Source organism: Mesorhizobium sp. (assembly GCF_004962245.1).
Classification (GTDB): Bacteria; Pseudomonadota; Alphaproteobacteria; order Rhizobiales; family Rhizobiaceae; genus Mesorhizobium.
Genome location: NZ_SUHQ01000014.1, coordinates 114,329 through 171,809, shown reverse-complemented (window position 1 = coordinate 171,809; position 57,481 = coordinate 114,329). Strand labels below are relative to the sequence as shown.

Below are 57,481 nucleotides of genomic sequence, written 5' to 3'. Positions count from 1 at the left end.
AGCTTGTCGGGCGCCGGCGGCACGTAGGCCGCATTCCCCGGCCGGCTTCCGCCGATCCAATTCTGACTGCGGCGCACTTCCCCAGGTTGCTTGTTCGAGCCCCGCACGCCATGCATCAACCGCTTGTGCGCCTGATTCAAGAGGCGCATCGAGAGCGGAAGGCCACGCTTGGATGTGAGTTGGCCGCGGGCATAGGCGAGCGCATGGAGGTAGTTTGTGACCTCTTCGATATCGGCATTGGGGGCAGGCTGCTCTTCGGCCTCGAAGGTGAGAAGGTCGACGAGCGATGCCTGGGTGCCCTCGATCTGCGACGAGATCACCGCCTCCTTGCGCACGAAGGCGTAGATGAACCAATCGAACGATGGCACCATCTCGCCTGCCAGATCGAGACGAACGAGCGCCTGCTCGGCTTCACGGAGGCGACGCTCAAGCTTTCCATCGATGGCAAGGACCGGACGAGTGGGCGGCAGATCGAAGGGAATGAAGGCATCAACCTTCTCGCCGCCGGCGGTCACGCTTTCGTATCGGCCTGTGGTACGCTTCGGCATCTGTTTTGCGGCTCGTCCCGGGAACGATCTCGTTGTGTATGGGGAGCGGAAGGGACGACAGCGTTCTCTGCCGACTCCACTGGGAACGGATTCTTTACTAACGGCGATCATTAGTCAAGGAATCGTTCCTAATGCTCCCCTCGTGGACACGCTTCCATTCCTTCGAATGTTTCGTGAGCGACCCGGCGGAGTGGCAGGATTTGAACCTGCGACCCCATCGTCCCGAACGATGTGGATTGCGAGAAAAAGCCCGGATTCCCGGGCTCTTTCGTCACGTTTGCTTGAAATTGTCACCTTCGTTTTTTTCATTCTGTGGGGAAACTGTGGGGATGCGGAGATCGAGCTTTGTTTTTGCCCATCCCTAGGACGGTTTCGGAGCCTTGCCGGCGACGTGTTTCTTCGCGATCTTCTCGGCCGCGTCTGCCTGGAAATCGGGATGGTGGTGACCATAAGTGTCGATCAAGACTTCCACGGTCATGCCAAGAAAGCCGGCCGCCGCCCACACGTCGGTACCAGCCTGCATCAGCCAGGTCGCGGCGGTGTGGCGCAAGGTATGCGGCGTGACGTCGGGGCCGAGGCCGGCGGCTTTGCGTACCTTCCTAAAGCCCTTTTTGATCGATTGGACCGGCTTTCCGTTCCACTCGACCACAAAATCCTGCGATATCTTGCGGCCGATGTTGGCGCTCTTGCCCCGCCCCTTGGTTCTGATATCTAGATCGGTGCGTGCCCAGCGGCGCAAATGCGCCAGCAGCCGGGGCGTCAGGCGCGCGGGAGGCTGGCGCTTTTTGGTCTTCTTGGCGCCACCAGCGCGGCGATAAAAGATGCCACGGTCGAGATCCACATAACCATGCCCTTCGGTAGGACGGATGGCGGCGCCGCAGACGGCGGCCGAGCGCGTCCCCGTGTAGAGCGCGACGAGCATGAATCGGGCGAGATGGCGTCCGGTACGGCGGCCACTCTCCTGGCCTTTCCATGTCTGCTTCATGCGCCACGCGGCCCAGATGAGGGCCGCCGCTTCACTGCGCGTCAGCCATCGCTCGCGCGGTTCGGGCTTGCGCGGCAGGCGAATCGTCGGGGCGGCGGTCGCATAACCCTCCTCCCAGTAATAGTTGATGGCGGCGCGAAGATCCTCGAGTTGACGGCGCGCGGCGGCTTCGGTTGGTCTGGACGCGGCGTAGTCACGGCAGAGCTTGCCATTGATGACGGAGAGCGTCTTTTCGCCGAAAAAATCGAGGATCTTGTCCAGCCGAGCCGCCGTCTCTTCTGGCGCGGCATGATCCGGCGCAACGTCGGTCAGGTAGACATTGATGACTTCGGCGATCAAGACATCGTCAGGATCGCGTCCACGCTGGCGCGCAGGACCGCGTCCGCGCTCGCGCGCTGGCTGAAACTTGTCGATGATGTAGGCCGCTAGCGCTTCTTCGTTCTCAATTCCTGGGCGGCTTCTTTCGCCGCCGCCAACGCTGATGAAGGTTGACCCGTCGCGGATGAACCATCCGGCCCTATTTCGGCGCGTGCCGTCCGTTTTCCAGCTTTCGTCCCGCCAGACAAGCCGTGGCCCTTTCGACGCCCTCGGCATAGTTCCCTCATTCTCGCGATCGCCGCCAAGGTGACGTACTCCTTCCCGGCGATTAACTCCGTTTCAAGTCGACCGGCATCGCGTTCCTTGCGCAAGCCGGCTGCGCCCATCGAGCGGTCGGGAAAGGCAATTTGCGCAGCAACCTCGAGGCGCAAAGGTGTGGCATTGTCGAACTGCTGTGGGATTCTCAATGCGGAGCCCTCAGGCAATCGCCAACAGGGCGATCGTTCGCTAGAGAACAGACGGGGCGCGGTCTCGTTGAGCGCACGTCTGCGTTGGGAGCATCGCCTTCCCCGAAATAGAAAACGTCGCCACAGCCAACGGCAAGATCGTGATTGATGGCCCGTGACGCGGTAGCGATTGAGCGCAACGTTTCCACCTCTGTCTCACCGTTGTGAACGCCGCTGCGTGAGATAGGTCCAAATACCGCGCTATGAAAAGTGGCACTGGAAGATCCTGCGGCAAAGATGTCCGTTTGACCTGCCAATCGGAAGGTTCGCAGTTCCCATCGCGAGCATCGGTTCTGGCTTCGGCTCGTCGATGCACTTGGACCATGCAGGTTCAGCAATTTGCGTGCCCGGTAAATTCAACGTGGGGTGTTCTCCAGCGCAAGGACGTTGCGCTCCACACGACCCAGATAGAGTGAGAGAGCTGCGGCTGTCGCCGTGACGGATTGAAGGTCGAGAGAGAGGCTCTCGGCGGTCCGTCATTGGAGATCAGCCATGAGCAATGTTGAAGTTCTGGACGCCACTCGCGACGCGAACGGCGGTTACAAAGTCGATTTCGGTCGCGGCCAGCGGATCGGCCGCGTGTCCTCGGAATGGTTTTCAAGGCCCGATGACGAGCGTTTCTTGTGCTTGTCGGAGCTATTCGATTCCGTGAGGAGCCGCAGCCAACGCAGTCGGACACGAACGGTTGACAGCGCGGCCGTCCGCGTCGAGGTCAGTCGCGACAACGCAGAACGCTTGTCGCTCATCCTCCCTGGAGCGGCCGACCCGGTCTCCCCGACCCATTGGAGCTTTGGCCAGCTGGCGAATCTCATCGGCGCACCGGCCGCCTACCTTCGTCAGTTGCCCGCCCCGCTTGCGGGCATCAACCTGCAATACGGCCTGGCCTCGCACCGGGCCGAGCAAGTCAAGACGCTCGAGACCGATGACGGGCGCGTCGAACTCCGCGCCGTCACGGGCCCGGATTACGGGCGCATCTACGACCACGAGTTGGTCGCCGCCGTTCGGCGTATCGCTGGCAATGGCACCGGCGATACGCGCTGGAAGGTGCCTGGGGTTCTGGACTGGTCAAGCAGCATCTACAATCCGCGCGCCGGCGTAACGAAGGACACGACCACCCTCTACGCCAGCGACCGAGATGTCTTCCTGTTCCTGGTTGACGACCTCAATCCGATCGAGGCGGGGCGTCTGCCGGATGGCTCGCCTGATCTGTTTTTCCGCGGCTTCTACTGCTGGAATTCGGAGGTGGGCGCCAAGACGCTCGGCATGGCCTCGTTCTATCTTCGCGCCGTTTGCCAAAACCGCAACCTGTGGGGCGTGGAGGATTTCGAGGAAATCACGATCCGGCATTCGAAATATGCCGCCTCACGTTTCGCTTACGAGGCGGCGCCGGCGCTTGCGCGGTTCGCCGATTCCAGTCCAGTGCCCTTCGTCAACGGCATCAAGGCGGCGCGTGCGCAGATCGTTGCGCGATCCGACGAGGACCGTACCGATTTCCTCCGCAAGCGCGGGTTCAGCAAGGCCGAGGCCACGAAGGTCATCGAGACGGTGCTCGCCGAGGAAGGCCGCAAGCCCGAGAGCGTTTTCGACTTTGTCCAAGGCATCACCGCGGTGGCGCGCGACAAGAGACATCAGGACGCGCGGCTCGATCTCGAAGCTAAGGCGAAAAAGCTGCTCGACCGCGCCGTCTGAGCCGGATTCACAGCATCCGGTTCGACGTCTTTCCTGTGTCGGGTTCTGCGGCTCGCCTCCATGAGTGAGAGGTGGGCCGCAGATTCGTCACGGGTTGGAACCGAGAGAGAAGCCGCCGGCTCGGGCGGTTGTCGATGCCGCTGCGCACTGTCTGGCGATCCCCGAAATGACCAAGGACGCCTGGTTCGCGACGGTGAGGAGAAAAGAGCGGCGGAAGTCGGCGGCGAAACGGCTATGGCGGATACCGAGCCGCAGCTGGAGGGTGAGCCGGCCGAGATTGACACGCATGCGATCGCCGCCGATTGGCGGCCGGAGCAATACGACCACACGAGGACCGGCCGGCAACGGCGGGTCCTTTTTTCATCTGAGGAGTTTGCTATGAAAACTGCAACGGATCTTGCGCAGCGTCTCGGTCGCCAAGCCGAGGCGGTCTGCCGTTACTATCTCTCAGCTGGGCACCGCGAGGGCCGCTATTGGCTGGTCGGCGATGCCCGCAACACGCCTGGCCGCTCCATGTTCGTCCGACTAACAGGGCCGGAATCCGGCAAAGGCGCAGCCGGCAAATGGACTGACGCCGCGACCGGTGAGCACGGTGACCTTCTCGACGTCATCCGCGAGAGCTGCGGCTTGATCGACTTCAAAGATATCGCCGATGAGGCGCGGGCCTTCCTCAACATGCCGTCACCCGGGCCAAAGCCTCAGCCGCGCCAAGGGTGGCGGCATGCAGCGACAGGATCGAGGGAGGCGGCCCGCCGTCTCTTTGCCATGTCTAGGCCGATTTCGGGCACGATCGTGGAAGCTTATTTGCGTGAGCGCGGCATTGCGTCTTTGCGGGGAACCGAGAGCCTGCGGTTCCATCCCCGCTGCTACTATCGGCCTGACGAGCACGGTCCGACCGTCACCTGGCCGGCGATGATTGCCGCTGTCACCGACCTCGACGGCCAGATCACCGGAGCCCACCGGACCTGGCTCGACACCCGACGCCGCGACAAGGCACCAATCGACACCCCGCGGCGCGCGATGGGCGCTCTGCTCGGCAATGCGGTCCGCTTTGGCATAGGTGACGATGTCGTGGCGGCCGGCGAAGGAATCGAGACCGTCTTGTCACTCCGTTCGGTTCTCCCCGACATGCCGATGCTGGCGGCACTTTCCTCCGCCCATCTTGCTGCTGTCATATTCCCGCCGACGCTCCGCAGACTATATATTGCCCGCGACAACGATCCGGCCGGCAGCTGGGCGTGCAACGCCCTCATCACGCGGGCGCGCACTGTCGGCATTGACGCGATCGTGCTGTCGCCCCAACGCAGCGACTTCAACGATGATCTCCGCAGCTTCGGCTTCAAGGCTCTGCGGACAGGTATTCGGATGCAGGTCGCGCCCGATGAGGTCGTCCGCTTCATGTCAAACTCGGCATAGGCGGCACGATCGCATTGGCGAAATCGCACCAACATGGCTCGCAGGCTTGGCGCCCCCTGACGCCGACGAGGAACGCGACCTGGCCTTCGAGAGGGCGATCGGCCGGCAAGCGCTCCGACCGGCAATGCCTGCGGCCGGCTATTTTCCGCCGCCCTTCGGGCTTTGCAGCGCGAAACAAAATAGCCGGCCTGCGTCATCCTCCGCTGCCGCTTCGGCCCGCGCTTCGCTGCGGGTGCAGGTCGTCGCGCCCGCCGGCTTTCGTCGCCAGAAGGCCGCGAAGGTCGCGGTCATATCCGGCGAAGGAGCATCCCATGCGCGACCACGATCCCGATTTCGAACCCGCCCACGCTTCATCCCCCATCGACCATGTCCTCAGCGAGCTCCAGCTCTATGGCTACCGCCCGTTTTGCGATGAACCAGATCCTCGGCCACTCCCGGAAGGCAATGTCGTCGCCGGCGCGATCACCGACGTCTTCCAGGCGCTGGTGGTGGCACTCTCCGACACCCGACTCGAGCCCGACCTCGATGATTTACTCTGGTCGGCCGTCAATGTCTTTCACCGCGCCACCGGCCGCATTGAACACGAGCTCGACGACAACGAGCAGGGGCAGCGCCGCAGCCAGCGCGAACAGGACGGCAGCGAAGTGAAATCGGTCGAGCTGGAGCGCCTGACGGCCGAGGGCCAGACCCTGATCGAGCGCCGTAACGTTTTCGAGCTGATGCGCGACCATGCCGCCGATCTCTACGAACATCATGTTGGTACGAGCTGGCGACCGCGCTCGGGATCGATGGTCAGCCATCGCAACCTGACGGCAGCGATGATCGACAGCCGCGATTTCCTACACGCCAAGAAGCGCGCCGAAACGCAGGTCCTGCTACCACCAGGGCCGAAGATCGCCTTCACCGGCGGGCTCGACTTCAACGACCACAGCCTGATTTGGAACAAGCTCGACCAGGTTCACGCCAAGCACCCCGACATGGTGCTGATGCACGGCAAGTCGCCGAAGGGCGCCGAGAAGATCGCCTCCCGCTGGGCGGATCATCGCCAAGTGCCACAGATCGGTTTTGCGCCCGACTGGACAAAACACGGCCGTGCCGCCCCTTTCAAACGCAACGACCAGATGCTCGACGTTATGCCAATCGGCGTGATGCTGTTCCCCGGCACTGGCATCCAACACAACCTTGCTGACAAGGCCCGCAAGCTCGGTATCCCGGTCTGGCAGTTCGGCGGGTGAGCGTCGCCGAACTGCCATAGCTTTGCGCGGTGCGGCATTGGCCGGCGAAAGTCTGGTGCCTTTGTGGGATTGCTTGCGATTCCAAAGAACGAGGAGCTTTGGCAATTTAGGACTTTGCTGTTCGAACCTGCTTCGACACGATCCCGTAGAGCTGCGGATTGACCTCGCAATGGCCGATCCTGACGCTATGCCTCTTTTGTCAGCACGCACCAAAGCACCGGCGTCCACACAGTGCTGAGCGGTCCTCGCCTGGGCGACAATTCCGGCCATCGAGGCATCTATGGCACTGTGAAGGCGCATTGTGCCGCGGCAGCTGGCTGTCGCCTCCCCCGTTTGGCGTTCGCACCCGGCACGTCCGTGATGGAGGCCCCGGAGCGGCCGAAAAGGCTTCCTGCTGGATCATCACGGGCGTTGGCTGACGCACCATTGGCACGCGAGCAGCTCGGTCAGATCAAGGGGTCGCCAGGATGAAGCGTTTGGACCAGGTCGGCGTGGCAGGCCCTGCTCCAACGTCTGCGATAGGCATCGGTGCCATGCGTGCACCGTTGGCACAGCTTCCGAATATCCGAACGTCGGCGCGCGGGAGACATCGCCGCCGGTTGCCCAGCCAACGAACATTGAAACTGCGATGAATGCGCCACGTTCTCCGTTGATCCATCTGCGCTAAGTCGACCAAACGGTCTCTCAATGGGCTGATCTGGCCGAAGGCCGGCCGCGCCTCGACCGCCTAAGCCACAACAGCGCGACCGCGACTTTCTTCCCCTGGGCTGCGCCCATTCCTCGCGAACAACAAAGTCGCTCCCGCGCCGTCCTCCGCTTCGCTGCGGCCCGCAGTCGGGTGCGGCGGCGGTCGCCTCCGGCCTGTGGATCGCCATCGAGACCGCAATGGTGCGGGCTCGGAAACAGTGATCAAGGAGAACGACTATGGCGACCATCGGCACTTTCAAGAGGATTGGCAAGAAAGAGCTCACCGGCGACATCATTACCCTTTCGCTACAGGCCAAGAACGTCCGCATCGTTCCGGCGGCGCACCGCGCCGGCGACAACGCGCCCAGCCACCGCGTCTTGTATGAGGGGGTTGAAATCGGGGCTGCCTGGTCCAAGCGCTCCAGCGAGGGCCGCGACTATCTCGGTTTGAAACTGGACGATCCGAGCTTCACCGCTCCGATCTATGCCAACCTGTTCGATGACGAGGAAGACGAAGGCTACATCCTCATCTGGTCTCGCTCCAACGGCCGCCGCAACGGAGACTAGGCCGCCTGAGCACCTCGCCCGCCCGGACTACCGGGCGGGCTACTGCTTTTTTTTGGCGACCACTCGGCTCCTGCGTGACCTGCGTTTGCGCAATCGCGCTGAACCGGAGATGGCCCGGCCCCACTGGGTTCCGCCCGCCTCGCAAGGCGACTATGTGCCATCTGGCGGTGCGCCACACTGATCGCCGCTTGCGGTTTGCTACGCTTTGCTGAATTAGCACAGCGGTTTGCCGACTCTCCAACTACCCAACATCCGTATCGCTGGGGATGTTGATTGCGAAGCCCTCATCCAGACGAGGGCATGCGGAGAGGAACGTTGCAGTTTAACTGGACCGGTCCGGCAGCCTATGCGCACATGCCGGACTATGAAGCCGCCGATTTCGCTGCCGAGTATCTGATCCGGAACGACGAATTCGTCGCCGAATGCAGCCAGCTTGCGTCGCGAGGCGCACAGACCGGAGACCTTTACGGTTCGCCCGACTTCGCCGCCCGTTGGGGGGCGCGATTTCACAATTGCCACTGATGAGCTTCCGTCAGCCAAGAATATCGTCTGGACGGAACAGGCCTCGCCGCGCGCGCTTCGAACCATCCGGATGCCTGCCTCGATTGGTCCTTCGCATCGGAGTGTGCATCCTTCCAGGCTCAGTAGCGCCAGCGTTTGGATGCACAGTGGCGAGTTTCAGGTTCTTTGGCCGGTTTCGACGCAACGGCATCAGCTGGTTGCTGACAGTTCATCGGGTATCAATGCCGTTGTTCTGCCGCTCGACGTCGCCTTCGAGACGCGGCTCGATGCAGCGCGCCGGTTTTGGCGGGCACTGAACGGTCGACCGCCCGCTCCAGCCTATGGCGCACTGCCACAACAGGCGAAGATCAGGCATATCCTCAATTTGCGCGCTCATGATGGTCGTCGCACCGGCGCAACCTATCGTCAACTCGCGGAGGTGCTTATGTCACGAGATCCGATCGCGCCACGGGATTGGCGCGATCATCATCTGAGGCACAAGGTCCGTGCGATCCTGCGGCGAACGGATCGCCTAGTAGCCGGCGGCTATCGCGATCTTCTTTTCTATCCACACAGCCGCGGAAGAAAACCCGATCGCTGAAGCCTTCTTCGCGGGGGTAGCAAAAACGCACCCCCCGATCTTTGCCCTCCCTTGCTCTTCCTCATTTCGACCATGCTCCGTTTCGCGCGTCCCGGCAGGCCAGGACGACAGCAAAACCGAATGGAGATCGAGCGATGTCGAAGGGTCCCGCGGACGCGCCCCAAAAATACCTGCGCACGAAGGAGGCAGCACCGATTGTCGGGCTTTGCGCCCGTACTCTCGAGAAGCACCGGACGTACGGCACGGGCCCAAAATACCGCAAGATCGGCGGCCGTGTCCTCTACGACATCGACGATCTGCACGCCTGGATCGCGCTTGGCGCACGTACTTCCACCAGCGATGCGAACGCGACCTTTGTCCCGCCGGCCAAGCTCCATGCGGCCCGCGCGCCAGCCTACGCCGCCAGACGCGATCGCTTCTCCTGAAACGCGGTGCAACGAAAATGTGGCAGCACTTTCACGACCGTGCTCGACGCGAACTGTTTCATGCTCGCGCCACTGACATCGCCTCATGCGACTTGATATCCTGGCCGCGCTTTTCGTTCACAAAATCGCTGCGCGTGGCACCGATCGATTGTCGCAAGGGCGAGGGATCGATCAGCGCCGACGTGCTGCGCGAGCGCTGCTTGGCGGTTGCTCATTTGCAGGCTGGCGCTAACGTCCTGCTCACCGCCGGCGGATGGCCGAATGTCGCAATGGTGATGAAGAGCATCGAAGCGATCGACATCGATACTGCCGACGTTTCGCCGGACCATTGGCGCCATTGCCGTAGCCGGCGCGCCGCACGGGAAGCGCTCAGGTCTTCCACTCGCCAGCGCCATGATGCCTGGCGGCTGCGCCGGCGGACTGGGCCATGAGTGTGCGCCCAGCGATCGTCGCCGCGATGCTCGGCGGCACGGTTCTCATCGCCCTACCAGCTTGGATCGGCCAACGACCGCAGTTGATCTGGAACGCATCCGCGAGCGTTGCGATCGGGCTCTACCGCGTCGAGCCGTACGACAGAATCGGAGTTGCCGACATCGCCCTTGTCATGCCGCCCAAATCGCTGGCGGACTTCATGGCAAGACGCGGGTATCTGTCGAACAACGTGCCGCTGCTGAAGCGCGTGCTTGCCCTCAGTGGACAGACGGTTTGCCGTCGCCGCACCGCCATCGTTGTTGGCAGCGTGACCTATGGACATGCGCGCGAGCGTGACAGTCGCGGCCGAGCGCTGCCGGTCTGGCAGGGCTGCCGCGTGGTCGCCGGTGATGAAGTCTTCCTCATGAACTGGGGCGCAGCTGACAGTTTTGACGGTCGCTATTTCGGGCTGTTGCCGCTCACATCGGTCATCGGCCGCGCGGTCCCGGTCTGGACATTAGGCCACGCCTTTCCAGAGCCGAACGCTTCCAATGATCCTGTTCGCGGCAAGCTGGCCAAGGCTCTCACCACCCTTCCCAACGCTCACGAAAGGAGCACTGCAATGGCCTTGATTGGCGCCTTCACCCGCAACGATGACGGCTTCTTCGGCAACATCACAACACTGACACTCGACGCAAAGGTCGCCATCCTGCCCGCGCAGAAATCGGACGCAGAAAACGCGCCCGACCATCGCGTCTTCTGTGAAGGCATGGAGGTTGGCGCAGCGTGGGACCGTAGCGGCGACAAGGCCGGCGCCTATCTCTCGGTCTCCATTGACGACCCGTCCTTCGCGCAGCCAATGCGCGCCAATCTGTTCCAGTCCGATGCCGAGAAAGGTGCCTGGGGCCTGTACTGGAGCCGGCCATCGAAGCGCAACGAGCAAGGCTGACCGGATGCTCGCACTGCGCTTCAGCTGTCTTGCCGCGGCAAGCCCTTTGATCGATCGGGCGGCGGTCAAACCTTTCGTCCCGATCGCCCGTGAGACGGCCGCCTCGCACAGCGAAGGTCAAGAGGCGGGTGCTCGCCCGTCGTTGCGAACGCTCATCGCATCAACATTTGGGGGGAGCCGGGCCAGTCGGCGAAGCCTTGCCCTTGACGGAACCGAGCACGGTGGCAGCCTCATGGTGCACCGGACCTGCGAGCCTTACGCTGTGATCTGCCAAGGCATCACAGCGCTTTGTGCATGCGCCATGCTTACCGTTTCAATGTCCGCTGTATGCGCAGAGCCTCCCACGCATAATGGACAGCCGGCGCGCTCCAACAGCAGAACCTCGTCCCCAGATCCCTGGTCGGCGCATATCCGCGGGGCAGCGAAACGATTTGCCATTCCCGAGCGGTTGCTTCGCGCCGTCATGCACGTCGAAAGCGTTGGTGATGTTCATGCGGTGTCGAGCAAGGGCGCGATGGGCCTGATGCAGATCATGCCGGGAACATGGGAAGAACTGCGCATAAAGCATCATCTCGGCGACGATCCTTATCAGCCACGCGACAACATTCTTGCCGGCGCTGCTTACCTGCGGGAGATGCTCGACCGCTTTGGCCGCAAAGGCTTTCTCGCTGCCTACAATGCCGGCCCGGGGCGTTACCAAGAGCATCTTTTGACCGGTCGCCCGCTGCCGCGTGAGACGATCGACTACGTCAGGAAACTCGCGCCGGTGATTAGAGATGCCGTCTCCATTCCGCCGCGTGAACGACAAGGAGCAAACAGGGCGAGCGTACTCCATTCGTCGGTTTTTGTGCAAAACAGCGACATCGGCAATGTCGCCGCAGCGCATGGCGAGCGCAGTGCGCATGTTGGCGCAGAGGCGCTGTTCGCGGGCATCCATTTGCCTGCCATGCGCACGTCAACAGCCGTTTCTGTAGTTGATCTGACAGCGGTCGAGCCACAGCCGGATGAAACCGGATCGGCGTCGAAGCCCTCCCTCCCCGGCCTGTTCGTGCAGCGTTCTCCACTGCAATCGCGATGACCACCGCATTCCTGGTCAATCGCATTGCGGCCTGTTTCGTCGCGGGAATTGCGGCGGCGGGGTTGGTCACGGAGCGAGGGCGGAGGTGTGGCAGGATAAAGGGCGCGATGTGCGAGCGGGGCGGATGACGAGGGCGCAAGGGTTTCAGAGGCGGTTTCGCGATGTGCGCAGATTCTGCGCGATGTGCGCCAGTCGCCATTTTCCGGATCTTTCCGATGGAAGCTGCACCTCGCGGGGAAACGGCCATGAACCATGAGAATGATTTCCGCGTCCGGCCGGGTCGTATCCGTTCCACGGCTGGCCAGCGCGCGCGACCGTTCATCTTTCAGGCGCTTGCGGCGGCACAGCGTGCTGGTGGTAGCAATTCCCGCAAAGGCCATTTGATCTCGCCGCGCCACTCGACTTTTGGACGGGGTCGGACGGCGAGCATCTGCGCCAATCGCCTCATAACCAGCCGCTCGCGCGGCGGCGTCGTCAAAGCGCGCGTGGTGCGTCAGTTCGGCCGCGCCGCGCCCCTGGCTGCCCATCTCAAATATCTTCGCCGCGAGGGCGTGACACGCGACGGCGAGGACGCGAGGATGTTTGGTCCCGATACGGACGAAGCCGACCACGATGTCTTTGCCGAACGATGCAAGGAAGACCGGCATCATTTCCGTTTTATTGTCTCACCCGACGACGCCGTCGAGCTGGGCGACCTGAAAGGCTTCACCCGCGACCTGATGGCCGACATGGAGCGTGACCTCGGCACGAGGCTCGACTGGATCGGCGTCGACCACTGGAACACCCAACATCCGCACGTTCACATTCTCGTCCGCGGTGTCGCAGACGACGGCGAGAGCCTCGTTATTTCACGTGACTACATCCGCCAGGGCATGCGCGACCGCACAGGCGACATTCTCACCCAGACGTTGGGGCTTCGCACCGACCAGGACATCCGCCAAGCCATCGAGCGGGAGGTCGAGACTGAGCGCTGGACCCAGCTCGACCGCCAGCTTGCCCGCGACATGGATCGTCATGGTATCATCGATCTTGCTCCGCACGCGGACAGCCCGCCCGACGAGTTCCTGACAGTCAAGGTTGGGCGGCTGCGCCGGCTCGAGAGCCTGGGCCTTGCCAACGAAATCGGTCCCGGCCAGTGGATGATGGCCGATGAGGCCGAGGCGACGATGCGCTCACTCGGCGAACGAGGCGATATCATCAAGCGCATGCACCGCAGTCTCGCCGAGCACGGCATCGACAGGGAGCTATCGGACTATGTTCTCGCAGCCGAGCAGGTCGAGACGCCGGTCATCGGTCGGCTGCTCGAGCGTGGTCTGGATGACGAGCTGCGCGGTTCGGCCTATGCCATCGTCGACGGCATCGACGGACGGATGCATCATGTGCGCTTTCATGATCTCGACGCAACCGGCGACTGCGCGCCGGGCTCGATCGTGGAGTTTTGCCGCCATAAGGATGCGCAGGATCGAGGCAGTGTCGAGGTCACGGTCCACTCGGATCTTTCAATCGAAGAACAGATCCAGGCGTCCGGCGCGACATGGCTCGACCGGCAACTCGCTGCCCATGAGCCAGCCGAGCTCGGCGATGGTGGCTTTGGCCGGGAGACAAGACAGGCGCTTGAGGCTCGTGCCAATCACCTGATCGAGGAGGGCTTGGCCTGGCGCGAAGGGCAGCGCGTAATGCTTGCGCGAAACCTGATCGACACTCTGCGGGGCCGGGAAATTGATGCGCTTGGCTCACAGCTCGCTGCCGAAACCGGCCTGTCCTTCACCAAGGCAGCAGATGGCGACTATGTGACGGGCATCTACCGGCGGCGTATATCGCTCGCTTCTGGCCGCTTCGCGATGATCGATGACGGGCTCGGCTTTAGCCTTGTGCCCTGGTCGCTATCGCTCGACAAGCAATTGGGCAATCATCTTTCTGGGGTGGCGCGCGGCCTTGGCGTTGGCGTGGACTGGAGCCTCGCAAGGAGGCGCGGCCTCGGGCTGTGAAGCTCACAACTGCCGAGCAAATTCACACGTGCGCTGTGTTTGGAATGCGCGCCGATCAAGGCAATTGCAGCTTCTGCCCATTGCATCCAAGCGCGCTCGTGTCGGCGTTGATGCCGATTGTTCGATCACGTCGGGCTGTTCTTCTGGAGCTTGATACTATTCCATCTGTCGGCAATGAACCGTCACCTATCTCGCGGGAAGGGCACGTCGATTTTTGCTCTCCAAAAAACCACCATCGGCTGTGGCCCTGACCGGTCGCATTATGCGCTCAAGCGAAACCGTGTGACGTCGATGGCCGCAGCCATAAGCGTCTGGGTGTAGGTTGCCTGTGGATTGCTGAAGATCGCCTCGGTCGGTCCTTCCTCGACGATCTTGCCCTGCTTCATGACGATGATGTAGTCGGACATCGCGCGCACGACGGCAAGGTCGTGGCTGATGAACAGGTAGGACAGTTCGTGGTCGGCCTGTAGCTTGCGCAGCAATTCGACGATCTGCTTCTGGACGGAACGGTCGAGCGCCGACGTCGGCTCATCGAGGACGACGACCTTGGGCTTCAGGATCATCGCGCGCGCGATGGCGATACGCTGGCGCTGGCCGCCGGAGAATTCGTGCGGGTAGCGATTGCGGGTATTCGGATCGAGCCCGACTTCGCGCAAGGCCTCGACCGCGCGCAGATCGCGTTGCCTGCCCGACAGGGACGGCTCATGCACCAGAAGCCCTTCGGTGATGACCTGGCCAATGGTCATGCGCGGCGACAGCGAACCGAACGGGTCCTGGAAGACGAGCTGCAATTCACGCCGCAGCGGCCGCATGGCTTGACGGTCGGCGCTGGAAATATCGCGATCGCCAAAGCGGATGACGCCATCGCTCGGCAGGAGCCGCAGCAAGGCGCGGCCGAGCGTCGACTTTCCCGAACCGGATTCGCCGACGATGCCGATGGTCTGGTTCCGCTGCAACCGGATCGAAATGTGATCGACTGCGCGCAGCATAAGCGGCTCTCCGGCAAGAAACCCGCCGCCGATCTTGAAGGTCACGTCGACATTCCTGCCTTCGAGCAGGACGGGCGCGTCTGGTGGGGGCGGCGCCTTGGTTCCGGTCGGCTCGGCGGCCAGCAGCATCTTGGTATAGGCATGCTGAGGGTTGACGAAGATCGCTTCCGCCTCGCCCTCCTCGACGACCTCGCCGTAGCGCATGACATAGACGCGGTCGGCAAAGCGCCGGACAATGCCGAGATCGTGGGTGATGAAGACGATCGCCATGCCGAGCTTGCGCTGCAGTTCGGCGAGCAGCATGAGTATCTGCGCCTGGATCGTCACGTCGAGTGCCGTCGTCGGCTCGTCTGCGATTAGGATGTCGGGATCGTTGGCCAGCGCCATGGCTATCATCACCCGCTGACGCTGGCCGCCCGACATTTCGTGCGGATAGGATTTCATCCGCCGCTCGGGATCGGGAATATGGACCAGCCGCAAGAGCTTGAGCGCCTCTTCGCGTGCCTCGGCGGCGCCAAGCCCGCGGTGCCGGCGGATCGGTTCTATCAGCTGGTTGCCGATCGAATATAGCGGATCGAGCGAGGTCATCGGCTCCTGGAAGATCATGCTGATCTTGCGGCCGCGGACCTTGTTCAACTCGGACTTGCTCAGGGTCAAAAGGTTGCGGCCGCGATAGTCGACGACGCCTGTCGCCTCGCCGTTCGAGGCCAGCAGGCTCATCGCCGCCATCATCGTCTGGCTCTTGCCGGAGCCGGATTCGCCGACCACGGCGACGGTCTCGCCTGCATTCACGTGGATGTTAATGCCCTTGACGGCTTCGACCGCGCCATCGAGCGTGCGGAAGCGGACGCGAAGGTCCTTGACGCTGAGGATCGTTTCGGAAGCGACCATCTCAGCGATCCCTGGGGTCGAGTGCGTCGCGCAGGCCATCGCCGACGAAATTCAGCGCAAACAGCGTCGAGACGAGAAAGAAGGCCGGGAACAGGAGCAGCCAGTTGGCCGAGCCGATGTTATGGGCGCCGGTCGAGATCAGCACGCCCCAGCTGGTCATCGGTTCCTGGACACCGAGCCCGAGGAACGACAGGAAACTCTCCAGGATGATGACCTGCGGCACCAGCAGGGTCATGTAGATGACCACTGGGCCGAGCAGGTTGGGGATGACGTGGCGGATCAGGATGCCACGCTGGCCAACGCCCATCGCCTCCGCTGCCTGGACATATTCCTGACGCCGGATCGACAGCGCCTGTCCGCGCACGATGCGTGCCATATCGAGCCACAGCACCGCGCCGACCGCCAGGAACATCAGCACGAAGTTCCGGCCGAAGAACACCACCAGCATGATGACGAAGAAGATGAACGGCAGCGAATAGAGTACGTCGACGATGCGCATCAGCACCTCGTCGACCTTGCCGCCGACAAAGCCGGCTGTAGCGCCGTAGAGCACGCCGATGACGCCGGCGACGACCCCAGCGAGCAGGCCGATGGCCAGCGAAATGCGCCCGGCCATCAGCGTCCGCGACAACAGATCTCGGCCGGTATTGTCGGTGCCGAACAGGAAATATTGCTGCCTGATCGAAGCGCTCATCACCGCTTCGAGGGCGTCAGGCGATTTGCTCTCGATCTTGGTGTCGTCGAAGGCATCGGAACGGTCGAGGTAGCGGACATTGCGGTCATCGATCGGTTTGGGCGATGTGACGGTGACGAAGATGCGATTGCCGTCCTGCCGCCACTCCTTGATGTCGACACGCATGCGCTTGATCGCCTCTTTGAGCGCGGTTTCGATCATGTCGGCCTTCGGATAGGACGAGAAGCTCGGCGGCGTGCGCACATAGTCGGCGTAGATGGTGGTGTATCGATGCGGCACCAAAGAGGGCCCGAACACGCTAATGACGGCAATGAAGGCAAGATAATACAGGCTGAACATGGCGGCGCGATTGGCCTTGAGGCGCGCCCAGGCATCGCCCCATAGGGAGCGGCCGACGACGGCCGGTGCGGTGGCTGCGATGTCAGTCATAGCGCACCCTCGGATCGACGAAGGCATACATGACGTCGACGATCAGGTTGAAGACGATGGTGAACAGCGCGATGACCACCACGGTGCCCATGACCAGCGTGTAATCACGGTTGAGCGCGGCATCGACGAAATAGCGACCAACGCCGGGAACAGCGAAGATCGTCTCGACGATGATCGAGCCGGTGAGCAGCGCGGCTGCCGCCGGACCGGTGAAGGAGACGATCGGCAGGATGGCGCCGCGCAGCGCATGCTTGACGACCACCGACCAGTCCGACAGGCCGAGCGCGCGGGCGGTGCGGATGTGGTGCGAGCGCAGCGATTCGATCATCGAGCCGCGCATCAGGCGGGCGACGATGGCGATTTGTGGCAAGGCGAGGGTCAGCACAGGCCCGACCTTGTTGAGCAGGGCGCCATCACCCCAGCCGCCGATCGGCAGCAGCTTCCAGGTCAGACCGAACAGGAGCTGGATCACTGGCGCGATGACGAAGGTCGGGATGGTGCTGCCGGCGGCAGCCAGTGCTATGACCGAGTAGTCGCCAATCTTGTTCTGATTGAGCGCGGCAATGGTGCCGAGTATGCTGCCGAGCAGCAGTGCCAGGATCAGCGCCGAGGCGCCGATCTGGATTGAAACGGGCAGGCCCCTTGCAAACAATTCGGTGACAGTGAAATCCGGCAGGTTATAGCTCGGTCCGAAATTGCCACGCAGAAGGTTGCCGAGATAGTGGACATATTGCAGCCAGAGCGGGTCGTTGAGGCCGAACTGCGCTTCGAGATTGGCCCTGATCTCAGGACTCAGGCCCCGCTCCTGATTGAACGGGCCGCCCGGCGCGACGCGTATCAGGAAAAACGCCATGGTCACGATGACGAACAGCGTCGGAATGGCGGTCAGAAGCCGCCTTAATACGTATCGCAGCATCGGTGCCCCGCTTGATCCAGAGCAGCGCGCGTCCAGCTGGACGATTGCGCTCTAGCCTTCAAATCCTCGCACCGACATTGCCGAAAATCGATTCCGGTTCCCGGGCCGATGCGATGGCAAACCAGCGCCGCCGCGCATTGAGTTGCGCGGCGGCCCAGCTAAGGGATCAGTCCTTGCTGATGAAGCGGGACGGATGGATGTCCATCACATTGTCGTCGAAGCCATGCAGCTTCGAGGAAACGATATCCTTGTAGCTATAGTAGAGAATCGGGATGTTGCCGACATCGTCGACGAGGATACGCTCAGCCGCAGCGAGTTCCTTCATGCGCTCTTCGGGCTTGCCGCCGGCGGCCGCCGCCTTGTCCATGGCCTCTTCGAATTTCGGGCTGCTGTAGTTCGAATAGTTGTTGCCACTGGCCTTGCGGGAGATGCCGAGGAAGGTTTCGGGATCCTTGTAGTCCGCAATCCAGCCGGCACGTGCCACGTCATAATCGCCCTTCTGCTCAAGGAAGGAGTAGTGGGTCTTGGTGTCGGTGTTGAGCAGTGTGATTTCGACGCCGAGCGGCTTCAACTGCTCCTGGATGGCGACCGCCGTGTTCTTGTGGTTTTCCGAAGTGTTGTAGCGGATTTCCATCTTGAGCGGCTTCTCGGGCGTGTAGCCAAGCTTCTCAAGCACCTTCTTGGCTTCGTCTTCGCGGTCGATCTGCGACATGTCCGCGTACTTGGCCAGTGCCGGCGTATAGCCCTCAATGCCCGGAGGCACCATCGAATAGCCAGGCAGCATCGAGTTCTGCCAGACCTTTTCGGCAAGGAAGTCGCGATCGATTGCCATGGAGATGGCGTTGCGCAATTCGACGTTGTCCCACGGCGCCTTGTCGGTCTTGATCGCAAAATAGTAGGTGCCAAGGTATGGCCCGACACGGATCTGGTCGCCGAATTTGGTCTTGAGATCGGCGAGCTGTTCGGTCGGCAGGTCACCGTAACTGTCGAGTTCGCCGGCCTCGAAGCGCTTCATCGCCGACGAGCGATCCTCGGTCGGGATGTAGTTGACCACGTCGAACTTGACGCTCGCGGCGTCCCAGAATTTCGGATTCTTGACCAGCTTCAGATGGTCGTTGGGAATCCACTCCGCCGCTGTAAAGGCCCCGTTGGAGACCAGCTTGCCTGCCTTGACCCAGTCGGCGCCAAGCTTTTCGATAGATGCCTTGCTGACCGGATAGGTCGCCTGATGGGTGAGCATCTCCAGGAAGTAAGGCGTCGGCGCCTTGAGCGTGACTTCGAGGGTATGTGCGTCAATCGCCTTGACGCCCATATCCTCCGGCTTGCCCTTCTTGGTGTTGACTTCCTCGGCGTTCTTCACGGGATAGAGCATGGAAGCGTATTCGGCAGCGGTGGCCGGATCTTCCAGCCGATGGAACGAATAGACAAAGTCGTCCGCCGTCACCGGGCTGCCATCCGACCAGAGGCCGTCCTTGCGCAGCTTGAAGGTGTAGACGGTGCCGTCGTCGGACACCGTCCAGCTTTCGGCGGCGCCCGGAATGAGGTTTGTCTTCTGGTCATGCATGACGAGGCCCTGGAACAGGTCGCGTATGATATCGGCTTCGTAGACCGTCGAGGTCTTGTGCGGATCGAGCGTCTCCGCTTCGGCGGCGGATCCGCGGTTATAGACGGTCTCGGCGAAAGCCGGCGTGTAGAACGTCCCGGCGGCCAAGGCCATGGTTGTGGCGAATACCGTCGCCTTCAGCATATTTTTCAGCATGAAGTTCTCCCTGTCGAAGCGGCCTTTCAGCTACGCCTCTTGAGTGTTGACGCCCCGAAACCGATGCATGGCTCTTTGAGCGCGCCGCTGGTTCCCTTTCCGGCAGCTGGTGGTCAAACAGTAACGTGGAGATTTTTTATTTCAACAGACTCTCTGGGTCACCCAAAGTAAGGCCCGCCGACTGCCGCTTCGCGGTCGGCAGAACGGCAGCCGAAACCATGGCTTGGTTCCGTTCCCCCACGTCAAGCTTTTACTTCCGGCAGAAACCTGTCGTCGATTCCACTTTGCCCAAATGTCTTAATGCGGCTTTAAGCAACTAAGGGTTACATCTATCGCGGGCTTCGGTATGTCTTGATGGGCGTAGGACATGGACAGCACAAGAACTGAGAAAATTCCTACAAAGCGGAGCAATATGCGCCAGCTAAGGCTCAAATTATACCAATTTAGAGAGCAGTCTGGAACTTCCGCGATCGAATTCGCGCTGCTTTCGCCCATTTTTATTCTACTTTTGCTCGGTATGGTTGCATATGGTATCTATTTTGGAGCAAGCAATTCCGTGCAGCAAATCGCGGCTGACGCCGCACGCACGGCTATCGCCGGACTAAACGAGGCCGAGCGCCAGGCGCTGGTGACCAGTTTTGTCAACAACAATGCCGGCGGATATCCCTTCGTTGATTCCGGCAAGCTGACCTATCAGGCCAAGGACAGCACGGCCGACGGAAAACAGTTCGTGGTGTCCGTCCAATACGATGCCCGCAACCTGCCGATCTGGAACCTGTTCCCGGCGCTGTCCATGCCTGGAACCACGATCGCACGCAGGTCGACAATACGGGTCGGAGGCATCTGAATGTCGGAAACTTTGCTGGGAGGGATCGGCCAGGCCGTCCGCTCGATGCTTGTCGACCTGAAGGCGAACTTCACCGTCATGACGGCGCTGAGCGCACCGTTCGCGCTGGCGCTGGCTGCCGTGGCCATCGATGAAGGCTCGATCTATGTGGAGCGCCGGGAGGCGCAGGCGATGACCGATCTGGCGGCAATCACCGCCGCCTCGAACATCAACAACATAGAGGCCGCGGTGGTGACCACGCTCGGCGACAACGGAATGCCGGGTATCGTCGTCCAGAAGGCAGGACAGACGATCGTTCCCACTCTCGGAAAGACCATTGTGTCGGTCACCGCCGGCCGATACTCGCCAGAGTCGTCGCTCGGCGTCGACAAGCGCTTCGAGGCCGGCAAGACGCCCTACAACGCCGTCCATGTCACGCTGCAAAAGGTGCCCGCCCGCTATTTCGCGAGTTCGCTCATTCCTACGCCGGTCATCGGCACCCAAGCCATTGCCAGCATGACGGCGCAGGCCAGGTTTTCGGTCGGGTCCAGGCTTCTCAGCGTCAATGGCGGTATCCTCAACGCGCTTCTCAGCGGGCTCCTTGGTGGCAATATCTCGCTTAGTGTCATGGACTACAACGCGCTGATCTCGACCGATATCAGCGTGCTTTCGTTCGTCGACGCTCTTGCCGTCCAACTGCAACTGACAGGCGTCAGCTATTCGGAAGTGCTGGCGTCGAAAGCAACGGTGGGCCAGATCGCCACCGCCATGGCCAACGTCTCGCCAGTTGGCAGCACCAGCAAGCTCGCTTTGCAGACAATCGCGTCCAGAGCCACCAGCACGGTGAAAATCCCGCTCAACCATCTTGTCGATCTTGGATCAGTCGGCCAACTGGGGATCGGGGAAGAGCCGGGTGGCCTGGCGATCGACGCTAATGCCATGGGTATGCTGACCTCCGCCGCCGCACTGGCGAACGGCTCGAGGCAGGTCGACATCAATCTCGGCGCCACCGTTCCAGGGCTTACCGCAACCACGCTGTCCATCGCTATCGGCGAGCCTGCGCAAATCTCGCCTTGGCTGACAGTCGGAGACGGCACGGTGGTGCGCACCGCGCAGACGCGGATCAAGTTGGTGGCATCCGTCGGCATCGGCAATTCGAATCTCGGTGGCGGCATCAGCCTCCTGTCTGTCAAACTGCCGCTGCACGTCGAAGTGGCTCGTGCCGAGGCCAGGCTGACCGACATCAGCTGCCCGACCGGGCACCCCGACAGTTTGGAGGTTTCGATTGCCGCACTTCCGGGCGTAGCCTCGCTGCACCTTGGCGCCAGCGACGCCGACAACAGCCCCACCGCCTTCGCCGATTTCAGCAACCCGCAGTCGTTCCAAGCTGCCGAGATCGCAGGCGTCAGCATCAAGCTCCTCCTGATTAACCTCCCGCTGCTGCAAGTGAACGGTTCGGCAGCGGTCTCAATCACCAACAACGATCCGACGACGCTAACCTTCAACAGCACCGAAATCGCCAACAAGGCGATAAAGACGGCTTCCACGAAAAACCTGACGCAATCCCTCACCACGTCGCTGGTCAACAATTTGTCGCTTTCGGTCGGGGCGCTGGGTCTCGGGCTCGATGTAACCGCCCTGCTTGGAACGGTGAAGCCGGCAGTTGTGACGTTGCTGAACGGTGTAACTGCACCTGTCGACGCATTGGTTTATAACGTGCTTGCGGCACTGGGCGTGCGCGTCGGTGAGGCCGATGTCCGGATCATGGGCGCGACTTGCGGGCGCGCTGTGCTCGTTCAATGAGGATCCCGTAGAGAGATCAGCCGGCTCGTCCGAGAAAGCAGCTTAGCGGCGGCAGTGACAAGGCGTCGTCCTGCAAGGCGCCACCGGCGCCAAGATCGATCGTCTCTGCGACACCGATATCCTGCGGCAACGGCCAGATGGCAGGATCATCGGCGAAATTGAAGACGCAGAGCAGCTTTTCATCGCCGCCATCGCGGATGAAGGCAAGCACATCGCCCTCGGCATCGAGAAAGTGGATCGAGCCTCGCACCAGTGCCGGATGCCGCTTGCGCAAAGCGAGCATCGCCCGGTAGCTGGCTAGAACCGACTTTCCCTCGCCGTTCTGGGCATCGACCGCACGTGCGCGATGGCTTGGAGGGACCGGAAGCCACGGCTTGCCGGTTGAAAACCCGGCATTGTCGGCGCCAGCTTCCCAGACCATTGGCGTACGGCACCCATCCCTGCCCTTGAATCCGGGCCAGAAGCGGATGCCGTAGGGATCGCGCAGGTCCTCGAAGGCCAATTCCGCCTCCTCCAGACCAAGCTCCTCGCCCTGATAGAGGCAGATCGACCCGCGCAGGCACGACAGCAGCGCGATCGAGAATTTCGCCATCCTCTGTGGATCACCGCCGGGCCTTGCCCAACGCGTCAGGTGGCGGACGACGTCGTGGTTGGAAAACGCCCAGCAGACCCAGCCGTCGGAGACTGCATTCTCACAGGCTTCGACGCATCCGCGCACGTGCGCTGCCGAGAATTGCGGACCGAGCAGGTCAAAAGTGTAGCACATGTCGAGCTTGTCGCCGCCGGCGGTGTAGGCGGCGAGCGTCTGCAACGAACGGGTTTCGTCACCGACCTCACCGACAGCAGCGCGGCCCTCATACGCGTCGAGCAACGCCCTAAACCGCCTGAGGAAGGCGAGGTTTTCGGGCTGTGTCTTGTCGAACAGATGCTCCTGGAAGAGGTAGGGATTGGTTTCGGTGTTGGTACCGGCGACGCTCGTCGCCAGAGGCGGATTGCTGCGCAGCCAGCGGTCATGGACATAGTAGTTGACCGTATCCAGCCGGAACCCGTCGACGCCGCGCTCCAGCCAGAACCGCACCGTTTCCAGCAGGGCGTCCTGAACGTCCGGATTGTGAAAGTTCAGGTCCGGCTGCGAGGCGAGGAAATTGTGCATATAATATTGCCTGCGGGTCGCATCCCACTCCCAGGCAGGGCCGCCGAAGACCGACAGCCAGTTGTTGGGCGCGGTGCCGTCCGGGCTCGGATCGGCCCAGACATACCAGTCCGCCTTGGGGTTGTCGTGGCTTGCGCGGCTTTCGACGAACCATTCGTGGCGGTCGGAAGAATGCGACAGGACCTGGTCGATGATGATTTTCAGGCCGAGGCGATGCGCCTCGGCGACCACCGCGTCGAAATCCTCTGAGGTGCCGAACATCGGATCGACGGCTGTGTAATCGGAAACGTCGTAGCCCATGTCGGCCATCGGTGACTTGAAGAAGGGCGACAACCAGACGGCGTCGACGCCAAGCGACGCGACATGAGCCAGTCTTGAGGCAATGCCGCGCAGATCGCCGCCGCCGTCCCCCGTCGTGTCCTGGAAGGACCTGGGGTAGATCTGGTAGATGACGCAGCCGCGCCACCACTCGGCATTGCCATCAGCCATTGCGTTTCTCCTCAGCGTGAAGCTTGCCCGGCCCTGCGTTCGATCATGAAAATGACCGTTCGCCCCAGCACCGGCCGTGATAGGTCGGCAGCGCCGGTCGGTGTTTCCCAGCGAAATCCCTCACGGTCCGGCAGCGTGAACACGCATTTGCGGCGGTCGCCGTTGATGACGACCGCAAGACGGCAATCCTCATCGCCGGAACCGCCAAGCACCATGACGAGGCGATGCCGCTCCGGATGATGCCAGCCTGCTCCATCGAGCGGCTCGCCCGTTTCGGTCAGCCAGGCAACGTCCGATATTTCCGAGCCGGCGGGCGGCTCTCCGGTCAGGAAGCGCGTGTCGGAAAGCGCCGGCGCCGCGCGACGGATCGCGGCGAGCGAAACCGTGAACTGTTCCAGCGCCTGATCGCGCCCGTTCCAGTCGAGCCACGTGATCTCGTTGTCCTGCGCATAGGCGTTGTTGTTGCCCTTCTGGGTGCGGCCAAATTCGTCGCCCGCGCTCAGCATGATCGTTCCACGCGAGGCAAACAGGGTGGCCAGCAGTGCGCACTGATCGCCGAAGCGGGCCTTGGCTATGGCCGCATCGCCGGTTTCACCCTCGACGCCGTTGTTCCACGACAGGTTCTCGTCGTGACCGTCTCGGTTCTGCTCGCCATTGGCCTCGTTGTGCTTGTGCTCGTAGGCAGCGATATCGGCCAGCGTCATGCCGTCATGGGCGGCGATGAAATTGACCGTGCGGCTTGTCCGCTGGCCGGCCTTGGCAAACACATCGGACGAGCCGGCAAGCCGGGTCGCCAGCGCGCCGATCATGCCGCGATCGCCACGCCAGAAGCGTCTGACGTCGTCGCGGTATTTGTCGTTCCATTCGAGGAAGGACGGCGGAAAATTGCCAAGCTGATAGCCGTCCGGGCCGATATCCCACGGCTCGGCGATCAGCACCCGGTCGCCGAGGACGGGATCGTCCCGAATAGCCCTGAGCAACGGTGCCGCAGCGTCGAACCTGCCCTCGACCCGACCCAGAATGGGCGCCAGATCGAAACGGAAACCGTCGACGCCGGCGTGGCAGACAAAATGACGAAGCGTGTCGAGGACCATTTCCAGGACGACCGGATGATCGCAGCCGACCGTGTTGCCGGTGCCGGTGTCATTGATCAACCTGCCGTCCGGCGCATGCCGGTAGTAGGCACGGCTGTCGAGGCCGCGCAGCGACAGCGTTGGTCCAAGCCTGTCGCTTTCGCCGGTGTGGTTGAAGACAAGGTCGAGGACGACGCCGATGCCGGCCTCACGCAGCGTGGCGACCGTCTGCCGCAATTCCGCGAGACCGCCGGGTGCGAGGCGCGGATCGGGCGCCATGAAGGTCACGGGGTTGTAGCCCCAGGCGTTGTGGAGCCCGAGCGGCGGCAGATGCCGTTCATCGATCGATGCCGTCACCGGCATCAGTTCAACCGCGCCGACCCCAAGTTTTTTCAGGTGCTCGACGATGGCCGGATGGGCAAGGGCTGCAATCGTCCCGCGCTGGCGCTTCGGGATGTCCGGATGCAGCATGGTGAAGGCGCGCACCGGCACTTCGTAGATCAGGCCGCCCGGCTGAAACAGGGGCGGGACAAGTGGGACCGGCTTCGGCAAGTCTGCGGCAATCGCCTTCGGCAGCAGTGGGGCGGTGTCGGTCGCCTCGCCCCGGCGAGCGGCGAGCCGGTCGTCATAGGCATAGGGCCTGTCGATCTCGACGGCATAGGGATCGACCAACAGCTTGTCGGGATCGAACCAGAGCCCTTGCTCGGGCGCATAGTCGCCATCGGCGCGAAACCCGTATCGGGTGCCGGCGGCGAGGCCGGCAACGAAAAGCGCGTGAACGCCCTCGCCTTCCCGCATGAGTTCGAGCCGGTCGACCTCCCTGTTACCCTGCTCATCGAAGATCGAGACCCAGAGCCGGCTGGCGGCAGACGACCATGCGGCAAAACGAACGCCGCCTTGCTCGGCCAGTCCGCCAAATCGCGGCCGATACGGCCGATAGCCGGCCGGTATTCTATCTTCCTGTTTAACCATGGACTTTTCCGAAAACCGGCTCCCACTTTTCGCTAACGCGGACCTCCGGTTCGGGATCATGGTCTGGATGGCATCAGGTGATGACGCTCGGCTTGGCGCGGCCGGTATGGCTGCGAATCCCGGCAATATCATCGGCTGCCGCAATCAGATCGGCAAGCGCCTGTTGCGTGTCGAGATCGTGCCTGGACTTGTCCGGCTCGTAGCGCTCGATATAGACGCGCAGCGTCGCCCCCGACGTGCCGGTGCCGGAGAGACGGAAGACGACGCGCGATCCACCCTCGAACAGCACCCTGATGCCTTGGTTCTTGGCGATCGAACCGTCGACCGGATCGTGGTAGGCGAAATCGTCGGCACTGGCGATCTTCATGCCGCGCACGCTGGTGCCGGGCAACGAGCCAAGCTTGGCGCGCAATTCGCCGACCAGCGCGTTGGCGCGCTCGGTTTCGACCTCTTCGTAGTCGTGGCGCGAGTAGTAATTGCGGCCATAGGTGGCCCAATGCTCGGTGACGATCTGCTTGGCGCTTTCGCCGCGCACCGCAAGGATATTGAGCCACAAAAGCACGGCCCACAGCCCGTCCTTTTCGCGGACATGGCTGGAGCCGGTCCCGGCACTTTCCTCCCCGCAGATCGTCGCCATGCCGGCGTCGAGAAGATTGCCGAAGAATTTCCAGCCGGTCGGCGTTTCGTAAATGCCGATGCCGAGCTTTTCGGCGACGCGGTCGGCCGCACCGCTGGTCGGCATCGAGCGGGCGATGCCTTTCAGGCCAGCCTTGTAGCCGGGCGCCAGATGGGCGTTGGCGGCGAGCATGGCCACTGAATCCGACGGGGTGACGAAAATGCCCTTGCCGATGATCAGGTTGCGGTCGCCGTCGCCGTCGGAAGCGGCGCCGAAGTCCGGCGCATCCGGTCCCATCATCTCGTCATAGAGGTGCTTTGCGTGGACCAGATTGGGGTCGGGGTGATGGCCGCCGAAATCCGGCAGCGGCTTGAAATTGCGGCAGGTCCCGTTGGGCGCGCCAAGCCGCCGCTCGAGGATCTCTTTGGCGTACGGACCGGTGACCGCATGCATGGCGTCGAAGCGCATGCGGAAGCCGTATTTGAAATTGGCCCGGATGGCGTCGAAATCGAACAGGCTTTCCATCAATTCGGCATAGTCGCTGACCGGATCGATCACCTCGACCGTCATGCCGCCCGCCTCGACGACGCCGATCCTGTCGATGTCGACCGTGCCGATATCGGCGATCTTGAAGCTCGATATGCTCTTGGTCTTTTCAAAGATAGCGTCGGTCAGCTTTTCCGGTGCCGGGCCACCATTGCCGGCATTGTATTTGATGCCGAAATCCTCGTGCGGGCCGCCGGGATTGTGGCTGGCCGACAGGATGATGCCGCCGAAGGTCTGGTATTTACGGATGACGTGCGAGGCTGCCGGCGTCGACAGGATGCCGCCCTGCCCGACCATCACCTTGCCGAAGCCGTTTGCCGCCGCCATGGCGATGGCCTTCTGGATAACTTCGCGGTTGTAGAAGCGGCCATCGCCGCCGATCACCAGGGTCTTGCCTTCGAACCCGTCCAGCGCATCGAAGATCGACTGGATGAAGTTCTCGGCGTAGTGCTCCTGCTGGAACACCGGCACCTTCTTGCGTAGTCCGGACGTGCCGGGCTTCTGGTCCAGATAGGGTTTGGTGGCGACGGTTCGTATCATGCTTCAGGCAACCCTTTTCGAAAGCAGCAAGCGATAGAGTTCAACGTATTTTTCGGCGCTTTTGTCCCACGACACATCGGCCTTCATGCCTTGCCGCTGCATCGACGTCCAGTCGGCGGGGTTGGCGTGCGCCTCCACCAGCCGGCGGATCGCGTGCAGGAAGGCGCCAGCATCGGCGGGTGCGAACTGGAAGCCTGTCGCAACACCGGCCGAAACGGCCGCTTCATTGGCGTCGATGACCGTGTCGGCAAGCCCGCCGGTGCGGGCGACAACCGGCACGCAGCCATAGCGCAGGCCGTAGAGTTGCGTTAGCCCGCAAGGCTCGAAGCGCGACGGGATGACGATGGCGTCGCAGCCGCCTTGCATGATGTGGGAGAGCCCCTCGTCGTAACCGACGACGACGCCGATGCGACCGCGATGGCGGGCGGCGGCGGCCAGCAGCGCACCTTCGAGGCCGGCGTCGCCGGATCCCAGGATCGCCAGGCGTGCACCCCTCGCAACGATCCCGTCGACGACGGCAGCCAGTATATCCATGCCCTTTTGCCAGGTGAGCCGGCTGACGACACAGACGATCGGACTGTCGTCGCGGTCGAGGTTGAAGCGATCCTCGACCGCGGTCCGGTTGGGGCGCCGCGCCTTCAATGTCTTGGCCGTATAGTTGGAGACCAGATGCTTGTCGGTTTCAGGGTTCCATGTTTCGGTGTCGATGCCGTTGACGATGCCGTAGAGATCGACGGAACGCATATTGACGAGCCCATCGAGGCCCATGCCGAACTGCGGCGAGCGGATTTCCTGCGCATAGGTTGGACTGACCGTGGTGATGGCCCAGGCGGCCTGCAGGCCGGCTTTGAGAAAACCGACGCCGCCATAATATTCGACGCCGTCGAGCGCCATGGCTGCCGCGGGCAAGCCAAGCTCGCCAAAGATGCCGGCGCCGAACTGGCCCTGAAAGGCGAGGTTGTGGACGGTGATCATCGACGGCGTGCCGACCGCCTTGCCGTAGCGCATATAGGCCAGCGTCATCGCCGACTGCCAGTCATGGGCATGGACGATATCCGGCTGGTAACCTGAGATGGCGCCGCCGGCGATGTCGCCGCCGGCCTGGCTCAAGGCCGCGAAACGGCGCCAATTGTCAGGCCAGTCGGCGCCGGTCGCATTGCCATAGGGACCACCGGGGCGATCGAACAGATGCGGTGCGTCAAGCACGAACAGGTCGAGCCCGGCGATCTGGACGGCATGGACTGAAGCCTTGCCGCCCTGCAGCAGCGGATATTGGTGAACAGCCTTCTTTTTCTTGAAGGCATCCATCACCTGGGGATAGCCGGGGATGAGCGTGCGCATCGTCACACCCCTGCCGGCGACTGCTATGGGTAACGCGCCGGTCACGTCGGCAAGCCCGCCAGTCTTGATCAGAGGGAATATTTCGGGCGTGACCGACAGAACCTGCATCCACTACAACCCCAATTTATCGATCATGACCTGCGTGACGAGGCAGATGCCCTTTTCGGAAACGCGGAAGCGCTTGGCATCGAGATCCGGATCCTCGCCGACCACGAGCCCCTCCGGTATCCTTACGCCGTGATCGACCACCACGCGCTTCAGGCTTGCGTTGCGGCCGACATGGCAGTCGGGCAGCATGACGACTTCCTCGAGCGTCGAATAGGAATTGATGCGCGCGCCGGTGAAGATCAGGCTTCGCTTCAGCGAAGCGCCGGAGACGATGCAATCGCCCGACACCAGCGAAGAGATGGCCATGCCGCGACGGCCATCCTCGTCGTGCACGAATTTTGCCGGCGGCTTCAACTCGGCATAGGTCCAGATCGGCCAGTCGCGGTCGTAGAGGTCGAGTTCCGGCGTGACATCGGTCAGGTCGATATTGGCTTCCCAATAGGCATCGACCGTTCCGACATCGCGCCAATAGGCCTCGTTCTCGGCGGTCGAACGCACGCAAGATTTGGCAAAGCGATGCGCGATCGCCTTTCCGTGCTCGACGATATAGGGGATGATATCCTTGCCGAAGTCGCGGCTTGAGCCGGGTTCGGCGGCATCGCGGCGCAATTGCTCCATCAGGAACTTGGTCTTGAACACGTAGATACCCATCGAGGCCAGGGCAAAGTCCGGCTTGTCGGGAATGCCGGGCGGATCGGCGGGCTTTTCGATGAAAGAGATGATGGTGTCCTTGGTGTCCACATGCATGACGCCGAAGCCGGTCGCCTCCATGCGCGGCACTTCGAGGCAGCCGACCGTGACATCGGCGCCGGCGTCGACGTGCTGGCGAAGCATCAGCTCATAGTCCATCTTGTAGACGTGATCGCCGGCCAGGATGACCATGTATTCGGGGCCGTAGGCCTCGATGATGTCGATGTTCTGGTACACGGCATCGGCCGTGCCTTCGTACCATTGGGTTTCCGATACGCGCTGGCTGGCCGGCAGGATGTCGAAGCTCTCGTTGCGCTCGGGCCGCAGGAAGTTCCAGCCGCGCTGCAGGTGGCGGATGAGCGAATGCGCCTTGTACTGGGTGGCGACGCCGAGACGGCGGATGCCGGAATTGAGCGCATTGGAGAGCGCGAAATCGATGATGCGCGTCTTACCGCCGAAATAGACCGCGGGCTTGGCGCGCCGGTCTGTCAATTCCCTGAGGCGGCTGCCACGGCCGCCGGCGAGCACATAGGCCATGGCATCGCGTGCCAGAGGTTGGGTTCGTTTTATCTCTGCCATTTTTATCCTCCCAAGTTACGCGCTGCGAGACATCGCTCAGTCCGGAGCAAATTCGAGCATGATCGTCGACAGCGGCGGCAGCAGCATCGTCGCCGATATGCTTCTTCCTTCCGCACGAGCCTCGACGGCACCGCCATTGCCCTTGCCGGAACCGCCATAGTCGGAGGCGTCCGTGTTGATGATTTCGCGCCATCTTCCTGCCGTCGGCAACGGCACGCGGTAATTGTCGCGCGGCACGGGCGTGAAATTGGAGATGACGGCGATCGGGTTTCCGCCCGGCGCGCTGCGCAGCCAGGCAAAGACAGAGTTCGCGCTGTCGTCGACGATCAGCCAGGAAAAGCCCTCCGGCTCGCAGTCGCGCGCATGCAGGGCCGGGCGCGAGCGGTATAGATAATTGAGATCGCGCACCGTCTGCCAGACACCGCGGTGGAGCCGGAAATCGAGTAGGCTCCAGTCGAGCGCGCGCGCCTCGCTCCACTCGCGGCGCTGAGCGAACTCCTGCCCCATGAACAACAGCTTCTTGCCGGGGTAGCCCCACATGAAGGCGTAGTAGGCGCGCAGCGTCGCGAATTTCTGCCAGTCGTCGCCGGCCATCTTGCTAAGCAGCGTCCCCTTGCCGTGCACGACCTCGTCATGCGAGAGCGGCAGCATGAAATTCTCACTGAAGGCGTAGACCAGGCCGAAGGTGATATCGCCGTGGTGATGCTTGCGAAAGATCGGCTCCTTGGAGAAGTACTCCAGCGTGTCGTGCATGAAGCCCATGTTCCACTTGAAGCCAAAACCCAGTCCGCCCTCATGCACCGGCTGCGAGACCTTCGGCCATGAGGTCGATTCCTCGGCGATCGTCATCACACCCGGATGATGGCCATAGACCTCTTTGTTCATCCTCTGGAGGAAGCTGACCGCCTCGAGGTTCTCGCGCCCGCCCTTTTCGTTGGGAATCCATTCGCCGGCCTTGCGTGAATAATCGAGGTAGAGCATCGAGGCGACGGCATCGACCCTCAAGCCATCGACGTGGTATTTCTCGGCCCAAAACAGCGCATTGTTGACTAGGAACGAGACCACTTCGCGCCGGCCGAAATTGTAGATCGCGGTGTTCCAGTCGGGATGGAATCCCTTGCGCGGGTCGGCATGCTCATAGAGTGCTGTGCCGTCGAAATTGGCCAGGCCATGCGCGTCCACCGGGAAATGCGCCGGCACCCAGTCGAGGATGACACCGATGCCGGCGCGGTGGGCGCCGTCGACGAACCGGGCAAAACCGTCCGGATCGCCGAAGCGGGCCGACGGCGCGTAGAGGCCTGTCGTCTGGTAGCCCCAGGACGGATCATAGGGGTGTTCGGATATCGGCATGAATTCGATATGGGTAAAGCCCGTATCGACGACGTAAGGGATCAGCCGGCCGGCGAGTTCATCCCATGACAGGAAGCTGCCGTCGTCGTGAAGTTGCCAGGAGCCGGCATGGACCTCATAGATCGACACCGCCTCGCGCCTGGGGTCGGCGTTGCGCCAGAAATTGCGGTGCGCCTCGTCGCCCCATTCATGCGCCGGCGGGAGCGCCGTCACTGACGCGGTGGCCGGGCGCAGTTCGGACTTGAAGGCGAAGGGATCGGCCTTCAGCGGCAGCCTCACGCCATCGGGCCCGATGATCTCGTATTTGTAGGGCCGGCCGGCGCCGATGTCGGGAATGAACAACTCCCAGATGCCGGTGTCGCGGCGGACGCGCATCGTATGCCTGCGGCCATCCCATTCGTTGAAGTCGCCGACCACCGAAACGCGCCTTGCATTCGGCGCCCAGACGGCGAAATGCACGCCCGACGCACCCTCGTGATCGATGAGATGCGCACCGAGCTTGTCGAACAGCCTGAGATGCGAACCCTCGGCGATGTAATAGTCGTCCAGCGGACCGAGCACCGGACCGAACGAATAGGGATCGGTCAGCCACCAGTCGCCGCCGGCATTGCGCGCATGATAGCGCAGCGGCTGGCGCTTTCTGATCGAGATCCTGCCCTCGAAGAAGCCGCCTTCGTCGCGCCTGGAGAGTTCGCCCGCTTTCTTGCCGGTCAGCGTATAGGCAGTGACGAATTCGGCGTGAGGGACGAAGCAGCGCGCAACGAAACCCTTGTCCGCCTCATGCACGCCGAGGACAGCAAACGGGTCGCCATGCGTACCGGCGACAATCGCCGCGACATCGCCGGCTGACGCCAGTCCATCCGGCCCGCTTGTCGCAGCGGTCGCGTGCGGCTTCCTCATCAGGCAGTGACCCTCCCCGGGGGCATCCGGACCACGTTGTGCGTGGCCTCATGCAATCATATCAGACGGGTACGTTCCAGATTTCTTTCGCATATTGGCGGATCGTGCGATCGGACGAGAACCAGCCGACGCGGGCGACATTGTGGATTGCCCTGGCATACCAATCGGGGCTGTTGCGCCAAACGGCGTCCACGTCGCGCTGGGTGGCGGCGTAGGCGTCGAAATCCGCGGCGACCATGAACCAGTCGCTCTGATAGAGACCGTTCATCAGTTCGCGATAGCGTTCCGGGTCGTCAGGCGAAAAGACGCCCGACGAAACGGCAGCCACTGCCTGCGCCAGTTCGGAAGAGGCTTCGATCACGGACCGCGGATTGTAGCCGTTGGAGCGCCGCTCGGCGACCTCAGCGGTGGTCAGGCCGAAGATGAAGATGTTGTCGTCGCCGACGCATTCCTTGATCTCGACATTGGCGCCGTCGAGCGTGCCGATGGTCAGCGCACCGTTCAGCGCGAACTTCATGTTGCCGGTGCCGGAGGCTTCCATGCCGGCGGTCGATATCTGCTCCGAAAGGTCGGCGGCCGGCATCATGATCTCGGCCAGGCTGACATTGTAGTTCGGCACGAACACCACTTTGAGCAAGCCGCGCACCGCCGGGTCGCGGTTGATGACCTTGGCGACGTCGTTGGCGAGTTTGATGATCAGCTTGGCGTTGTGATAGCTGGGCGCCGCCTTGCCGCCAAAGAACTTGACGCGGGGCATCCAGTCGCGCTCGGGATGAGAGCGGATCTGATCGTAGAGCGCGACCGCCTCGAGGATGTTCAGGAGCTGGCGCTTGTATTCATGGATGCGCTTGATCTGGATGTCGAACAGCGCCGAGGGATCGATCTTGATGCCGAGGCGGTCGGCGGCGAGATTGGCAAGCCTGACCTTGTTCGCCCGCTTGACGACCGCGAACCTATCGCGGAAGGCGGCGTCGTCGGCAAAGGCATCGAGCTCCTTGATCGCCTCGATGTCGTCGAGGAAGCCGTCGCCGATCGCCTCGCGGGCGAGCGCGGTGAGACCGGGATTGCACTGGATCAGCCAGCGCCGCGGCGTGATGCCGTTGGTCTTGTTGTTGATGCGGTCGGGGTAGAGCTTGTGGAGATCGGCAAACACCGTCTCCTTCATCAGCTCGGTGTGCAGGGCCGAGACGCCGTTGATCGAGTGTGAGCCGACAAAGGCCAGATTGCCCATGCGCACCCGGCGGTCGCCGTTTTCCTGGATCAGCGAGATGTGGCTGATCTGCTCGTCCGAAAACTGGTCGGAGGCGCGCGCCTCCAGCAGCACTTCGGCGTTGATGGCGTAGACGATCTGCATATGGCGCGGCAACAGCCGCTCGAACAGCGGCACCGACCAGCTTTCGAGCGCTTCGGGAAGCAGCGTGTGGTTGGTGTAGCCGAAGGTGCGCTTGGTGATGCTCCAGGCCTGGTCGAAATCCATGCCGTGGACATCCATCAACAGGCGCATCAGCTCAGCCACCGCGATGGCCGGGTGGGTGTCATTCAGATGGATCGCCGCCTTGTCGGGCAGCGACTGCAGGTCGCCGTACTGGCTGAGATGACGCTGGACGATATCCTGCAGCGATGCGGTGGAGAAGAAATATTCCTGCCTGAGCCGCAGTTCCTGCCCGGCCATGTGGGAATCGGCGGGGTAAAGGACGCGCGACAAGGCATCGGCCTTGTTGCTTTCGGCGAGCGCGCCGATGTGGTCGCCGGCGTTGAATTTATCGAGCAGGATCGGATCGATCGGCATGCCGGACCAGAGGCGCAGCGTGTTGACGCGCTTGGCCCGCCAGCCGGCCACCGGCGTATCATAGGCGACAGCCAGGACATGTTCGGTCGGCTTCCAGACGTGGCGCTCGAGCCGGCCGTCCTTCGAGGTGATCGATTCCACCGCGCCGCCGAAGCCGACCTCGAAGGAGCGTTCGCGCCGCTCGAACTCCCAGGGGTTGCCGTGATCGAGCCAGGTCTCGGGCAGTTCCACCTGCCAGCCGCCATGGATCTCCTGCCGGAACATGCCGTTGGCGTAGCGAATGCCGTAGCCATGCGCAGGGATATCGACGGTCGCCATGCTTTCCATGAAGCAGGCGGCGAGACGGCCGAGACCGCCATTGCCAAGGGCCGCATCCGGTTCGAGCGCGGCGATGAGGTCGAGGTCGACGCCAAGTGACGACAGCGCCTCGCGCATGTTGTCCATCAGGCCCAGATTGGAGACGGCATCGCGCATCAGGCGGCCGATGAGGAATTCGAGAGACAGATAGTAGACGCGCTTTTCCTGCTGGGCGTAGGCCTCTTTCGTCGCCTGCATCCAGTGATCGACGACGCGGTCGCGCACCACCTTGATCGAGGCTGTGAGCCAGTCGTACTGCGTGGCAACGGTGGTGTCTTTGCCAAGCCTGTATTTGAGGGCTTTCAAGACCTCATCGGCAAGCGCCTTGGGATCGGAATTTTCGAGAATGGGAGCTTCGGATGTCATCGTGCTTGTCATGTCGCCTCTCGTGCGGTTGCCATGATCATACCGGCTTTCACCATTCCTCCCAGCCCATGCTAGCGCATATCGCAATACGCTCAATCGATCCAGATGACCCCAGGGCGGCTTGTCCTGCGGCAATTTAACAACTTAGAAGCACGTCGCGTTCGGGCGGCATCCGCGACGCACTTTAAGTTCTCAGTTGTTGTGTATGTCGTTGTCCCAAAACCGCTACGCGCTTTCGGGCGACATGCATTAGGCTGCCAGCGCCGCTTCCGGCGGAAGCTTCGCCCCGGTCATGAAGGCGACGGCGTCGGACATCGTATATTGCTTGGGATCGATGACACAGAGGCGACGACCCAGCCGATGGATGTGGATGCGGTCGGCCACCTCGAAGACATGCGGCATGTTGTGCGAGATCAGTACGATCGGCAGACCGCGCTTCTTGACGTCGAGGATCAGTTCGAGCACGCGGCGGCTCTCCTTGACGCCTAACGCCGCCGTCGGCTCATCCATAATGACCATCTTCGAGCCGAAGGCGGCGGCGCGCGCCACCGCCACGCCCTGGCGTTGGCCGCCCGAGAGCGTTTCCACAGCCTGGCCGATGTTCTGAATGGTCATCAGGCCAAGTTCGGTGAGCTTGTCGCGGGCGCGCTTTTCCATTGCCGGCCGGTCGAGCATGCGCAGCCAGTCGCCCAGAAAACCTGGTTTGCGGATTTCGCGACCCAGGAACATGTTGTCGGCGATCGACAGCGCCGGCGACAGCGCCAGGTTCTGGTAGACGGTTTCGATGCCGGCTTCGCGAGCCTCGATGGGCGACTTGAAGAGCACCTGCTTTCCGTCCAACTCGATGATCCCCTCGTCCGGGATCACGGCGCCCGAGATTGCCTTGATCAGTGTCGACTTGCCTGCGCCATTGTCGCCGATCACGGCCAGGATTTCTCCTGGATAGAGATCGAAATCGCAGTGGTTCAGTGCTGTGACGCGGCCGTAGCGCTTGAGGAGGCCGCGCGCGGTGAGGATGGGCTCCTGGGTCATGGTTACACCGAAACCTTTCTGATCCACTGGTCGATCGCCACGGCGCCGATGATCAGCACACCGGTGAGCAGCACTTTCCATTGCGGATCGGCGCCCATCATGTTGAGACCCATTGAGACGACGCCGACGATCATCGCGCCGAACAGCGTGCCCAGAATAGAGCCGCGTCCGCCGAAGAGGGAAATGCCGCCGATCACCGTGGCGGTGATCGCCTGCAAATTGTAGTCGGTGACGGCGGCGGATGGCGAGATCGAGCCGTTGCGGCCGATCGAAACCCAGGCGGCGAAGGCGGCGATCAGCCCGGCAAGGGTGTAGACCGAGATCAGCACCTTCTTGGTCTGGATGCCCGACAGCTTCGCCGCCTCCGGATCGTCGCCGACGGCGTAGACATGGCGGCCCCATGCCGTGTGATTGAGCACGTACCACAAGATCAGCACCAGCACGACCATGGCAATTACGCCGAGCGTCAGCACCGCGGTGCCGACCTTGAAGTTCAGGCCAAACAGATGCAGCAGCGGCGCCTGAACGTCGACGTCGGCGTCGCGGATCGTCTCATTGGCCGAATAGATGAAGTTGGTGGCCATGACGATGTTCCAGGTGCCGAGCGTGACGATGAAGGGCGGCAGCTTCATGTAGGCGACCAGGAGCCCATTGAGCAGCCCGCAGGCCCCGCCGGCGGCAAGCCCGATCAACACGGCAAGCAAGGTCGGCAGACCATAGGTGACCGCGCAATTGCCCATGATCACGGCCGAGATCACCATGATCACGCCGATTGACAGGTCGATGCCGGCTGTAAGGATGACCAGCGTCTGCGCGGCTCCCAGAATACCGACGATGGCGATCTGCTGCAGGATCAGCGTCAGCGTGTAGGACGAAAAGAACCGCCCCCCGATCGTGATCCCGAAAACAGCGATCGCCAGAACCAGCACGATCAGCGGCACCGCAGCGGGAGTGGAATGCAAGAAATGCTGGATGCGCTTGACGACCGACGTACCGTGCTCGTCAAAAGCAGCGACGCTTGCGTCGCTGCTCGAGAGAGCTTTCTCGAATTCCTGAACCTGGCTCATGTTTCCTCCGGTTGGGCTTCAGCTACGCCGACGCCCGTTCACCATTCCCGATCTGCCGTCGGAATTGTTCGCGCTTGCGATTGCGTATCGTCCACCCGAAGCGACCGGGGATCAAGCCCCGGCCGATCGGTTCCGTTGCCTGTCAGACCGGCATTAGCCCCAGCACTTGGCGAGGCCCTCTTTGGTGTCGATGGACTTCACGCCATCCGCTGGCTTGTCGGTCACGAGGTTGACCCCCGTGTCGAAGAAATCCTTGCCTTCGGTCGGCTTGGGCTTCGTCCCGTCCTTGGCGAAAGCGGCAATCGCCTCGATGCCGAGTGCCGCCATCTGAAGCGGATATTGCTGTGAGGTCGCGCCGATCACGCCTTCGGCGACCGATTTTACGCCGGGGCAGCCGCCGTCAACCGACACGATCAACACGTTACCTTCGAGGCCCACTGCCTTGAGCGCCTGGTAGGCGCCGACGGCAGCCGGCTCGTTGATGGTATGGATGACATTGATGCCGGGGTCCTTCTGGAGAAGGTTCTCCATCGCCTTGCGGCCGCCTTCCTCGTTGCCGTTGGTGACGTCGTGGCCAACGATGCGCGGGTCATCTTCGTCGCCGATCTTGTTGGGATCCTTCACGTCGATGCCATAGCCCATCATGAAGCCCTGGTCGCGCAGCACGTCCACCGTCGGTTGCGAGGGCGTCAGGTCGAGGAAGCCGATCTTGGCATCCTTCGCCTTGTCGCCGAGCGTCGCGGCGGCCCACGCGCCGATCAGCTTGCCGGCCTCGAGATTGTCCGTCGCGAAGGTCGCGTCGGCAGCGTCAAGCGGATCGAGCGGCGTGTCCAGCGCAATCACGAGCAGACCGGCGTCACGTGCCTTCTTCACCGCAGGCACAATGCCCTTGGTGTCCGATGCGGTGATCAGGATGCCCTTGGCGCCATCGGCGATGCAGCTTTCGATCGCTGCCACCTGGCTCTCGCTGTCGCCGTCGATCTTGCCGGCGTAAGCCTTGAGGTCAACGCCAAGTTCCTTGGCCTTCGCCGAGGCGCCTTCCTTCATCTTGACAAAGAAGGGGTTGGTGTCGGTCTTGGTGATCAGGCAGGCGCCGACTTCGGCGGCGGACGTAGCCGAAGTGAACGCCATCAGACCCAGTCCCGCCGCCGCAAGAACGGTGGACTTCAGTAGTGCTGTCTTGGTCACGATTTTCCTCCCAGTGGATCCATTTCGGCATCCGGACGATTTTCCCAGCGTGGACGCCTGCCCCAACACAATACCAGAGCGAGGTCGCTGTCAATAATTAAATCACTCTTATTTATTATTGACAGCGTCGCATCGTTCACCCATTCTGGCCCAAAAGCATTGAGGGGAAACCGACGGGAGGAACAGGGGTGGAGACCGGCATTACAAGGCACGGTTCGCCCGAGGCAGCCGAAAGCCGAATTCATCGCGGCACCAACCAGAGCGGCATGCGCGACCACAATGAGCGGCTGGTGCTGTCGCTCGTGCGTCAGCACGGCAGCCTGGCCAAGTCCGACATTGCGCGCATGACCGGACTTTCGGCCCAGACGGTTTCCGTCATCATGCGCGAGCTCGAGGTGGACAACCTCCTGGTCCGCCAGGCGCCGTTGCGCGGCAAGATCGGCCAACCTTCCATTCCGATGGCGCTCAATCCCGATGGCGCCTATTTCATCGGCCTGAAGATCGGCCGTCGCAGCGCCGAACTCGTGCTGATCGATTTCCTCGGCAACGTGCGCTCCATGCTGCAGCATTCCTACCGCTATCCGGCGCCGCGCGAGACGGTCGAATTCGTCACCTCCGGCATGAAGACGATGCGCGGCGAACTCACCCCGGCGCAGGATAAGCGCATTGCAGGACTTGGCATCGCCATGCCGTTCGAATTGTGGAACTGGGCCGATACGGCCGGTGCGCCGCGCGACTTCATGGACGAATGGCGCCACCGCGACATCCGCGCCGACATCCAGGCGCAGTGCGAGTTCCCGGTCTACCTGCAGAACGACGCCACCTCGGCCTGCGGCGCCGAACTGGTGTTCGGCAAGGCGGGCGCGGCGCGCGACTTCGTCTATTTCTATATCGGTGCCTTCGCCGGCGGCGGCATCGTGCTGAACGGTCACCTTTTCGGGGGGCCGACCGGCAATGCCGGCGCGCTGGGTTCGATGCCGGTGCCCGGACCGGATGGCAAGCCGACCCAATTGATCGACGTGGCATCGATCGCCATGCTGGAAAAGGCGCTCAACGCGCGCGGCGTCGAGGCCTCGCATCTGTGGACGTCACCGGAGGATTGGGGCGAGATCGGCGTCGAGCTCGACGACTGGATCGCCTGCGCCGCACAGGCGCTCGCCTATGCCATCGTGGCGGCGTGCTCGGTAATCGATTTCGAGGCAGCGGTGATCGACGGATGGATGCCGAAGGCCGTGCGACGCCGGCTCGTCAATGCCGTTATCGAAGCGATAGGCAAGATCGACGGCGAAGGCTTGAAGCTCCCAGCCGTTCGCGAGGGGACTGTTGGCATTCATGCACGTGCCCTGGGCGGCGCCAGCCTGCCGCTTTCCGAGCGCTTCCTCATCGGTTCGACCATGATTTCCAGGAGCACCTGAATGCTGATCGGAATCCCAGCCCTGCTCGCTTCGTATCTGCTGGCGACGCTGCGTGCCCTGGGCCATAGCGACGAGATCGCTTTTGTTGACGCGAACCGTCCGGCTGAGGAGCAGGCAACCCGGCTCATCCGCGCCGACGGCCGTCACCTTGTTCCGATGCTCGACGTCAGCACATTGCCTGTCGATGACGCAGTGCCGGAAGCGCTGTTTCGCGCCTCCGTTCAAAGGTGATTCCTTGCTTGCCGATCCCGCTCATCACGAGATGGATGCGATCTGCGCGAAGCGCGCGCCAGGCCGCAAGGTGGTTGCGCTTGCCGGCGCCGACTTCTATCTAGAGGTCAGGTTTTCGCACGCGATCGTCGCGACAGGCGAGCCGCGGCTCTACGCCAACATCATCATCCGCAAGGATGTAATCTATCCGCCGGAGAACAGGAAATCATGATCCTCTGTTGCGGCGAAGCCCTGATCGACATGCTGCCGCGCACCACGACGGAGGGCGAGCCGGCCTTTGCCCCCTATGTCGGCGGCGCGGTGTTCAACACGGCAATCGCACTTGGCCGGCTGGGAGCGCCCGCCGGTTTCTTTTCCGGCCTGTCGTCGGATCTGTTCGGCGGTCAGCTCCGGGAAGCGCTGGGGGCAAGCAAGGTCAGCTCCACATATGCGCATACATCGCCCCTTCCGACCACGCTCGCCTTCGTGCGGCTCACCAACGGCCAGGCGACCTACACTTTTTACGACGAGAACACGGCTGGTCGCATGCTGACCATTGAAGACCTGCCGGAGCTCGGCAGCGAGATCGAAGCCATGCTTTTCGGCGCCATAAGCCTGATCTCGGAGCCGGCCGGATCGGCCTATGAGGAATTCATGCGGCGCGAGCACAGCCGTCGCGTCATGATGCTCGACCCCAACATCCGGCCGAATTTCATCCCGGACAAGGCCAGGCACCTCAGGCGCATCCGCTCCATGATGGCCATGGCCGACATCGTGAAGCTGTCGGACGAGGACCTCAACTGGTTCGACGAAGCCGGCTCGCACGAGGACGTCGTTCGCAACTGGCTGGATCGCGGCCCGACGCTGATCGTCGTCACCCATGGCAGCGAAGGCGCCACCGGCTACAGCAAGGGCCACAAGGTCACGGTCGTGCCGGACAAGGTCAAGGTGGTCGATACGGTCGGCGCCGGAGACACGTTCAACGCCGGCATCCTGGCCTCGCTGCACGAGCAGGGCCTGCTGTCGAAGGAGGCGATCGCCGATCTGCCGGAAGACGCCATCCACAAGGCGCTGGCGCTCGGCGCCAAGGCTGCGGCGGTGACCGTGTCGCGGGCCGGCGCTAATCCGCCCTGGCGGCATGAAATCGCCTGATTGGACGACGATGCGCCCCGCATGCCGATCACTTTATGTTTCGCCGGCCGGGCGCGATGCGATATGAAGAGCGTATAATGCCCGACGAAGCCCGGATTTCCGGCATCTTCAAGGATACGTCGAAAATCAGAGGTAACAGACTGCGACACTTGAGCAATTCGCGGTTTTAACCGCGCGGGTTTCTCGGCCGCGCCAAGTCTGCTACCAGCGGCCGGTTATCTGGCTAGGACCTTTTGAGGCCGACATGCAGTTCATCGATCTTGGCGCGCAGCGCGAACGAATCCGCGACAGGCTGAAGGCAGCCATCGACCGCGTCGTCGACGAGGGACGCTATATTCTGGGACCTGAGGTTACCGAATTCGAAAGCAAGCTCGCGGCCTATGTCGGCACCAAACATGTCGTCGCCTGCGCCAACGGCACCGATGCGCTGCTGCTGCCATTGTTTGCGGCCGGCATCGGCCCGGGTGACGCGGTGTTCGTGCCAAGCTTCACCTTCGCCGCCACTGCGGAAGTGGTGGCGCTGGCCAAGGCCGAGCCGGTTTTCGTCGACGTCGATCCCAATACCTACAATATCGATGTCGCCAGCCTCGAGGCGGCCATCGCCATGATCAAGGCGGAAGGCCGGCTGAAGCCAAGGGCGATCATTCCGGTCGACCTGTTCGGGCTCGCAGCCGACTACGAGGCGATCATGGCGATCGCCAACCGCGAAGGGCTTATGGTGATCGAGGATGCCGCGCAGGCGATCGGCGGCTCGATCGACGGCAAGATGTGCGGTTCGTTCGGTGCGGTCGGCTCGACCAGCTTCTACCCGGCAAAACCGCTCGGCTGTTATGGCGATGGCGGTGCGATGTTCACCAATGACGATGCGCTGGCCGAACAGCTCCGCTCGTTCGCCTTCCACGGCAAGGGCGAAACCCAGTACGACAACGTCCGCGTCGGCATCAATTCGCGGCTCGACACGTTGCAGGCGGCGATCCTGATCGAGAAGCTGGCCATTCTCGAAGACGAGATGGCTGCCCGGCAAGCGGTCGCCAATCGTTACGCCGAAGGCCTCGGCGACATCGTCAAGGTGGCGCGCAACCTGGATGGCGGCCGTTCAGCGTGGGCGCAATATGCCATCGAGACGCCGAAGCGCGACGGGCTGAAGGTGCATCTCGGGGAAAAGGGCATTCCCTCGGTCATCTATTATGTGAAACCCCTGCATAGCCAGATCGCCTACCGCGGCTATCCGCGCACGCCGACGGGTCTTGCCGTTTCGGAGGAGCTGCCGCAGCGCATCCTGTGCCTGCCGATGCATCCTTATCTGAGCGAGGCGGACCAGGACCGGATCATCGAGACGATCCGCAACTATATCGGGTCTAATTCGGCGCACGTAGCCGCCGCTTAAGGTGTCTTCAGAGCCCGTTGCATCTACATTGGATGTGTCTGAACGGATTCGCCCGCCAGCCTGCCTTGTGTCGCCTCGCCTTCACTGACCATGCTGCGCCCTGTGGATGCGCTATATTGGCAGAATATCGACAACTCGGTACCTTGGAACCTCCAATGGCACTGAGCATCAAAGACCCCGAGACCGAACAGCTCGCCCGCACCCTCGCCGAGCGCACTGGCGAGACGATCACAATTGCTACCAGGCGTGCACTTGAGGAGCGGCTGCGCCGCATCGGCTCTGACGCCCGTAAGGCCGCACTTCTGGAGGATCTCGCCGCTAGCCGGCGACGCTGGAGCGCCCTACCCGTCCTCGACAATCGTAGCGCCGACGAGATCATCGGCTACGACGAGTACGGGCTGCCGAACTCAAGGTCATCCACACTTCGGCAATTGTCGCGATCGCACTCAACGAACCTGAGGCGCCTTCCATTGAGCAGCGCATCGCTGACGATCCCGTCCGCCTCATCGCGGCCGCAACTGTGCTTGAGGCCGCTATGGTGATTGAGACCCGCCTCGGAGAGCCGGGCGGCAGCGAGCTCGATCTATGGCTGCACAAGGCGGTGTCGAGCTCGTCGCAGTCGAACCCGAGCATGCCGATCAAGCCCGTCGCGCATGGCGCCGTTACGGCAAGGGGCGCCATCCCGCCCGCCTCAATTTCGGCGATGGCTTCTCCTATGCACTCGCCGCGCTGACCGGAGAGCCGTTGCTCTACAAGGGTAACGACTTTTCGCAAACCGATAATCCAGCGGCGTGAGGCGTTGATGAGCATCGCACCATCGCCTGCTTCCGTCATGGACCACTGTGACTTGGTCGTGCTGGCCCGGGCCCCAATGGCGCATCTAGGGCCACAGGCCGCCAGCCCGATCTGTGTATCAGCCAAATTCGTGAGGTGTTCGAGTGCTACTTCAACGAGTTCGTTTCGTTAAATCCTGTTGCGACGCCGCGTTTTCCCCGCACATGGCGAAAGCCGTCCTTCCCTTTCGAGATCTCAGGTCTTTGCACCCACAGTCGCGACATCGGTAAGCGCAAATCCCGCATCTATGGTCAGGATCGGCGCCTTGTAGGATTTCGCCGTGGCATAGTGGAAGCAGTCGGCGAGATTGAGCGCACTATTCCGTTCAGCGTCCGGATAGCGGTGCCGTCCATAGCGATCGAAGGCTTGCAGCGCGGCGGTCAACTCACGGCTCGAAATCGCCAGAACCTGGACCCCAGCCGTTTCCAGGAACTCCTGCACTCGCGCTTCAGCTTCTATTATGGGAATGCGCTTTTTGCGAAACAGCCCAACAGTCGCTTCCCATGCAGCCACGACCGATGTGATCGGCTGCGGCGAGCGCGCAGCATCGAGCGCCGCCGCGAGGTCCTCGGCCTCAGGCTCTTCCGTCATAATGGCGATGATTGCCGACGCATCGACGAACATTAGTAGTCACCGCTGAGGTCATCGAAAAACGCTCTGTCGGCCGCAAGGCCGGTGTCCGGATAGGCCGCGATCTTCTCGCGCAAAGGCTTCAGCCGCTCCCAAAGAGGGATCGCCTCCTCGGCACGCCGCAACTCGTTCTCCAGGGCCAGCTTCACGGCAGCCGTCTTGTTCAAGCGAGTGCGCGTCGCCAGCTTTTCGGCAAGCGTGTTTACCTCTTCACTGCGAATGTTGAGCGGCATAGCGAATTCTCCTTTGTGTAGACGTAAATATAACAACGCCAACACGTGATGGCAACGTCCATCAGGAGAGCAAGATGGGTTGAGGCTGGCGGCTTACTGCCGCTCACTGAAACGTAGCCAAAGAAGAACCTGTTCTTGGGCCACAGCCTAACCGGCGACTGAGGGTAGGTATTTCGTCGCGCCGGAAACACTTAATTTCGGATGGTGGACGCGGGGCAAGGACGCGAAAGCGGCGCGGAATTCAGGGGAGAACAAGACCGTCCATGCCGAAAGCGTCGAAATCTTCAATACTGACAAACCGGTCTTGTGATTGCGGGGGCTTCCGAAAGGTGGAACAACTCGCCTTTGTCGAGATCGACGGCGTGCGCGCTTCCGTCAGCAATTTCGAGGATACGCTCGAATAGCGCTCGGGATTGGTTTTTATGGGGCTAGGCACTTCAAATTTCGGCTTCCAAACACAAATTTCATGAAAGCCCCAGATCAGCATCAATTTTCAGACGCTATTACGTTTTTCAGGAGACCCGCCTTCCTGAGAAGGCGACACTGGCCGGCTACAGCGCCCTAATCGATGCGTATTAGCTCGCCGTGCCGTTGCCCCACACGCTCTTTGCTACTGGCGAACATCACCGTATTTTTGAGCGGGATGGTTGGCGCATCATGACGCCGCGGCCCGCGCCGCGTCCGACGCTTGAAGAGCTCCTGACCTTCGCGCAAGTGCGTAAGACTCCTGCGTGCCGTTCCTCATGCATCCCCCAGGAGATCTCAATCAATGTCATCAGAACATCTTCTCGGCTCCAACCAGCTGCAACCGCCGACTGGACAATGTCGCAAATCAGAGGGCGCAATTGTTGCTCGCATTTCCATCAGATCTGAAGCGACAGCGCCACCTGACGGACTTTTTGAATAGAGTCGTTTCCATTGCATTGACCACTGATAATTGCCAAGAGTACCTTTCGCCGATCATATTAACTCACGAAGTAGGTTCAATATAGGCACTCTACGTGCGAGTTCTTACCAAAAATTGCTACTCAGGTGAAGAATCCCCGGCGGAATCCAATGAAAACTTTGTATTCTGCGACGGTAGCCTGACCGTCGCGCACCAGCAGGTCACTTCGCTGTTGTTGACCTCTCCAGAGCTGGTTCCGCCTTCCAAAGCGCGAATATCTCCGGCGTCCGTAGCAATTAGAGACAGCACCATGGCCTGCTGTCGCCCTTTTCTGACGCGCAAATAAGCCAACTCGTCCTCGGATACTGCGGGATGGCTCGCTTGGCGGCAGCGCGCGAAATTGCAATTGTCCGCCTACCGGACGGAGGCTAACCTCTTCGACCCCCCGCGCGGAACCCCGTAGATCTCGATACTGATGCTGCCCACGGAATCGCCTCAGCACGGGCGCGCACGATCGCCTTCACCCTTCACCCGCTCCGCCGCCGTTTGAGCAACATGGCTCGTCCGGCAAATGATGGCAGACGGAGCGTAGGTGCAGCATCGCGTAGGGCGGATCGGTGGCAAACCCAGTCTTGTCCCCTTGCTGCATATCTAAGCGGATTTGGCGGACTTGCCGCTGGCGATGAAATGCGGATTGGCGAAGTCCTCGTCATCGCTCTGGTTGCGCTTGCCGTAGGCCAGCGGTTGGCCGTCTAGCGTGCGCGTCATGCCGCCGGCAGCGCGCAGCACCGCGTCACCTGCTGCGGTGTCCCATTCCATGGTGCGGCCGAAGCGCGGATACACGTCGGCCTCGGCGCTGGCGACAAGACAGAATTTCAGCGACGAGCCGACCGAGACGATCTCGGCAGCGCCCACCGTGCTGATATAGGCTTCCGTCTCGGGCGTATTGTGCGACCGGCTGGCAACGATGGTCAGTGGCGCCACACCGGCCCTGGCCGAAATCGGCCGACGACCGATGATCTGGTAGTCGTCATTGACTTCAATTGCTTCCGCCCTGCCCGGCCGGCCGGAAAAGAAGCGGCCGGTGCATGGCGCGAAGACAACACCGATCTCCGGCGCGCCACGGCGAATGAGCGCAATGTTGACGGTGAAGTCGGTCCTTCGGTTGACGAATTCCTTGGTACCGTCGAGCGGATCCACCAGGAAGAAGGCGTCGTCGAGGTCAGGCGGAACGATGCCAGCCGACGCCTCTTCCTCAGCCACGCAAGGAATCTCGGGAAAGGCGGCACGCAACCCGGCAAGGATGATCTCTTCGCTCTCGCGATCGGCCTCGGTCACCGGCGAACTGTCTGACTTCTGATCGACCGCGCAGCCGGCTTCGAAAGCGCGCATCACCTCTCGCCCCGCGGCCAGGGCAAGGTGCTCGAACACACCGAGTATCAAGTCGTCGTCAGATGCCGCCGCCGCTATCGTATTGGTTTTCGGCAATGTCGCGCTCATTCAGCCAGAGTTCCAGGGCCTCTACCATCTCTTCGGCAGATTTGCCGAGTGTCTTGAGATGGATTTCGGGCATTTCCGGGGTTTCATATGGTGAATCCACGCCGGTGAAATTCTTGATTTCGCCGTTCAACGCCCGCGCATAGAGGCCCTTCGGATCGCGTCTGGCGCATTCTTCGAAGGGTGTGTCGACAAACACCTCGATAAATTCACCGTCGGCCATCAATTCCCTGGCCATGCGCCGCTCGGCGCTGAACGGCGAAATGAAGGAAACGATGACGATCAGCCCGGCATCGGCCATCAGGCGCGCCACTTCGGCCACGCGGCGAATGTTTTCTACGCGGTCGGCGTCGGTGAAACCAAGATCGCGATTAAGGCCGTGGCGGACGTTATCACCATCCAGGATGTAGGTATGGCGGCCGGTGGCGAACAGCTTCTTCTCGAACAGGTTGGCGATGGTCGATTTGCCGGAGCCCGAGAGCCCGGTGAACCAGAACACGGCGGGCCGCTGGTTCTTCATATCGGCGCGGCCATGCTTGCCGACATCAAGCGATTGCCAGTGGATGTTTTCGGCGCGGCGCAGCGAATGCAGGATCATGCCAGCGCCGACCGTGGCGTTGGTGATGCGGTCGATCAGGATGAAGGCGCCGGTCGTGCGGTTCTCGGCGAAAATATCGAAGGCGATCGGCGCCCGTGTCGAGATGTTGCAGATGCCGACCTCGTTCATCTCGAGCGACTTGGCCGCCTCATGGGCAAAGTCGTTGACGTTGACGCGGTATTTCAAGTCGGTGACGGTGGCACTGGTCTGATCGGTCTCGGTTCGCAGGATGTAGGAGCGGCCCGGCAGCAGCGCATGCTCGTTGAACCAGACGATGTTGGCGGCGAACTGGTCGGCGACCTGGGGCCGCGCCGACGGCGACACCAGCATATTGCCGCGCGAGACCTCGACCTCGTCGTCGAGAACGAGGGTAATGGCCTGGCCGGCGACCGCTTGGCTCAGGTCCCCGCCATGCGAGACGATGCGCCGGACATGGGAGGACTTGCCGGATTTGGCGACAACAACCTCGTCGCCTGGTGCGATCGAACCGGACGCAATCGTGCCGGTAAAACCACGAAAGTCGAGATTGGGGCGGTTCACATACTGCACCGGAAAACGGAATGGCAGTTCGACAACGGCTTCATCGACCGACACGGTTTCCAGATGTTCGATCAGCGTCGGGCCTGAATACCATTCTGTCTTGTCCGAGCGACTGGTGACGTTGTCGCCATAACGGGCAGACATCGGGATGGGCACGATCGTCTCGAAGCCGAGCTTGTGCGAGAATTGCCGATAGTCCTCGATGATCCGTTCGAACACGTCCTTGTCGAAGCCGACGAGATCGATCTTGTTGACGGCCAGGACGATGTGCCGGATGCCCAGCAGCGAGGCAATGATCGAGTGGCGCCTTGTCTGGCGCAGCACGCCCTGCCGGGCGTCGATCAGCACGATGGCCAGATCGGCTGTCGACGCGCCGGTTGCCATGTTGCGCGTGTATTGTTCGTGACCAGGCGTGTCGGCGACGATGAATTTGCGTTTCGGCGTGGCGAAAAAGCGATAGGCGACATCGATGGTGATGCCTTGCTCGCGCTCGGCCTCGAGACCATCGACCAGCAGCGCGAAATCGACGTCGTCGCCCGTCGTCCCGTGCTTGCGTGAATCTCGCTCGAGCGCGGCAAGCTGATCCTCGAAAATCTGCTTGGTATCCGAAAGCAGGCGTCCGATCAGCGTCGACTTGCCGTCGTCCACGGAGCCGCAAGTCAGGAAGCGCAGCAGCGACTTCTGTTCCTGCACCGCCAGATAATCACGAATGCCATCGGTGGGGGCGAGGCTCTCGGCCATGATGTGGCGCATGCTCAGAAATACCCCTCGCGCTTCTTCTTTTCCATCGAACCGGCTTCATCACGGTCGATCAGGCGGCCCTGCCGTTCAGAGGTGCGCGCCGTGAGCATTTCGCCGACAATGGCCTCCAGCGTATCGGCGTCGGATTCGATCGCGCCGGTCAGCGGGTAGCAGCCAAGGGTGCGGAAGCGCACCAGCCGGTTCTCCACCGTCTCGCCGGGACGCAGTTCCATGCGGTCGTCATCCCTCAGAATGAGCATACCGTCGCGTTCGACGACCGGTCGTTCCTTGGCGAAATAGAGCGGCACGATCGGGATGTCTTCCTGGAGAATGTACTGCCAGATATCGAGCTCAGTCCAGTTCGACAATGGAAAGACGCGGATCGATTCACCGGTCGCGATGCGGGTGTTGAATATCTTCCACATCTCCGGCCGCTGGTTCTTCGGGTCCCAGGTGTGCTGGGCGTCGCGGAAGGAGAAGATCCGCTCCTTGGCCCGCGACTTCTCCTCGTCACGCCGTGCCCCGCCGAAGGCTGCATCGAAGCCGTACTTGTCGAGCGCCTGCCGCAGCGCCACGGTCTTCATCACATGCGTGTGAGTGTTCGAGCCATGATCGAAGGGATTGATGTTGTCACGCACACCATCCCCGTTGACATGGACCAGGAGATCAAAGCCGAGCTTTTGAGCCATCTGATCGCGAAAGGCGATCATCTCGCGAAATTTCCAGGTCGTATCGACGTGGAGAAAGGGAAAGGGCGGCTTGGCGGGATAAAACGCCTTCATCGCAAGGTGCATCAGCACGGAGGAATCCTTGCCGACGGAATAAAGCATGACCGGCTTGGCGAAGGTAGCTGCTACCTCGCGAAAGATATGGATGGATTCAGCCTCGAGCCGCTGAAGGTGCGTAAGCGCGATGTTCATGGACTGTGAGCGTTCTCTCGTGCCATCCAGATCTTGGATCGATGCATCAGGCGCAATTTTTCGGCCGCCCGGTTTAAGCTTCACGTCTGGACAATCTTATTTTCGTGCAGGCGTTCTAGCAGATCGCCATTGTTTATAACAATGCAAGACAGGCCTGCCCCGGAGTGGTTCGGGAATGAATTTTCCACGCAAGAACCAGAACCCGGAAATTCCTGCTCAACGGGCTGATGGCATTGTGAACGCGAGGAAAATACTGCCCTGCTCAGGAAGGCCCCCGGCAATCGCTTATATCTGTTGCTATCGGTTCTCGCACCTGGTGACGACAAGCTTCACGCGACGCCCTTCCGCGCTTCGCCCAGCCGCTCGCCGGCGTAGCGCTCGCGGCGAATCGGCCTCCACCACCACTCATTCTGAAAATACCAGTCGACCGTCCTGGCGAGGCCGCTGTCGAAGGTCTCGCGCGGCGTCCAGCCGAGATCACGCTCGATCTTCGAAGCGTCGATTGCGTAGCGCCGGTCATGGCCCGGGCGGTCGGCAACGAAGGTGATGAGATCGCGATAGCGTCGGCCGGCGGAACGCGGCCGCCTGTTGTCAAGGATGTCGCAAATCGCCTCAACAACCGCCAGATTGGTGCTGACCTGCCACCGAATTTTCATCCAGCGGCAATTAGAGCCTCGGCAGGTTGTACGCCGTATGGTGCGGGTTGAGCAACGGGCGATCGGCGGAGCTGGTCGGGGTTGCGCAGCCGATCGCCCGTTGCGGTGAGATTGGCGGCATAAGCCGCGGGCGTGATGTAGCCGAGCGCCGAATGTGGGCGCGATCGGTTGTAATCATCCGCCCATTCGGCGATCGTCGTCCGGGCATGGTCGAGGCCGAAGAACAGGGTTTCGTTCAAGAGTTCGTCGCGCATCCGGCCGTTGAAGCTCTCGCAGAAGCCGTTCTGCATCGGCTTACCCGGCGCGATGTAATGCCATTCCACCTTGTGATCCTTCGACCAGGCGAGGATGGCGTTCGAGGTGAACTCGGTGCCATGGTCGGAGACGATCATGCCCGGCTTGCCGCGGCGGGCGACCAATTCGGTCAGTTCGCGCGCGACACGCCGGCCGGAGATCGAGGTGTCCGGGATCGCCGCCAGGCATTCGCGTGTCACGTCGTCGACGATGTTGAGCACGCGGAAACGCCGGCCGCAGGCGAACTGGTCGTGGACGAAATCCAGCGACCAGCGGGCGTTCGGCCTTGCCTCGACCAGGATCGGAGCCCGCGTTCCGACGGCACGTCGTCGTGATCGACGCTTGCGCACCGTCAAGCCTTCCTCGCGATAGAGCCGGTAGATGCGGTTGATCCCCGACGGTTCTCCCTCGCGCCTGAGCAGGATGAACAGCCGCCGATAGCCGAAGCGCCGGCGCTCATTGGCGAGGTCGCGCAACCTGCCGCGCAACTCCGTCTCCGGCGGCCGGCAGGAACGGTAGCGGATCATCTTGCGATCGGTACCGATGATCGTGCAGGCCCGCCGCTCCGACAGGCCCATGGCGGACCTCAGATGCGCGACGGCGTCGCGTTTTGCAGCGGGCCCTACCATTTTTTTGACAAAAGCTCGCGCAGTGCCGCCGCATCCAGCATCTGCTCGGCCAGCAGCTTCTTCAGCTTGGCGTTCTCCTCCTCCAGCGCCTTCAGCCGTTTGGCATCGGAGACGTCCATGCCGCCATATTTGGCTTTCCAATTGTAAAAAGTCGCATCGGAAATGCCGTGCTTGCGGCAGACATCCGCCACCTTCGCACCGGCTTCCTGCTCGCGCAAAACCGCGATGATCTGCTCTTCCGTAAATCGCTTTCGCTTCATCAGTCCGTCCTTTAAACGAGGCCGGACTCTAATCCCAACTGGAGGAAATTACCCGTGGCAGGTCACCACATAGATGCCATTCACCTGCAATGCAAACACACCAGCATTCTTTTTCTCGGTGTGAATTAGATCACGGATTACAGAAAAAGTAGCTTCTGCGTAGCTGTCAAAATCCTCTTCCAGCTTTTCACATTGCGCGCGCCAGTCGGCTTCGAATTCCAACCATGTATTGTCCTCCTCAAGGAGGCGCACAAATTTTTCGTTTTCTTCGTCCATAAACCCCTCCACTCAACCCTACGTCTATTAACGGGGCGTTGGTTGGGGTGCAATCGTGTCAAGAATAATCACGTTGGAAAACGGACCCGCTTGCTCCAACTCCTGTAGCTGGACCGATGAGCGGAGCCTTTCTCTACAGCGCTTGTATCAAATGGATTTCGAGGCCGGCCTGTCACGCCTATAATCGATTATAACGTTTTGGGTTTGTCAACCAGATAATCGCCTTTTGGCGGGCGATTATCCGGTTGACAAACCCTGCCTTAACCAGTGGGCATCATGCCCTCCAGGGCGATGATCCTCGTCTTTGCGCAGCGTTCGCGGATGGCTTTGAGCCGGCGGTATTCCGGAGAGTCGTACCATGCCATGAGGGAGGCCATATCCGGGAACTCGACGATGACCAGGCGATGCGGTTCCCAATCGCCTTCCAGCACTTTGGTGGCTCCGCCACGGGCGATGTACCTTCCCCCGTAGCGCGCTTCGGTTGCTGGTACATCCCGGCGGTATGCCTCGAAAACGGCGGCGTCGGTTATGTCTACATCAGCAATAAGATAGGCTGCCATTGACCCTGCTCACTCAGGAAAGGCATTGAAGCACGTCCATTAGCGATACCGCAACTAAGGGGTGCTACGCCTCGGAAATGACTCGCCTTCTCCCCGATTGGGGCGCTTAATTGTGTTCGTAGGGGTAGCTCTGGGAGGAGACGAACCATGCCGATGTATCTCACGCGATTCAGCTATACGCCCGAGACCTGGGCGCGCCTGATCGAAAAGCCCGAGGATAGACGCGAGGCGGCCCGCACCTACATCGAGTCGGTGGGCGGAAAGCTGCACGGGTTCTGGTACGCCTTCGGAGAGCACGATGGCTGGAATCTGTGGGAGGCTCCAGACAACGTTTCGATGGCATCTGTCATGCTTGCCATTGGCGCGGGAGGAGCGCTCAGCTCGCACGAGACCACCGTTCTCCTAAGCGTCGAGGAGACGATGGAAGCGCTCGGAAAGGCGAAGTCGATCCGGTATCGCCCGCCGGGATCGTAGGAGCCGCTCTTTGCCGCTTTGCTGTGTTGACGGCTAGCCGCTAGCCCTGCAGCGGTTGTCGGGCAATCATGCTCCCGAAGCGCCGCGCCGCGCCATCTCGATCGCAACCGGCACGCCCTGGCGCAGCGAATTGCTGACCGCGGTGATCGCCTCGGCTTTGTCGACGATCCTTCGGGGATCGGAGCCGTCCAGTGTCTCGCAGGAAACCGCCATGGTTGCCGACGTCGCCAGCAAGGGCGTGCCTTCGAGGTTCACGGTGACGGTGACAGCGATGTTTCCGACCTTCACGCCCATCTCCTCGGCGACATAGCGAAGGTCGTTGCAGAAGCATCCGCCGATCGCCAGCGCCAGCAACTGGGCGCCATTGAAGCCGAGCCCCAGCCCTCCGGCCTTTCCCTCGGGCCGGTCGACGACGATCGTGTGGCCGCCGGCCCAACCCATGGCCGCCTGGGTGCCTTCGACAGTGCGCAATTCGACGGTCGTTGAAATCATTGTGCCCCTCCTCGCGAAACGTCAAAGACGGCATCGAACGCCGCCGCGCAGCCTGTCACACCTGTGCCGAAGCAACCTTGTCACCAGCCTCCGCATCCCCCGCAATATCGTCGAGGATCGGGCAGTCCGGCCTTTCGTCGCCGTGGCAGGCGTGGATCAGCTTCTGCAAGGTCGAGCGCATCGACTGCAGCTCGCGCACCTTCTCTTCGATTGCCGTCACATGCGCGGCGGCGATCTCGCGCACGTCATGGCTGGCGCGGCCGCGATCCTCATAGAGCGCCATCAGCTGGCGGCAATCATCGATGGAAAAGCCGAGATTGCGCGCGCGGCGCAAAAAAGCCAGCCGGTGGATATCGTCGCCGCAATAGTCGCGGTAGCCGTTGCCGGCGCGCTGCGGTCGGATCAGGCCGATCTCCTCGTAGTAGCGGATGGTCTTGGCCGGCAGACCGGAACGGTGAGCGGCTTCTCCGACATTCATGGTGGATCCTCGACGTCTGGCGGTATGGCGGACCGCCCCATTGAATTTGCTTCACAATCCTGTGACGGCTGTTGCCGAAAAGCCACAGTTACGGACTTACCGCACGTAAGCCACTGCATATAGGCATCGCGCGCTTGGCAAGCAAAGCAAATGCCAGCATGAATGATGGCGACAAAGCGGCCGTAACGTGCCGCACTATTTGGGCGGGGCATCGAACCTTTTTATGCGCATGAAGCCATTTGCAATCGTCGTCGCGTTTGCGTTGTCGGCCGCTATCGCTGGTTGCAGCACCATCGGCTCGCGGATATTCACCAACAACTATGGCGCGGTGACCGATGCGGGCTATCAATTGCCCCGCATTCCAATCGAAAAGGTGCCGCACAAATACCGTCGGCAGGTGGTGAACTACGACACCGATGAAAAGCCGGGCACCATCGTCGTCGATACGCAGAACAAGTTTCTGTACTACGTCATGGGCGGTGGCGAGGCGATGCGTTACGGCATCGGCGTCGGCCGCGAGGGTTTTGAATGGCGCGGCACCGCCCGGATCGCGGTGAAACGCGAATGGCCGACCTGGACGCCGCCTTCGGCGATGATCAAGCGTCAGCCGGAACTCGCCAAATTTGCCGGCGGCATGGAGCCGGGATTGACGAACCCACTCGGCGCGCGTGCGCTGTATCTGTTCAACAAGGGCGGCGATTCGGGCTACCGCCTGCATGGCAGCCCGGAGTGGAACTCGATCGGCAAGGCGATGTCGTCAGGCTGCATCCGCCTGATGAACCAGGACATCATCGACCTTTACGACCGCACCTCGGTCGGCGCCAAGGTCATCGTTTTGTAAGAATCATGCGCGGACCGTCTAGGCAACAATAGACGTCGCAGACAGAAAACCGGGCACTTTGGCCCGGTTTTTTGTTTTCTCTCGAAGGTGATTGATTTGAAGCCGGGTCTCTAATGCATGTCGCCCAGAAGCCTGCCTGGGCCTGACCCGAGGGTGCGCGGCGGTTTGGGATAACGACACGACAACTTAAAGCGCGTCGCAGATGCGACGCGCTTTAGGAGACCTGCTCGACCTGCTGCACCTCGGGCACAAAATGCCTGAGCAGGTTCTGGATGCCGTGCTTCAGCGTCGCCGTCGACGACGGGCAGCCGGCGCAGGCGCCCTTCATGTGCAGGAACACGGTGCCGTTCTCGAAGCCGCGGAAGGTGATGTCGCCACCGTCCTGGGCGACGGCCGGGCGCACCCGCGTGTCGAGCAGTTCCTTGATGGTGATGACCAGTTCCTCGTCGGCCTTGTCGTAGAATTCGCCGGTCTGGCTGGTCTCGGCGGCGGGGCCGGCCTTGGCCATGACAGGCGCGCCGGACATGAAGTGTTCCATGATGGCGCCGAGGATCGCCGGCTTCAGATGCTGCCAGTCGGGGCCGTCCTTGGTCACGGTGACGAAATCATAGCCGAAGAAGACGCCGGTGACGCCCGGGATCTCGAACAGCCGGCCGGCCAGCGGCGAGGCTGCAGCGGCGCTGTCGGCATCGCGGAAATCGGCCGTGCCCTCGACAAGCACTTCCTTGCCGGGCAGGAACTTCAATGTCGCCGGATTTGGCGTCGATTCGGTCTGGATGAACATGGCCGTCTCCGTGCCCATATGGGCAGATAGTTTGGAATAATTCTAAATAGGCCTTATCGGCGGGACATTCAAGCGAAAGGCATCGCCGGAATGGCTGGCTGGCGGAATGTTTTTGCTGGCTCCCGACATGCTCAAGGTGTGTTGAGATTCAGGTCAGGCCGAGTCGAGAATGGCGGTTTCCGAGAACCGGAGCGGAGCGTACTTAAGGTACGTGAGCACCGGAAGCGCAGGAAGCCACCATTCACAGGCCGGCATCACCTGAATATCAATACACCTTCAGGCGAGGCTGTCGATCTCCTCGTCCGACAGGTTCTGCGGCACCACCGTCACCGGGATGGGGAAGGCGGCGCCCTTGCCGGCGACCGCGCCGACCAGCGGCCCCGGCCCTTCCTTGCCGGCGCCGGCGGCCAGCACGAGGATGGCGATGTCCTGGTCTTCCTCGATCAGTTTGTGGATCTCGTCCGTCGGCTTGCCTTCGCGCACCACCAGTTCCGGCTCGATGCCGAGCTTCTGGCGCACCTTGTTGGCGTACGCGTCAAGCGCCGCCCGCGCGGTGGTGGTGGCCTCCTCGCGCATGATCTTCTCGACGCCCAGCCAATGCTGGAAATCGTCCGGCTCGATCACGTAGAGCAGCACTAGCACGCCGTTGGTGCTCTCTGCGCGTTTCGAGGCGTAGGCCACGGCCCGCTCGCATTCGGGCGTATCGTCGATGATCGCTAGGAACTTGCGGCGATGGCCGGCTTCGCGGCTGAGGCGTTTGGAGACCATATTCTACCTCGATGGTTTCGGTCGCAATCTGCCACCGCCACAGCCCGGCCGCAAGCGACCGGCGGCTGTGGCGATGCCGGTGCAGCGCATGATCCGGGAACCGGAATCGGTTCCCGGAAAAAGATCATGCGCCAATTCTTAAAGTGTTAGAACGTCCTTTGCGCGTCCAAGTGGACGCGCGGCGTTCTAAGGTTCAGCCTTGCAGCAGGCCGATGATGTCGCGCACGGTCTTCATCGTCGCCTCGGCCAAGGCGCCGGCCCGCTCGCCGCCATCCCTGAGCACCGCGTCGACATAGGCGCGGTCGGCGGAAATGCGGCGCATCTCGCTGGCGACCGGCGCCAGCTTTTCCACGGCCAGGTCGGCCAGTGCCGGCTTGAACACCGAGAACTGCTGGCCGCCGAACTCTTTCAGCACCGCTTCCTTCGAGATCTCGGCCAGGCCCGCATAGATGCCGACGAGGTTTTCGGCTTCGGGCCGGCCGGCAAGGCCGCCCAATTCCCCTGGCAACGCTTCGGGGTCGGTCTTGGCCTTGCGGATCTTCTTCGAGATGCTGTCGGCATCGTCGGTCAGGTTGATGCGCGACAGGTCCGACGGGTCCGACTTCGACATCTTCTTCGAGCCGTCGCGCAAGCTCATGATGCGCGCCGCCGGTCCGCCGATGACCGGCTCGGTCAGCGGGAAGTAGCCGTTCACCGTCTCCTCGCCGACCTTCATCTCGACGCCGACGCCAAGGTCGGCGATGCGGTCCGAAAAGTCGTTGTTGAATTTCTGCGCGATGTCGCGTGTCAGCTCCAGATGCTGCTTCTGGTCGTCGCCGACCGGCACATGGGTGGCACGGTAGACAAGGATGTCGGCCGCCATCAGGCTCGGATAGGCCAGCAGCCCGAGCGAGGCATTCTCGCGGTCCTTGCCGGCCTTGTCCTTGAACTGCGTCATCCGATTCATCCAGCCGATGCGGGCCACGCAGTTGAAGATCCAGGCAAGCTCGGCGTGCTGCATGACCCGCGACTGGTTGAAGACGATGTGCTTCTTCGGGTCGATGCCGGAGGCGAGAAACGCCGCGGTGATCGCGCGCGTCTGGTCCTTGAGGTCGTCATGGACGAGCTGCGCGGTCAGCGAGTGCAGATCGACGACGCAATAGATGCAATCGGAGGTCTCCTGCAGCGCGACGAATTTCTTGATGGCGCCGAGATAGTTGCCGAGATGCAGATTGCCGGTCGGCTGGACGCCGGAAAAAACGAGTGGCTTGAAGGCGGTCATGATGTCCCCATGGCTTGTGGAGGGCCGTTTCGCGCGCGGCGAAAGTCTTTCGACGGCGCGCTTATGGACGAGAGAGAGGAGAGGATCAAGAGGCTGTCGGATGGATGCAGGGCTTCGGGCTCAGCTTGGCAAAACGCCTGGGAAAGCCTGTTTGCCGAAGCATGAAATGAAAAACCCGCCTCGCCGGCGGGTCGTTGGCGCAAGTCAGCACCATGAATAAATTCCTAGCATAACTGCCGTCATCAGTCAAGCTGGAATCTGGCCACAGTTGCAGGGCGGTCGCTTCAGGTTTGCGCTG

49 protein-coding genes and 4 pseudogenes (1 of these 53 only partly in view) are annotated in these 57,481 nt (G+C 61.9%); 21 read left to right on the top strand and 32 right to left on the bottom strand.

Annotated features, from left to right (window positions below; translation table 11 throughout):
- Together E5X88_RS16930 and E5X88_RS16925 are read right to left on the bottom strand one after the other, a co-directional pair.
- Window positions 1–548, bottom strand: the start of a protein-coding gene (locus tag E5X88_RS16930) for a Fic family protein (protein ID WP_292163312.1). Its footprint begins 628 nt before the window's first position; the window shows 548 of its 1,176 coding nt (coding positions 1–548); the start codon lies at window positions 546–548; its stop codon lies off the left edge, out of view.
- Between the two features lie 361 nt (window positions 549–909).
- Entirely contained in the window at window positions 910–2,127 is a 1,218-nt protein-coding gene (locus E5X88_RS16925; protein WP_292163255.1) for a site-specific integrase, read from the bottom strand.
- Between the two features lie 722 nt (window positions 2,128–2,849).
- On the opposite strand from E5X88_RS16925, the gene E5X88_RS16920 reads away from it, so the two are divergent.
- Window positions 2,850–4,046 (top strand): DUF932 domain-containing protein, encoded by a 1,197-nt coding sequence (locus E5X88_RS16920; protein WP_292163252.1) that lies wholly within the window; start codon window positions 2,850–2,852, stop codon window positions 4,044–4,046.
- An 87-nt stretch (window positions 4,047–4,133) separates the two neighbouring features.
- Here E5X88_RS16920 and E5X88_RS16915 read toward each other — a convergent pair whose 3' ends face one another.
- Window positions 4,134–4,334 (bottom strand): hypothetical protein, encoded by a 201-nt coding sequence (locus tag E5X88_RS16915; RefSeq protein ID WP_292163249.1) that lies wholly within the window; start codon window positions 4,332–4,334, stop codon window positions 4,134–4,136.
- A 90-nt stretch (window positions 4,335–4,424) separates the two neighbouring features.
- Between E5X88_RS16915 and E5X88_RS16910 the strand changes: the two genes are divergently transcribed.
- From E5X88_RS16910 to E5X88_RS16860, 10 genes are all read left to right on the top strand, one after another.
- Window positions 4,425–5,462 (top strand): toprim domain-containing protein, encoded by a 1,038-nt coding sequence (locus tag E5X88_RS16910; protein ID WP_292163247.1) that lies wholly within the window; start codon window positions 4,425–4,427, stop codon window positions 5,460–5,462.
- Window positions 5,463–5,773: 311 nt separating this feature from the next.
- Window positions 5,774–6,697, top strand: a complete 924-nt coding sequence (locus E5X88_RS16905; protein WP_292163244.1) for a DUF2493 domain-containing protein — start codon at window positions 5,774–5,776, stop codon at window positions 6,695–6,697.
- A 924-nt stretch (window positions 6,698–7,621) separates the two neighbouring features.
- Window positions 7,622–7,951, top strand: a complete 330-nt coding sequence (locus E5X88_RS16900) for a DUF736 domain-containing protein (RefSeq protein WP_292163241.1) — start codon at window positions 7,622–7,624, stop codon at window positions 7,949–7,951.
- A gap of 315 nt (window positions 7,952–8,266) precedes the next feature.
- On the top strand, window positions 8,267–8,473 hold the full coding sequence (locus E5X88_RS16895; RefSeq protein ID WP_292163239.1) for a DUF6499 domain-containing protein: 207 nt from the start codon (window positions 8,267–8,269) through the stop codon (window positions 8,471–8,473).
- 139 nt (window positions 8,474–8,612) lie between these two features.
- Window positions 8,613–9,053: a DUF2285 domain-containing protein gene (locus E5X88_RS16890; RefSeq protein WP_292163236.1), complete on the top strand. Its 441-nt coding sequence runs from the start codon at window positions 8,613–8,615 to the stop codon at window positions 9,051–9,053.
- Window positions 9,054–9,187: 134 nt separating this feature from the next.
- Window positions 9,188–9,478 (top strand): helix-turn-helix domain-containing protein, encoded by a 291-nt coding sequence (locus tag E5X88_RS16885; protein ID WP_292163233.1) that lies wholly within the window; start codon window positions 9,188–9,190, stop codon window positions 9,476–9,478.
- Between the two features lie 134 nt (window positions 9,479–9,612).
- Window positions 9,613–9,909 (top strand): DUF2840 domain-containing protein, encoded by a 297-nt coding sequence (locus E5X88_RS16880; protein WP_292163231.1) that lies wholly within the window; start codon window positions 9,613–9,615, stop codon window positions 9,907–9,909.
- Complete coding sequence (locus tag E5X88_RS33645; protein WP_366929946.1) at window positions 9,906–10,838, top strand: DUF736 family protein; 933 nt, start codon at window positions 9,906–9,908, stop codon at window positions 10,836–10,838. Before E5X88_RS16880 ends, E5X88_RS33645 begins: the two co-directional genes overlap by 4 nt.
- Before the next feature lie 4 nt (window positions 10,839–10,842).
- Entirely contained in the window at window positions 10,843–11,916 is a 1,074-nt protein-coding gene (locus E5X88_RS16865) for a lytic transglycosylase domain-containing protein (RefSeq protein WP_292163227.1), read from the top strand.
- 245 nt (window positions 11,917–12,161) lie between these two features.
- A complete protein-coding gene (locus tag E5X88_RS16860) occupies window positions 12,162–13,904 on the top strand; it encodes a VirD2 family relaxase/mobilization nuclease (protein ID WP_292163224.1) in 1,743 nt (580 codons plus the stop codon).
- A 260-nt stretch (window positions 13,905–14,164) separates the two neighbouring features.
- Here E5X88_RS16860 and E5X88_RS16855 read toward each other — a convergent pair whose 3' ends face one another.
- From E5X88_RS16855 to E5X88_RS16840, 4 genes are all read right to left on the bottom strand, one after another.
- A complete protein-coding gene (locus E5X88_RS16855) occupies window positions 14,165–15,784 on the bottom strand; it encodes an ABC transporter ATP-binding protein (protein WP_292163221.1) in 1,620 nt (539 codons plus the stop codon).
- Between the two features lies 1 nt (window position 15,785).
- Window positions 15,786–16,907 carry an ABC transporter permease gene (locus tag E5X88_RS16850; protein ID WP_292163218.1) on the bottom strand — a complete coding sequence of 374 codons (1,122 nt, stop codon included), beginning with the start codon at window positions 16,905–16,907 and terminating at the stop codon, window positions 15,786–15,788.
- A complete protein-coding gene (locus E5X88_RS16845; protein ID WP_292163215.1) occupies window positions 16,900–17,823 on the bottom strand; it encodes an ABC transporter permease subunit in 924 nt (307 codons plus the stop codon). Before E5X88_RS16845 ends, E5X88_RS16850 begins: the two co-directional genes overlap by 8 nt.
- 166 nt (window positions 17,824–17,989) lie before the next feature.
- Complete coding sequence (locus E5X88_RS16840) at window positions 17,990–19,582, bottom strand: peptide ABC transporter substrate-binding protein (RefSeq protein ID WP_292163213.1); 1,593 nt, start codon at window positions 19,580–19,582, stop codon at window positions 17,990–17,992.
- Between the two features lie 412 nt (window positions 19,583–19,994).
- Between E5X88_RS16840 and E5X88_RS16835 the strand changes: the two genes are divergently transcribed.
- Both E5X88_RS16835 and E5X88_RS16830 read left to right on the top strand, forming a co-directional pair.
- Window positions 19,995–20,429 (top strand): TadE/TadG family type IV pilus assembly protein, encoded by a 435-nt coding sequence (locus E5X88_RS16835; RefSeq protein ID WP_292163307.1) that lies wholly within the window; start codon window positions 19,995–19,997, stop codon window positions 20,427–20,429.
- Window positions 20,430–22,211, top strand: coding sequence for a pilus assembly protein TadG-related protein (locus E5X88_RS16830; RefSeq protein ID WP_292163210.1), 1,782 nt, complete (start codon window positions 20,430–20,432; stop codon window positions 22,209–22,211).
- 16 nt (window positions 22,212–22,227) lie between these two features.
- On the opposite strand, the gene E5X88_RS16825 is transcribed toward E5X88_RS16830, so the two are convergent.
- From E5X88_RS16825 to E5X88_RS16780, 10 genes are all read right to left on the bottom strand, one after another.
- Window positions 22,228–23,853: an alpha-glucosidase family protein gene (locus tag E5X88_RS16825; protein WP_292163207.1), complete on the bottom strand. Its 1,626-nt coding sequence runs from the start codon at window positions 23,851–23,853 to the stop codon at window positions 22,228–22,230.
- Window positions 23,854–23,864: 11 nt separating this feature from the next.
- A complete protein-coding gene (gene glgX / locus E5X88_RS16820) occupies window positions 23,865–25,898 on the bottom strand; it encodes a glycogen debranching protein GlgX (protein WP_292163204.1) in 2,034 nt (677 codons plus the stop codon).
- A 73-nt stretch (window positions 25,899–25,971) separates the two neighbouring features.
- The gene (locus E5X88_RS16815; RefSeq protein WP_292163202.1) at window positions 25,972–27,600 is read right to left on the bottom strand and encodes an alpha-D-glucose phosphate-specific phosphoglucomutase; all 1,629 of its coding nucleotides are present in this window, start codon (window positions 27,598–27,600) and stop codon (window positions 25,972–25,974) included.
- A 3-nt stretch (window positions 27,601–27,603) separates the two neighbouring features.
- Entirely contained in the window at window positions 27,604–29,049 is a 1,446-nt protein-coding gene (glgA, locus tag E5X88_RS16810; protein ID WP_292163199.1) for a glycogen synthase GlgA, read from the bottom strand.
- Window positions 29,050–29,052: 3 nt separating this feature from the next.
- The gene (gene glgC, locus E5X88_RS16805) at window positions 29,053–30,318 is read right to left on the bottom strand and encodes a glucose-1-phosphate adenylyltransferase (RefSeq protein WP_292163196.1); all 1,266 of its coding nucleotides are present in this window, start codon (window positions 30,316–30,318) and stop codon (window positions 29,053–29,055) included.
- A 36-nt stretch (window positions 30,319–30,354) separates the two neighbouring features.
- Complete coding sequence (glgB, locus tag E5X88_RS16800) at window positions 30,355–32,568, bottom strand: 1,4-alpha-glucan branching protein GlgB (RefSeq protein WP_292163193.1); 2,214 nt, start codon at window positions 32,566–32,568, stop codon at window positions 30,355–30,357.
- Between the two features lie 61 nt (window positions 32,569–32,629).
- Window positions 32,630–35,092 (bottom strand): glycogen/starch/alpha-glucan phosphorylase, encoded by a 2,463-nt coding sequence (locus E5X88_RS16795; RefSeq protein ID WP_292163192.1) that lies wholly within the window; start codon window positions 35,090–35,092, stop codon window positions 32,630–32,632.
- Window positions 35,093–35,329: 237 nt separating this feature from the next.
- Window positions 35,330–36,112 carry an ATP-binding cassette domain-containing protein gene (locus E5X88_RS16790; protein ID WP_292163190.1) on the bottom strand — a complete coding sequence of 261 codons (783 nt, stop codon included), beginning with the start codon at window positions 36,110–36,112 and terminating at the stop codon, window positions 35,330–35,332.
- A 2-nt stretch (window positions 36,113–36,114) separates the two neighbouring features.
- A complete protein-coding gene (locus tag E5X88_RS16785; RefSeq protein ID WP_292163187.1) occupies window positions 36,115–37,179 on the bottom strand; it encodes an ABC transporter permease in 1,065 nt (354 codons plus the stop codon).
- Window positions 37,180–37,332: 153 nt separating this feature from the next.
- A complete protein-coding gene (locus tag E5X88_RS16780) occupies window positions 37,333–38,349 on the bottom strand; it encodes a sugar ABC transporter substrate-binding protein (RefSeq protein ID WP_292163305.1) in 1,017 nt (338 codons plus the stop codon).
- Between the two features lie 206 nt (window positions 38,350–38,555).
- On the opposite strand from E5X88_RS16780, the gene E5X88_RS16775 reads away from it, so the two are divergent.
- The 6 genes and pseudogenes from E5X88_RS16775 to E5X88_RS16750 all read left to right on the top strand — a co-directional run bounded on the left by E5X88_RS16775 (window position 38,556) and on the right by E5X88_RS16750 (window position 43,326).
- Window positions 38,556–39,782 carry an ROK family transcriptional regulator gene (locus E5X88_RS16775; protein ID WP_292163185.1) on the top strand — a complete coding sequence of 409 codons (1,227 nt, stop codon included), beginning with the start codon at window positions 38,556–38,558 and terminating at the stop codon, window positions 39,780–39,782.
- Window positions 39,783–40,224 (top strand): annotated as a pseudogene (locus E5X88_RS16770) (RbsD/FucU domain-containing protein).
- Window positions 40,221–41,144: a carbohydrate kinase gene (locus E5X88_RS16765; RefSeq protein ID WP_292163182.1), complete on the top strand. Its 924-nt coding sequence runs from the start codon at window positions 40,221–40,223 to the stop codon at window positions 41,142–41,144. The pseudogene E5X88_RS16770 and the gene E5X88_RS16765 overlap by 4 nt, the downstream one beginning before the upstream one ends.
- Before the next feature lie 244 nt (window positions 41,145–41,388).
- Window positions 41,389–42,531 carry a DegT/DnrJ/EryC1/StrS aminotransferase family protein gene (locus E5X88_RS16760; protein ID WP_292163180.1) on the top strand — a complete coding sequence of 381 codons (1,143 nt, stop codon included), beginning with the start codon at window positions 41,389–41,391 and terminating at the stop codon, window positions 42,529–42,531.
- 155 nt (window positions 42,532–42,686) lie between these two features.
- A pseudogene (locus tag E5X88_RS16755) lies at window positions 42,687–42,938 on the top strand (type II toxin-antitoxin system VapB family antitoxin); the annotation flags it as partial.
- An 8-nt stretch (window positions 42,939–42,946) separates the two neighbouring features.
- Window positions 42,947–43,326: pseudogene (locus E5X88_RS16750) on the top strand (type II toxin-antitoxin system VapC family toxin).
- 234 nt (window positions 43,327–43,560) lie between these two features.
- Here the strand turns inward: E5X88_RS16750 and E5X88_RS16745 are convergent.
- The 10 genes and pseudogenes from E5X88_RS16745 to E5X88_RS16700 form a co-directional block, all read right to left on the bottom strand.
- Complete coding sequence (locus E5X88_RS16745) at window positions 43,561–43,989, bottom strand: type II toxin-antitoxin system VapC family toxin (RefSeq protein ID WP_292163177.1); 429 nt, start codon at window positions 43,987–43,989, stop codon at window positions 43,561–43,563.
- Entirely contained in the window at window positions 43,989–44,228 is a 240-nt protein-coding gene (locus E5X88_RS16740) for a type II toxin-antitoxin system VapB family antitoxin (RefSeq protein WP_292163174.1), read from the bottom strand. Before E5X88_RS16740 ends, E5X88_RS16745 begins: the two co-directional genes overlap by 1 nt.
- Before the next feature lie 241 nt (window positions 44,229–44,469).
- Window positions 44,470–44,715: a hypothetical protein gene (locus E5X88_RS16735; protein WP_292163172.1), complete on the bottom strand. Its 246-nt coding sequence runs from the start codon at window positions 44,713–44,715 to the stop codon at window positions 44,470–44,472.
- A 1,050-nt stretch (window positions 44,716–45,765) separates the two neighbouring features.
- Window positions 45,766–46,614, bottom strand: coding sequence for a 3'(2'),5'-bisphosphate nucleotidase CysQ (cysQ, locus tag E5X88_RS16730; protein WP_292163170.1), 849 nt, complete (start codon window positions 46,612–46,614; stop codon window positions 45,766–45,768).
- Entirely contained in the window at window positions 46,565–48,502 is a 1,938-nt protein-coding gene (gene cysN / locus E5X88_RS16725) for a sulfate adenylyltransferase subunit CysN (RefSeq protein ID WP_292163167.1), read from the bottom strand. The genes cysQ and cysN overlap by 50 nt, the downstream gene beginning before the upstream one ends.
- Window positions 48,503–48,504: 2 nt before the next feature.
- A complete protein-coding gene (gene cysD, locus E5X88_RS16720; protein ID WP_292163164.1) occupies window positions 48,505–49,410 on the bottom strand; it encodes a sulfate adenylyltransferase subunit CysD in 906 nt (301 codons plus the stop codon).
- 329 nt (window positions 49,411–49,739) lie between these two features.
- Window positions 49,740–50,042 (bottom strand): annotated as a pseudogene (locus E5X88_RS16715) (GDP-mannose 4,6-dehydratase); the annotation flags it as partial.
- Window positions 50,043–50,062: 20 nt separating this feature from the next.
- Window positions 50,063–51,249, bottom strand: a protein-coding gene (locus E5X88_RS16710; protein ID WP_292163161.1) for an IS3 family transposase whose coding sequence is annotated in 2 segments (ribosomal slippage) — window positions 50,063–50,997 and window positions 50,997–51,249 — 1,188 coding nt in all. Because the reading frame shifts where the segments join, the coding sequence is not laid out codon by codon here.
- A gap of 48 nt (window positions 51,250–51,297) precedes the next feature.
- Complete coding sequence (locus E5X88_RS16705; protein WP_292163159.1) at window positions 51,298–51,525, bottom strand: hypothetical protein; 228 nt, start codon at window positions 51,523–51,525, stop codon at window positions 51,298–51,300.
- Between the two features lie 260 nt (window positions 51,526–51,785).
- Entirely contained in the window at window positions 51,786–52,085 is a 300-nt protein-coding gene (locus E5X88_RS16700) for a DUF1330 domain-containing protein (RefSeq protein ID WP_292163156.1), read from the bottom strand.
- Between the two features lie 147 nt (window positions 52,086–52,232).
- Between E5X88_RS16700 and E5X88_RS16695 the strand changes: the two genes are divergently transcribed.
- Entirely contained in the window at window positions 52,233–52,559 is a 327-nt protein-coding gene (locus E5X88_RS16695; protein WP_292163153.1) for a GYD domain-containing protein, read from the top strand.
- Between the two features lie 66 nt (window positions 52,560–52,625).
- Here the strand turns inward: E5X88_RS16695 and E5X88_RS16690 are convergent, their stop codons facing one another.
- A complete protein-coding gene (locus tag E5X88_RS16690) occupies window positions 52,626–53,051 on the bottom strand; it encodes an OsmC family protein (protein ID WP_292163150.1) in 426 nt (141 codons plus the stop codon).
- 55 nt (window positions 53,052–53,106) lie between these two features.
- Window positions 53,107–53,529 carry a Cu(I)-responsive transcriptional regulator gene (cueR, locus tag E5X88_RS16685; protein WP_292163147.1) on the bottom strand — a complete coding sequence of 141 codons (423 nt, stop codon included), beginning with the start codon at window positions 53,527–53,529 and terminating at the stop codon, window positions 53,107–53,109.
- 223 nt (window positions 53,530–53,752) lie between these two features.
- On the opposite strand from cueR, the gene E5X88_RS16680 reads away from it, so the two are divergent.
- Entirely contained in the window at window positions 53,753–54,370 is a 618-nt protein-coding gene (locus E5X88_RS16680) for a L,D-transpeptidase (RefSeq protein WP_292163144.1), read from the top strand.
- A 214-nt stretch (window positions 54,371–54,584) separates the two neighbouring features.
- Here the strand turns inward: E5X88_RS16680 and E5X88_RS16675 are convergent, their stop codons facing one another.
- The 3 genes from E5X88_RS16675 to trpS all read right to left on the bottom strand — a co-directional run bounded on the left by E5X88_RS16675 (window position 54,585) and on the right by trpS (window position 57,183).
- Window positions 54,585–55,154, bottom strand: coding sequence for a NifU family protein (locus E5X88_RS16675; RefSeq protein WP_145721860.1), 570 nt, complete (start codon window positions 55,152–55,154; stop codon window positions 54,585–54,587).
- Window positions 55,155–55,430: 276 nt separating this feature from the next.
- On the bottom strand, window positions 55,431–55,922 hold the full coding sequence (locus tag E5X88_RS16670; RefSeq protein WP_292163140.1) for a universal stress protein: 492 nt from the start codon (window positions 55,920–55,922) through the stop codon (window positions 55,431–55,433).
- 193 nt (window positions 55,923–56,115) lie between these two features.
- Entirely contained in the window at window positions 56,116–57,183 is a 1,068-nt protein-coding gene (gene trpS / locus E5X88_RS16665) for a tryptophan--tRNA ligase (protein WP_292163137.1), read from the bottom strand.
- Between the last annotated feature and the right edge of the window lie 298 nt (window positions 57,184–57,481).

Bases quoted from the DNA above. Each gene is read 5' to 3' on its own strand.
- E5X88_RS16855 (WP_292163221.1), bottom strand. From the start codon at position 15,784: ATGGTCGCTTCCGAAACGATCCTCAGCGTCAAGGACCTTCGCGTCCGC.
- glgA (WP_292163199.1), bottom strand. From the start codon at position 29,049: ATGCAGGTTCTGTCGGTCACGCCCGAAATATTCCCTCTGATCAAGACT.
- glgC (WP_292163196.1), bottom strand. From the start codon at position 30,318: ATGGCAGAGATAAAACGAACCCAACCTCTGGCACGCGATGCCATGGCC.
- E5X88_RS16830 (WP_292163210.1), top strand. From the start codon at position 20,430: ATGTCGGAAACTTTGCTGGGAGGGATCGGCCAGGCCGTCCGCTCGATG.
- E5X88_RS16925 (WP_292163255.1), bottom strand. From the start codon at position 2,127: ATGCCGAGGGCGTCGAAAGGGCCACGGCTTGTCTGGCGGGACGAAAGC.
- glgB (WP_292163193.1), bottom strand. From the start codon at position 32,568: ATGAGGAAGCCGCACGCGACCGCTGCGACAAGCGGGCCGGATGGACTG.
- E5X88_RS16850 (WP_292163218.1), bottom strand. From the start codon at position 16,907: ATGACTGACATCGCAGCCACCGCACCGGCCGTCGTCGGCCGCTCCCTA.
- E5X88_RS16860 (WP_292163224.1), top strand. From the start codon at position 12,162: ATGAACCATGAGAATGATTTCCGCGTCCGGCCGGGTCGTATCCGTTCC.
- E5X88_RS16790 (WP_292163190.1), bottom strand. From the start codon at position 36,112: ATGACCCAGGAGCCCATCCTCACCGCGCGCGGCCTCCTCAAGCGCTAC.
- E5X88_RS16845 (WP_292163215.1), bottom strand. From the start codon at position 17,823: ATGCTGCGATACGTATTAAGGCGGCTTCTGACCGCCATTCCGACGCTG.
- E5X88_RS16705 (WP_292163159.1), bottom strand. From the start codon at position 51,525: ATGGACGAAGAAAACGAAAAATTTGTGCGCCTCCTTGAGGAGGACAAT.
- trpS (WP_292163137.1), bottom strand. From the start codon at position 57,183: ATGACCGCCTTCAAGCCACTCGTTTTTTCCGGCGTCCAGCCGACCGGC.
- E5X88_RS16905 (WP_292163244.1), top strand. From the start codon at position 5,774: ATGCGCGACCACGATCCCGATTTCGAACCCGCCCACGCTTCATCCCCC.
- E5X88_RS16835 (WP_292163307.1), top strand. From the start codon at position 19,995: ATGCGCCAGCTAAGGCTCAAATTATACCAATTTAGAGAGCAGTCTGGA.
- E5X88_RS16840 (WP_292163213.1), bottom strand. From the start codon at position 19,582: ATGCTGAAAAATATGCTGAAGGCGACGGTATTCGCCACAACCATGGCC.
- E5X88_RS16910 (WP_292163247.1), top strand. From the start codon at position 4,425: ATGAAAACTGCAACGGATCTTGCGCAGCGTCTCGGTCGCCAAGCCGAG.
- E5X88_RS16680 (WP_292163144.1), top strand. From the start codon at position 53,753: ATGCGCATGAAGCCATTTGCAATCGTCGTCGCGTTTGCGTTGTCGGCC.
- E5X88_RS16900 (WP_292163241.1), top strand. From the start codon at position 7,622: ATGGCGACCATCGGCACTTTCAAGAGGATTGGCAAGAAAGAGCTCACC.
- E5X88_RS16920 (WP_292163252.1), top strand. From the start codon at position 2,850: ATGAGCAATGTTGAAGTTCTGGACGCCACTCGCGACGCGAACGGCGGT.
- E5X88_RS16915 (WP_292163249.1), bottom strand. From the start codon at position 4,334: ATGCGTGTCAATCTCGGCCGGCTCACCCTCCAGCTGCGGCTCGGTATC.
- E5X88_RS16740 (WP_292163174.1), bottom strand. From the start codon at position 44,228: ATGCCGCTCAACATTCGCAGTGAAGAGGTAAACACGCTTGCCGAAAAG.
- E5X88_RS16675 (WP_145721860.1), bottom strand. From the start codon at position 55,154: ATGTTCATCCAGACCGAATCGACGCCAAATCCGGCGACATTGAAGTTC.
- E5X88_RS16785 (WP_292163187.1), bottom strand. From the start codon at position 37,179: ATGAGCCAGGTTCAGGAATTCGAGAAAGCTCTCTCGAGCAGCGACGCA.
- E5X88_RS16795 (WP_292163192.1), bottom strand. From the start codon at position 35,092: ATGACAAGCACGATGACATCCGAAGCTCCCATTCTCGAAAATTCCGAT.
- E5X88_RS16890 (WP_292163236.1), top strand. From the start codon at position 8,613: ATGCACAGTGGCGAGTTTCAGGTTCTTTGGCCGGTTTCGACGCAACGG.
- E5X88_RS16825 (WP_292163207.1), bottom strand. From the start codon at position 23,853: ATGGCTGATGGCAATGCCGAGTGGTGGCGCGGCTGCGTCATCTACCAG.
- cysN (WP_292163167.1), bottom strand. From the start codon at position 48,502: ATGCGCCACATCATGGCCGAGAGCCTCGCCCCCACCGATGGCATTCGT.
- E5X88_RS16690 (WP_292163150.1), bottom strand. From the start codon at position 53,051: ATGATTTCAACGACCGTCGAATTGCGCACTGTCGAAGGCACCCAGGCG.
- E5X88_RS16815 (WP_292163202.1), bottom strand. From the start codon at position 27,600: ATGATACGAACCGTCGCCACCAAACCCTATCTGGACCAGAAGCCCGGC.
- cueR (WP_292163147.1), bottom strand. From the start codon at position 53,529: ATGAATGTCGGAGAAGCCGCTCACCGTTCCGGTCTGCCGGCCAAGACC.
- E5X88_RS16865 (WP_292163227.1), top strand. From the start codon at position 10,843: ATGCTCGCACTGCGCTTCAGCTGTCTTGCCGCGGCAAGCCCTTTGATC.
- cysQ (WP_292163170.1), bottom strand. From the start codon at position 46,614: ATGAGCGCGACATTGCCGAAAACCAATACGATAGCGGCGGCGGCATCT.
- cysD (WP_292163164.1), bottom strand. From the start codon at position 49,410: ATGAACATCGCGCTTACGCACCTTCAGCGGCTCGAGGCTGAATCCATC.
- E5X88_RS16700 (WP_292163156.1), bottom strand. From the start codon at position 52,085: ATGGCAGCCTATCTTATTGCTGATGTAGACATAACCGACGCCGCCGTT.
- E5X88_RS16745 (WP_292163177.1), bottom strand. From the start codon at position 43,989: ATGTTCGTCGATGCGTCGGCAATCATCGCCATTATGACGGAAGAGCCT.
- E5X88_RS33645 (WP_366929946.1), top strand. From the start codon at position 9,906: ATGAGTGTGCGCCCAGCGATCGTCGCCGCGATGCTCGGCGGCACGGTT.
- E5X88_RS16765 (WP_292163182.1), top strand. From the start codon at position 40,221: ATGATCCTCTGTTGCGGCGAAGCCCTGATCGACATGCTGCCGCGCACC.
- E5X88_RS16670 (WP_292163140.1), bottom strand. From the start codon at position 55,922: ATGGTCTCCAAACGCCTCAGCCGCGAAGCCGGCCATCGCCGCAAGTTC.
- E5X88_RS16735 (WP_292163172.1), bottom strand. From the start codon at position 44,715: ATGCTGATCTGGGGCTTTCATGAAATTTGTGTTTGGAAGCCGAAATTT.
- E5X88_RS16695 (WP_292163153.1), top strand. From the start codon at position 52,233: ATGCCGATGTATCTCACGCGATTCAGCTATACGCCCGAGACCTGGGCG.
- E5X88_RS16885 (WP_292163233.1), top strand. From the start codon at position 9,188: ATGTCGAAGGGTCCCGCGGACGCGCCCCAAAAATACCTGCGCACGAAG.
- glgX (WP_292163204.1), bottom strand. From the start codon at position 25,898: ATGGTTAAACAGGAAGATAGAATACCGGCCGGCTATCGGCCGTATCGG.
- E5X88_RS16760 (WP_292163180.1), top strand. From the start codon at position 41,389: ATGCAGTTCATCGATCTTGGCGCGCAGCGCGAACGAATCCGCGACAGG.